Annotated in this window: 46 protein-coding genes and 1 tRNA gene (1 of these 47 only partly in view); 17 read left to right on the forward strand and 30 right to left on the reverse strand. The window is 49.4% G+C overall.

Going from position 1 to position 47,488, the window contains the following annotated elements:
* Together ACTHR7_RS01990 and alaS are read right to left on the reverse strand one after the other, a co-directional pair.
* Positions 1 to 1,362, reverse strand: partial view of a hypothetical protein gene (locus tag ACTHR7_RS01990; protein ID WP_107867252.1) — the 5' portion only. Its footprint begins 69 nt before the window's first position; 1,362 of the gene's 1,431 nt are visible here — the first part of the coding sequence; it begins with the start codon at positions 1,360 to 1,362; its stop codon lies beyond the left edge, outside the window.
* An 86-nt stretch (positions 1,363 to 1,448) separates the two neighbouring features.
* Positions 1,449 to 4,343: an alanine--tRNA ligase gene (gene alaS / locus ACTHR7_RS01995; RefSeq protein ID WP_440370236.1), complete on the reverse strand. Its 2,895-nt coding sequence runs from the start codon at positions 4,341 to 4,343 to the stop codon at positions 1,449 to 1,451.
* A gap of 250 nt (positions 4,344 to 4,593) precedes the next feature.
* Here alaS and ACTHR7_RS02000 point away from each other — a divergent pair, with 250 nt between their 5' ends.
* The gene (locus ACTHR7_RS02000) at positions 4,594 to 5,724 is read left to right on the forward strand and encodes a polyamine ABC transporter substrate-binding protein (RefSeq protein ID WP_285071059.1); all 1,131 of its coding nucleotides are present in this window, start codon (positions 4,594 to 4,596) and stop codon (positions 5,722 to 5,724) included.
* A 164-nt stretch (positions 5,725 to 5,888) separates the two neighbouring features.
* On the opposite strand, the gene ubiE is transcribed toward ACTHR7_RS02000, so the two are convergent.
* From ubiE to ilvD, 8 genes are all read right to left on the reverse strand, one after another.
* Positions 5,889 to 6,626: a bifunctional demethylmenaquinone methyltransferase/2-methoxy-6-polyprenyl-1,4-benzoquinol methylase UbiE gene (gene ubiE / locus ACTHR7_RS02005; RefSeq protein ID WP_003746386.1), complete on the reverse strand. Its 738-nt coding sequence runs from the start codon at positions 6,624 to 6,626 to the stop codon at positions 5,889 to 5,891.
* A gap of 29 nt (positions 6,627 to 6,655) precedes the next feature.
* A complete protein-coding gene (locus ACTHR7_RS02010) occupies positions 6,656 to 6,850 on the reverse strand; it encodes a hypothetical protein (RefSeq protein ID WP_440370237.1) in 195 nt (64 codons plus the stop codon).
* A 7-nt stretch (positions 6,851 to 6,857) separates the two neighbouring features.
* Positions 6,858 to 7,001 carry a hypothetical protein gene (locus ACTHR7_RS02015; protein WP_440370238.1) on the reverse strand — a complete coding sequence of 48 codons (144 nt, stop codon included), beginning with the start codon at positions 6,999 to 7,001 and terminating at the stop codon, positions 6,858 to 6,860.
* 26 nt (positions 7,002 to 7,027) lie between these two features.
* On the reverse strand, positions 7,028 to 7,459 hold the full coding sequence (locus ACTHR7_RS02020; protein ID WP_003746392.1) for a gamma-butyrobetaine hydroxylase-like domain-containing protein: 432 nt from the start codon (positions 7,457 to 7,459) through the stop codon (positions 7,028 to 7,030).
* 1 nt (position 7,460) lies between these two features.
* Positions 7,461 to 7,694, reverse strand: a complete 234-nt coding sequence (locus ACTHR7_RS02025) for a hypothetical protein (protein WP_003746394.1) — start codon at positions 7,692 to 7,694, stop codon at positions 7,461 to 7,463.
* A 76-nt stretch (positions 7,695 to 7,770) separates the two neighbouring features.
* Entirely contained in the window at positions 7,771 to 9,060 is a 1,290-nt protein-coding gene (locus ACTHR7_RS02030; RefSeq protein ID WP_440370239.1) for a CAP domain-containing protein, read from the reverse strand.
* A gap of 68 nt (positions 9,061 to 9,128) precedes the next feature.
* Positions 9,129 to 9,260, reverse strand: a complete 132-nt coding sequence (locus ACTHR7_RS02035; RefSeq protein WP_440370240.1) for a hypothetical protein — start codon at positions 9,258 to 9,260, stop codon at positions 9,129 to 9,131.
* Between the two features lie 69 nt (positions 9,261 to 9,329).
* Positions 9,330 to 11,189, reverse strand: a complete 1,860-nt coding sequence (gene ilvD / locus ACTHR7_RS02040) for a dihydroxy-acid dehydratase (protein ID WP_440370241.1) — start codon at positions 11,187 to 11,189, stop codon at positions 9,330 to 9,332.
* 284 nt (positions 11,190 to 11,473) lie between these two features.
* Between ilvD and ACTHR7_RS02045 the strand changes: the two genes are divergently transcribed.
* Positions 11,474 to 12,037 (forward strand): YceI family protein, encoded by a 564-nt coding sequence (locus tag ACTHR7_RS02045; protein WP_219088471.1) that lies wholly within the window; start codon positions 11,474 to 11,476, stop codon positions 12,035 to 12,037.
* 69 nt (positions 12,038 to 12,106) lie between these two features.
* Here the strand turns inward: ACTHR7_RS02045 and ACTHR7_RS02050 are convergent, their stop codons facing one another.
* Positions 12,107 to 13,054, reverse strand: coding sequence for a bile acid:sodium symporter family protein (locus ACTHR7_RS02050; protein WP_440370242.1), 948 nt, complete (start codon positions 13,052 to 13,054; stop codon positions 12,107 to 12,109).
* Positions 13,055 to 13,204: 150 nt separating this feature from the next.
* A complete protein-coding gene (locus ACTHR7_RS02055; protein WP_440370243.1) occupies positions 13,205 to 14,086 on the reverse strand; it encodes an NAD(P)H-hydrate dehydratase in 882 nt (293 codons plus the stop codon).
* 53 nt (positions 14,087 to 14,139) lie between these two features.
* On the opposite strand from ACTHR7_RS02055, the gene ACTHR7_RS02060 reads away from it, so the two are divergent.
* Positions 14,140 to 14,796, forward strand: a complete 657-nt coding sequence (locus ACTHR7_RS02060; RefSeq protein ID WP_440370244.1) for a cytochrome b/b6 domain-containing protein — start codon at positions 14,140 to 14,142, stop codon at positions 14,794 to 14,796.
* A 90-nt stretch (positions 14,797 to 14,886) separates the two neighbouring features.
* On the opposite strand, the gene ACTHR7_RS02065 is transcribed toward ACTHR7_RS02060, so the two are convergent.
* The 8 genes from ACTHR7_RS02065 to ACTHR7_RS02100 form a co-directional block, all read right to left on the reverse strand.
* Positions 14,887 to 15,975, reverse strand: coding sequence for a methyltransferase (locus ACTHR7_RS02065; RefSeq protein ID WP_070843207.1), 1,089 nt, complete (start codon positions 15,973 to 15,975; stop codon positions 14,887 to 14,889).
* A 36-nt stretch (positions 15,976 to 16,011) separates the two neighbouring features.
* A complete protein-coding gene (locus tag ACTHR7_RS02070) occupies positions 16,012 to 17,715 on the reverse strand; it encodes an AMP-binding protein (protein ID WP_440370245.1) in 1,704 nt (567 codons plus the stop codon).
* 15 nt (positions 17,716 to 17,730) lie between these two features.
* Positions 17,731 to 18,486, reverse strand: a complete 756-nt coding sequence (locus ACTHR7_RS02075) for a hypothetical protein (protein ID WP_107867264.1) — start codon at positions 18,484 to 18,486, stop codon at positions 17,731 to 17,733.
* Positions 18,487 to 18,525: 39 nt separating this feature from the next.
* The gene (locus ACTHR7_RS02080) at positions 18,526 to 19,065 is read right to left on the reverse strand and encodes a hypothetical protein (protein ID WP_107867265.1); all 540 of its coding nucleotides are present in this window, start codon (positions 19,063 to 19,065) and stop codon (positions 18,526 to 18,528) included.
* 72 nt (positions 19,066 to 19,137) lie between these two features.
* Complete coding sequence (locus ACTHR7_RS02085) at positions 19,138 to 19,386, reverse strand: acyl carrier protein (protein WP_003680823.1); 249 nt, start codon at positions 19,384 to 19,386, stop codon at positions 19,138 to 19,140.
* A gap of 12 nt (positions 19,387 to 19,398) precedes the next feature.
* Positions 19,399 to 19,659: a phosphopantetheine-binding protein gene (locus ACTHR7_RS02090; RefSeq protein ID WP_003680822.1), complete on the reverse strand. Its 261-nt coding sequence runs from the start codon at positions 19,657 to 19,659 to the stop codon at positions 19,399 to 19,401.
* Positions 19,656 to 20,414, reverse strand: a complete 759-nt coding sequence (locus ACTHR7_RS02095) for a lysophospholipid acyltransferase family protein (RefSeq protein ID WP_107867266.1) — start codon at positions 20,412 to 20,414, stop codon at positions 19,656 to 19,658. Before ACTHR7_RS02095 ends, ACTHR7_RS02090 begins: the two co-directional genes overlap by 4 nt.
* Positions 20,411 to 21,172, reverse strand: a complete 762-nt coding sequence (locus tag ACTHR7_RS02100; RefSeq protein WP_107867267.1) for a beta-ketoacyl synthase chain length factor — start codon at positions 21,170 to 21,172, stop codon at positions 20,411 to 20,413. Before ACTHR7_RS02100 ends, ACTHR7_RS02095 begins: the two co-directional genes overlap by 4 nt.
* A 110-nt stretch (positions 21,173 to 21,282) precedes the next feature.
* Between ACTHR7_RS02100 and ACTHR7_RS02105 the strand changes: the two genes are divergently transcribed.
* The 3 genes from ACTHR7_RS02105 to ACTHR7_RS02115 all read left to right on the forward strand — a co-directional run bounded on the left by ACTHR7_RS02105 (position 21,283) and on the right by ACTHR7_RS02115 (position 23,794).
* Entirely contained in the window at positions 21,283 to 21,771 is a 489-nt protein-coding gene (locus ACTHR7_RS02105; protein WP_049348188.1) for an ApeP family dehydratase, read from the forward strand.
* A gap of 65 nt (positions 21,772 to 21,836) precedes the next feature.
* Positions 21,837 to 22,565, forward strand: a complete 729-nt coding sequence (gene fabG, locus ACTHR7_RS02110) for a 3-oxoacyl-ACP reductase FabG (RefSeq protein ID WP_107867268.1) — start codon at positions 21,837 to 21,839, stop codon at positions 22,563 to 22,565.
* Positions 22,559 to 23,794, forward strand: coding sequence for a beta-ketoacyl-ACP synthase (locus ACTHR7_RS02115; RefSeq protein ID WP_107867269.1), 1,236 nt, complete (start codon positions 22,559 to 22,561; stop codon positions 23,792 to 23,794). Before fabG ends, ACTHR7_RS02115 begins: the two co-directional genes overlap by 7 nt.
* Positions 23,795 to 23,888: 94 nt before the next feature.
* Here the strand turns inward: ACTHR7_RS02115 and ACTHR7_RS02120 are convergent, their stop codons facing one another.
* From ACTHR7_RS02120 to rluD, 6 genes are all read right to left on the reverse strand, one after another.
* The gene (locus ACTHR7_RS02120) at positions 23,889 to 24,413 is read right to left on the reverse strand and encodes an RDD family protein (RefSeq protein WP_107867270.1); all 525 of its coding nucleotides are present in this window, start codon (positions 24,411 to 24,413) and stop codon (positions 23,889 to 23,891) included.
* Between the two features lie 91 nt (positions 24,414 to 24,504).
* Positions 24,505 to 24,924 carry a hypothetical protein gene (locus ACTHR7_RS02125; protein WP_003746427.1) on the reverse strand — a complete coding sequence of 140 codons (420 nt, stop codon included), beginning with the start codon at positions 24,922 to 24,924 and terminating at the stop codon, positions 24,505 to 24,507.
* 146 nt (positions 24,925 to 25,070) lie between these two features.
* The gene (gene holA, locus ACTHR7_RS02130) at positions 25,071 to 26,072 is read right to left on the reverse strand and encodes a DNA polymerase III subunit delta (protein ID WP_107867271.1); all 1,002 of its coding nucleotides are present in this window, start codon (positions 26,070 to 26,072) and stop codon (positions 25,071 to 25,073) included.
* Positions 26,072 to 26,551, reverse strand: a complete 480-nt coding sequence (locus ACTHR7_RS02135) for an LPS-assembly lipoprotein LptE (protein WP_440370246.1) — start codon at positions 26,549 to 26,551, stop codon at positions 26,072 to 26,074. The genes holA and ACTHR7_RS02135 overlap by 1 nt, the downstream gene beginning before the upstream one ends.
* Before the next feature lie 120 nt (positions 26,552 to 26,671).
* Positions 26,672 to 27,442 carry a peptidoglycan editing factor PgeF gene (gene pgeF / locus ACTHR7_RS02140; protein ID WP_285071050.1) on the reverse strand — a complete coding sequence of 257 codons (771 nt, stop codon included), beginning with the start codon at positions 27,440 to 27,442 and terminating at the stop codon, positions 26,672 to 26,674.
* Between the two features lie 80 nt (positions 27,443 to 27,522).
* Entirely contained in the window at positions 27,523 to 28,647 is a 1,125-nt protein-coding gene (rluD, locus tag ACTHR7_RS02145; RefSeq protein WP_049332554.1) for a 23S rRNA pseudouridine(1911/1915/1917) synthase RluD, read from the reverse strand.
* Between rluD and ACTHR7_RS02150 the strand changes: the two genes are divergently transcribed.
* The 5 genes from ACTHR7_RS02150 (at position 28,646) to pflA (ending at position 35,808) form a co-directional block, all read left to right on the forward strand.
* Positions 28,646 to 29,449 carry an outer membrane protein assembly factor BamD gene (locus ACTHR7_RS02150; RefSeq protein ID WP_003680807.1) on the forward strand — a complete coding sequence of 268 codons (804 nt, stop codon included), beginning with the start codon at positions 28,646 to 28,648 and terminating at the stop codon, positions 29,447 to 29,449. The genes rluD and ACTHR7_RS02150 overlap by 2 nt on opposite strands.
* A gap of 325 nt (positions 29,450 to 29,774) precedes the next feature.
* Positions 29,775 to 30,932, forward strand: a complete 1,158-nt coding sequence (locus tag ACTHR7_RS02155) for an ATP phosphoribosyltransferase regulatory subunit (RefSeq protein ID WP_107769007.1) — start codon at positions 29,775 to 29,777, stop codon at positions 30,930 to 30,932.
* Between the two features lie 43 nt (positions 30,933 to 30,975).
* Positions 30,976 to 32,274: an adenylosuccinate synthase gene (locus ACTHR7_RS02160; protein ID WP_440370247.1), complete on the forward strand. Its 1,299-nt coding sequence runs from the start codon at positions 30,976 to 30,978 to the stop codon at positions 32,272 to 32,274.
* Between the two features lie 302 nt (positions 32,275 to 32,576).
* Positions 32,577 to 34,862 (forward strand): formate C-acetyltransferase, encoded by a 2,286-nt coding sequence (gene pflB, locus ACTHR7_RS02165; RefSeq protein WP_440370248.1) that lies wholly within the window; start codon positions 32,577 to 32,579, stop codon positions 34,860 to 34,862.
* A gap of 139 nt (positions 34,863 to 35,001) precedes the next feature.
* Complete coding sequence (pflA, locus tag ACTHR7_RS02170) at positions 35,002 to 35,808, forward strand: pyruvate formate lyase 1-activating protein (RefSeq protein WP_049328490.1); 807 nt, start codon at positions 35,002 to 35,004, stop codon at positions 35,806 to 35,808.
* Between the two features lie 66 nt (positions 35,809 to 35,874).
* On the opposite strand, the gene ACTHR7_RS02175 is transcribed toward pflA, so the two are convergent.
* A complete protein-coding gene (locus tag ACTHR7_RS02175; RefSeq protein ID WP_293206307.1) occupies positions 35,875 to 37,587 on the reverse strand; it encodes a proline--tRNA ligase in 1,713 nt (570 codons plus the stop codon).
* A gap of 496 nt (positions 37,588 to 38,083) precedes the next feature.
* Here ACTHR7_RS02175 and fghA point away from each other — a divergent pair, with 496 nt between their 5' ends.
* Positions 38,084 to 38,932 carry an S-formylglutathione hydrolase gene (gene fghA / locus ACTHR7_RS02180; RefSeq protein ID WP_107791857.1) on the forward strand — a complete coding sequence of 283 codons (849 nt, stop codon included), beginning with the start codon at positions 38,084 to 38,086 and terminating at the stop codon, positions 38,930 to 38,932.
* Positions 38,933 to 39,028: 96 nt separating this feature from the next.
* Here the strand turns inward: fghA and recA are convergent, their stop codons facing one another.
* Together recA and aroA are read right to left on the reverse strand one after the other, a co-directional pair.
* Positions 39,029 to 40,075, reverse strand: coding sequence for a recombinase RecA (recA, locus tag ACTHR7_RS02185; protein ID WP_003680794.1), 1,047 nt, complete (start codon positions 40,073 to 40,075; stop codon positions 39,029 to 39,031).
* A gap of 147 nt (positions 40,076 to 40,222) precedes the next feature.
* Complete coding sequence (aroA, locus tag ACTHR7_RS02190) at positions 40,223 to 41,515, reverse strand: 3-phosphoshikimate 1-carboxyvinyltransferase (protein ID WP_070585701.1); 1,293 nt, start codon at positions 41,513 to 41,515, stop codon at positions 40,223 to 40,225.
* A 299-nt stretch (positions 41,516 to 41,814) separates the two neighbouring features.
* Between aroA and cysG the strand changes: the two genes are divergently transcribed.
* On the forward strand, positions 41,815 to 43,212 hold the full coding sequence (gene cysG / locus ACTHR7_RS02195) for a siroheme synthase CysG (protein WP_107867278.1): 1,398 nt from the start codon (positions 41,815 to 41,817) through the stop codon (positions 43,210 to 43,212).
* A gap of 52 nt (positions 43,213 to 43,264) precedes the next feature.
* Here the strand turns inward: cysG and ACTHR7_RS02200 are convergent, their stop codons facing one another.
* On the reverse strand, positions 43,265 to 43,870 hold the full coding sequence (locus tag ACTHR7_RS02200; protein ID WP_107867279.1) for a CoA pyrophosphatase: 606 nt from the start codon (positions 43,868 to 43,870) through the stop codon (positions 43,265 to 43,267).
* Positions 43,871 to 44,045: 175 nt separating this feature from the next.
* Here ACTHR7_RS02200 and ACTHR7_RS02205 point away from each other — a divergent pair, with 175 nt between their 5' ends.
* The 4 genes from ACTHR7_RS02205 to ACTHR7_RS02220 all read left to right on the forward strand — a co-directional run bounded on the left by ACTHR7_RS02205 (position 44,046) and on the right by ACTHR7_RS02220 (position 47,487).
* Positions 44,046 to 45,908 carry a tetratricopeptide repeat protein gene (locus tag ACTHR7_RS02205; protein ID WP_107867280.1) on the forward strand — a complete coding sequence of 621 codons (1,863 nt, stop codon included), beginning with the start codon at positions 44,046 to 44,048 and terminating at the stop codon, positions 45,906 to 45,908.
* A 56-nt stretch (positions 45,909 to 45,964) separates the two neighbouring features.
* Complete coding sequence (gene lolB, locus ACTHR7_RS02210) at positions 45,965 to 46,549, forward strand: lipoprotein insertase outer membrane protein LolB (RefSeq protein WP_107867281.1); 585 nt, start codon at positions 45,965 to 45,967, stop codon at positions 46,547 to 46,549.
* A gap of 8 nt (positions 46,550 to 46,557) precedes the next feature.
* Complete coding sequence (ispE, locus tag ACTHR7_RS02215) at positions 46,558 to 47,406, forward strand: 4-(cytidine 5'-diphospho)-2-C-methyl-D-erythritol kinase (RefSeq protein WP_107867421.1); 849 nt, start codon at positions 46,558 to 46,560, stop codon at positions 47,404 to 47,406.
* 5 nt (positions 47,407 to 47,411) lie between these two features.
* A tRNA-Gln gene (locus ACTHR7_RS02220) sits at positions 47,412 to 47,487 on the forward strand.
* Position 47,488: the final 1 nt, after the last annotated feature.

The raw sequence follows: 47,488 nt of genomic DNA on the forward strand, positions 1-47,488 counted from the left end.
AGAAATGGTTGCACTGTATCTGCCATCATTGGAAAAAACAAATTTATGATGTTTCCCTTCATCTGAATGTTCAAACCCTAGATTTTTTAACTCCTCTAAAGTCTTAGGAGTCATTTTTTGATAATCATTCATAATACGTTTAAGTCTATCTTGTTTCATGATTCGAAGATCTTTTTTTTCATCTAATTTATTATGATTAAATAAGTCATACAATATATGATATTTTCTAGAATCCTCTTTTGTGTTATTTTCTAAAGTATACTTTAAAGCATCTACTACAAAACTTCGGATTTCATAATCGTATAAATCTTGTTCGTTTCCATAGTTTAAGACTCCTTGGGAGCGACTAAAATTAGTAGAATTTAATCTTCGATTCTCTGCTTCTAGCTTTGCAATTTCTTTATTTGCCTCTTCTAGTCTTTCTTCTTTGATTCTTAATTCATCATCAAATGCATTAATATATTCTTCCACATTTACATCAGTAGAATTTTTTCTTAATTGATCAATTCTTTGTTTTGAAATACATTCTTTTAAATATAACCAATTGCATTGTGTTGTCTGTCTTTTGTTTAGTAATGCTTGAATAATATCTTCTTGAATATTACGTTCCAGCTTATTCGGTGTATTAATAGAATCAGTAAGGAAATATGATTTTCGTCCATTTTGAGGCCAGTAAACGCCAATTGTACCATTAAATACATTTTTAGCATTTGAGAGGCTTCTTAATTTCATAGAGAATTTACGGCTTGGTTCTACAATTACATGCGCATTTCCAGAAAGATTTTTAGCAATTTTTTTGTAATCTATTAGATGTTGATTTAATTCAGGATCATAGCTGATGTAGACAATAGGCAAAATATTTTCTGCTGCATCTTGAATCAATGCTGCAGCGATTTCCTCTTCACCTTCTTTTAAAAGAATTGCCTTATCTGAGACAGGAATTTGTCCATCCATACCTCCACTATATTCTTTTAGAATTTGTTTAATAATATATGGCTTTTTAGCCTTAGGTATTTGTAAGGAGGCTTGAGATAGTTCGCAACTTAATTGAATACTAATAAAATGTTGGTTATGATTTTTAGACGAAACAATAGTTGTCACCCAAGTAGTATTATCTTCGTCTTGTTTTGAGAATCTAATCCCCCCAATTGAAGAAGATATATTTGGAAAATTTGCATATCCAAATTCTACTTTTTCATTTCCTTTTTCAATAATTTCATCAGTTTTGTCAAGTAGTCCATTAAAGTCATCTTTTGATAAGGTGTAATGCTTGCTACCAATAATCCAATCGCACGCTAATTGCAAAATTTTTTTTACTTCTAAATTATCAGGTAATGGAAATTCAAAAGAGTGAATTAGCATATGTATCCCTTTATTATTAAGAAAATATTACAATGCCAATCAAATGGTAATTTTTGATTGGCATATTTAAAATTCATTAATTTAGATTAAATAAGTTTTTCATTTACCCAATTTTCGATGCTTACCAGCATTTCAGGCAATTTGTCGGCATCTGTGCCGCCGGCTTGCGCCAAGTCAGGACGGCCGCCGCCTTTGCCGCCGACTTGTTCGGCTGCAAATTTAACCAGATCGCCTGCTTTGACTTTAGCAGTCAACGGTTTGGATACGCCGGCGCATAGGGAGACTTTGCCGTCGTTGACTGCGGCGAGCAATACGATGGCTTGTTCTGATTTGCCGGTCAAGTCGGTCACGATTTCGCGCAGGGCGGCGGCATCGGCTTCGATTTGTGCGGCAACGAGTTTGGCTGAACCCAAGTCTTTTGCATCGTCCAAGAGTTTGGCGCCTGCATGGACGGCGAGTTCGGCTTTGGCGCGTGCCAATTCTTTTTCCAATGCTTTGGCGTGTGTTGCGCCTGCTTGGATTTTCGCCAGTACGTCTTTTTCGGTTTGGGCTTTGGTTTCGGCAATAATGTCTTTCACCAAACGCTCTTGTTCTTGCGCCCATTTGAGTGCGTTCAGGCCGGTGATGGCTTCGATACGGCGTACGCCTGCGGCAATACCGCCTTCGCTGATAATTTTGAAGAGGCCGATGTCGCCGGTGCGTGAAACGTGTGTACCGCCGCACAATTCGGTAGAGAAACCGCCCATTTGCAGTACGCGTACTTCGTCGCCGTATTTTTCGCCGAAGAGCATCATCGCGCCGGTTTTTTGGGCATCTTCCATGCTCATAATGGCTGCGTTGACGGCAACGTTGGCCAAAATGGCTTCGTTGACTCGGCGTTCTACTTCGGCGATTTCTTCGGCAGTGACCGCTTGAGGATGGGAAATGTCGAAACGGGTGGATTCGGCGGTAACCAAAGAGCCTTTTTGTTCAACGTGTTCGCCCAATACGTCGCGCAGGGCTTTGTGCATCAAGTGGGTCGCGCTGTGGTTGCGCATATTGGCATTGCGGATTTCGTCATCCACTTTGGCGGTAACGCTGTCGCCGACTTTCAGACGGCCTGAAGTCTGTACGCCGAATTGGCCGAATACGGCCGCTTTGATTTTTTGGGTATCGCGTACTTCAAAGCGGTTTTCGCCTGCGAAGATATAGCCGACGTCGCCGACTTGGCCGCCGGATTCTGCATAGAACGGGGTAAAGTCGATAACGACGGCACCTTCGTCGCCTTCGTTCAATTCGTTGACTTGCTCGCCGTTTTTGTAGAGGGCGAGGACTTTGGATTCGGTTTGGCGTTCGCTATAACCTTTAAACTCGGTGTCCTGACCTTCGTAAGGCAGTTGAGCGTTGGCTTTGAAGCTTTGTGCGGCGCGTGCGCGTGTGCGTTGGGCTTCCATCTCACGCTCGAAGCCTGCTTCGTCCAGTTCGATGCCCAGTTCGCGCGCCATGTCGGCGGTTAGGTCGTAGGGGAAACCGTAGGTGTCGTAGAGTTTGAAGATGTGTTCGCCGCCGATAACGAGTTTGCTGTTGGCGATGTTGTCCATCAAGTAGGTATTCAAGGCTTCGGCAAACGGTTTTTTCGCGTCGGGAATATGGGCGGTTTCCAAAGCAGCCTGCAAATCGATATACATGCCTTCGTTCAGGCTGCCTGAAACTCGAGGACGGATAACGATTTGCTTTTTGCTCGGAGCAACACGGGAAGCGGCGGTAAATTCCACACCATCTGCGGTTTTCAATGTCAGAGGTTTGCCTACACCGTCTTGCGGCAACAAGCTTTCCAGTTTCAGGAATTTCATGCCGTTGAGCACTTGGTTGAACAAGCCCATGCCTTTTTCCAGCGTTTCGCCGAAGCGGCTTTCTTCCGCGCGCAAGGCTTCCATAATCTGTGTCTGTTTCTCTTTCAACTCAGGATACGCGGCGCCCATTTCTTTCACCAAATCGGGCACGAGTTTGTAGAAAAACGCCTGTTTCTGGCCTAGTTTGTAACCGTGGCGCACGGCGCGGCGGATGATGCGGCGCAATACGTAGCCGCGGCCTTCGTTGGAAGGCAAGACACCGTCTGCAATCAGGAAGGAGCAGGATCGGATGTGGTCGGCGATGACTTTCAGGCTGGGTTCTTCCATGCTGAAAGCTGCGCCGGTTTCGCGGGCAACGGCTTTGAGCAGGTCTTGGAACAAGTCGATTTCGTAGTTGCTGTGAACATGCTGCATGACGGCGGCCATGCGCTCCAAGCCCATGCCGGTATCGACGGAAGGCTTAGGCAGTGGATTCATATTGCCTTGTTCGTCGCGGTTGAACTGCATAAATACGCAGTTCCAAATTTCAATCCAGCGGTCGCCGTCTTCTTCAGGGCTGCCCGGAATGCCGCCCCAGATTTCTTCGCCGTGGTCGTAGAAAATTTCGGAGCAAGGGCCGCAAGGGCCGGTGTCGCCCATTTGCCAGAAGTTGTCGGATGCGTATTTCGCACCTTTGTTGTCGCCGATGCGGACGATGCGTTCGGCAGGCATACCGATTTCGTTCAACCAGATGTTGTAGGCTTCGTCGTCTTCTGCGTAAACGGTTGCCAACAGTTTGTCTTTAGGGATGTTCAACCATTCGGGGGAAGTCAGGAATTCCCAAGCGAAGTGGATGGCATCGCGTTTGAAGTAGTCGCCGAAGGAGAAGTTGCCCATCATTTCAAAGAAGGTATGGTGACGGGCAGTGTAGCCGACGTTTTCCAAGTCGTTGTGTTTGCCGCCTGCGCGTACGCATTTTTGCGCGGTAGTGGCGCGGTTGTAGGGGCGTTTGTCAAAGCCGAGGAATACGTCTTTAAATTGGTTCATGCCTGCGTTGGTAAACAGCAGGGTCGGGTCGTCGTGTGGCACGAGCGAGGAGGAGCGGACGATGGTGTGGCCTTTAGATTCGAAAAATTTCAGGAATTTTTGGCGTAGTTCGGTGGTTTTCATAATGTCTCGATAAATTTTTTACAAGGATTTCAGACGGCCCGGACGGCACGTTGAGATTAAAAACGAATGGGCGTTATCTTACCGCAAAACCATATTTCAAGCTATCGGCAGAAAGGTTTTAAGTTGGCGGCAAGCTGTCTTTCAGACGGCTTCAAGCGGGTCGATATCTTTTAGCAATGAAGCCTATCCGCCCCGGCTTGCCTGCTTTATAATGCCTTTCTCTTTTCAACCGGATACGCAAGGAATGATAATGGCCAAACATCTGCCCCTCATCGTACTGACTGCGCTGGCATTGGCCGGCTGCGGCGGCTCGGACAAAACTTCTGCCGACAAGGCGGCGCAAACCGATAATCAAAAGGTATTGAGCATTTACAACTGGTCGGAATATGTCGATCCCGAGACGGTTGCCGCATTTGAGAAAAAACACGGTATCTCAGTAACTTATGATGTATATGACAGCGATGAAACGCTGGAGAGCAAGGTGTTGACCGGCAAGTCGGGTTACGACATCGTGGGTCCATCCAATGCGTTTGTCGGTAGGCAGATTAAGGCAGGTGCGTATCAGAAAATCGACAAATCCCTGATTCCCAACTATAAAAACTTGAATCCTCAGTTGATGAAGCTGATGGAAGGCGTTGATCCGAACCACGAATATGCCGTTCCGTTTTATTGGGGGACTAACACTTTTGCCATCAATACCGAGCGTGTGAAAAAGGCTTTGGGTACGGACAAACTGCCGGACAATCAATGGGATTTGGTGTTTAACCCCGAATACACGTCCAAACTCAAGCAATGCGGCATCAGCTATTTGGACAGCGCGGCAGAGATTTATCCTATGGTATTGAATTATATGGGTAAAAATCCAAACAGCAGTGAAACGGTGGATATTAAGGCGGCTACGGAAGTCTTGAAGAAAAACCGTCCGTACATCAAGCGTTTTACCTCGTCCGGTTTTATCGATGATTTGGCGCGCGGCGATACTTGCGTAACAATTGGTTTTGGCGGCGATTTGAACATTGCCAAACGTCGTGCCGAAGAAGCGGGCGGCAAGGAAAAAATCCGTGTGATGATGCCGAAAGAAGGCGTGGGAATTTGGGTGGATTCGTTTGTGATTCCGAAAGATGCCAAACACGTGGCCAATGCCCATGCGTATATCAATGATTTCTTAGATCCTGAAGTTGCGGCGAAAAACGGCAATTTTGTTACTTATGCGCCGTCCAGCAAACCAGCTCAGGAGCTGATGGATGAAGAGTTTAGAAACGACAATACGATTTTCCCGACTGATGAAGATTTGAAAAACAGCTTTATCATGGTGCCTATTCAACCTGCGGCGTTGAAATTTATGGTCCGCCAATGGCAAAGCGTGAAAGCAGGGACATAAGCTGATTTAAACGTATTAAGGCCGTCTGAATGGTGTAATCGAAATCCTTGATTTCGTTTTACGGCTGTTCAGACGGCCTTTGGTTTGTGTCAGATTGGCTTGGACGGTTTAAAAACAAAGGGCGTGTCTATCAATCACGCCCTTTGTGTTTGTTTCAGACGGCCTTAGAATTTCACGCCTTTATGCAGGGCAACAATGCCTGCGCTCATGTTGTGGTAATCCACGCTGTCGAAGCCTGCATCCAGCATCATTTGCTTCAAGGTTTCTTGGTCGGGGTGCATACGGATGGACTCGGCGAGGTATTGGTAGCTGTCGGCATCTTTGGCAATCAGTTTGCCCATAATCGGCAACAGTTTGAAAGAGTAGAGGTCGTACACGCCTTCCAAAGGTTTGTACACTTTGGAGAATTCCAACACCAGCAGGGTGCCGCCCGGTTTTAATACGCGGTACATTTCTTTCAGCGCGGCATCTTTGTGCGTCATGTTGCGCAGGCCGAATGCGACGGAAACCAGATTGAAATAGTTGTCGGGGAACGGCAATTTTTCAGCATCTGCCAATGATACGGGCAGAATCATGCCTTCGTTGAGCAGGCGGTCGCGGCCGACGGTCAGCATGGAGGAGTTGATGTCTGTCAGCCAAACTTCGCCTTCTTTGCCCACACGTTTTGCCCAGCCTCGGGACAAATCACCTGTACCGCCGGCGATGTCCAATACTTTGTCGCCTTTTTTCAGACGGGCGGTATTGATTGTGAAATGTTTCCAAACGCGGTGCAGACCGCCGGACATTACGTCATTCATAATGTCGTAGTTTTTTGCCACGGAGTGGAAGACTTCGGCAACTTTGCCTGCTTTTTCGTCTTCGTCAACGGTAGTGAAGCCGAAATGGGTTTTGTGGTCGCTCATAGTGTCTGCCTTCTTAAAATAATACGGATTCAGGTATCGAATACGTCGAAATCGCCAACCACTTTCGACGCGGGAAATATAGTTTGTGCCTGCCGCTCCAGCATCAGGCGTTGTTCTTCTTCGGTATAACGTGCGCTGATGTGGGTCAGGTAAAGTTGTTTCACATTGGCCTGTAAAGCCAGCTTGGCTGTATCGGCTACGGTCGAATGGAATACTCGTTCCACTGTCTCTTCATCGCCTGCGGAAAAGGTTATACACCAAAACGTCTGCGTTTTGTACGGAGCATGCTGCACGCGGACGGGCTTGGGTATCGCCGAAAATGGCCACTTTTTGGCCTTTTTTGGGCGGAGAGAGGATCAATGGTTCTTCCGTCATTCAAGCTTACGGTCTCGCTTTTTTTTTCAGACGGCCTTTCCGCCACAGCCGCCGCTACCGCAGGAATGTGTATGTTTGGGTTTTAAATCTTCGGCACTTGGCGTTCTGGACGCACCGGCTTTTTCGAGGCGGTCGAGATAGTCTTGCCAAAGCGCGTCTTGATTGTGCGCCAGTCGGTAGAGATAGTCCCAATCGTAAAGGCCGCTGTCGTGGCCGTCTGAAAAAGTAATTTTCAAGGCGTATTGACCGACGGGGTCTAAATCGGTAATGCTGACTTCGGCTTTGCCTGTTTGCAAAACATCTTGACCGGCACCGTGTCCGCGCACTTCCGCGCTGGGCGAGTACACGCGCAGGTATTCGGCAGGAAGGCTCTTGGCACCGTCAACATAGACCAAAGTCAGTACGCGCCGCTCTTTTTGGAGGCGGATTTCTTGTGGGATTTTATCGGCTTGGGTCATGTCATGCTCCGTTCTTTTTACGCAAATAGGCAACGCGTACAGAAAAAATACCGCCAAGTACGGCAAACAGCACGATTGCGTAGAGTGAAAACCGTATCAGGCCCACTTGTGTGTCCGCCGTCAGCCCCAAGGGCAGCAACATCACGGCAACGAACAGTAAAAATGCGGCCAACATGGCGGCAATGCTGGCAAAGGCATAGCGGGTATTGGCTGCTGTTTGCGGATGTTTGGTCATATTGGATAGCTTGCCGTAGGGTAATGAGGCGGTATTTTATCAGTTTTTTGGTGCTTCATGCCGTCTGAAAACGGCTTTATTTCCATAAATAAAGTGTAATGGCGCGCCTGTCTTCGCCTTCGGGCATTAAGCGGATGCTGCTGCCTTTGCTTCCGTTGACACGGATAATGATACCGCCGGCCTGCCGCTCGATAATGTCGAGTTGGGTGTCGCGGTTCATGCGGTAGTTGTAGCGTTCACATTGTTTCAAGCACCAAAAATCCTGCCAATGGATAAAATATTTTTGTCCGGATTCGATGGCCAGCGTTTCGCCGCCTTTGACGATGAAGTAAGGGTAATCGGGTTTTTGCGTGCTGAATGTCCATTCGGCCGTTCTGTTTTTTCCGTTTTGACGGTATTGGAACACGGCACGGTAGTCGGTATCGTATTCCAATGGCTGTAAAGGAAACAGCGCGAATTGGCGTTCGGTCAGGAGGCGGTTTGGGTCATTATCTTTATCTAAGATTTTGACGTCTTTGATTTCTTTTGTGTCCTGATACAGTTTGAACGAACGCATTCTGACCGGGGGTGATTGTTCGGAGAAGGCGATGCTGACTGGATTGCCGGTCATTTCATAATGCGGCATAGGGTCGGGACGCTCACCATGGAAAACCGGCGAAGCGAAATTGCCTTGCGGATAGGTGATGTAAGGCCGGGTTTTGCGGTTGGAGATTTCATCTGCATAAACAATGGCATGACCATGACAGGCATCTTGATAAAACGAGCGGCTGAGGTCGGATAAAGGGCGGTTTTTTTGGCAGAGGCTGTTGAATCTGCTGTCGCCCTGATTGATGCTCAACGCGATTTGTTTGCCTTGAGATTCAAACGCCGCACCGGCCTCGTCGATATTTTGATCGAGCAAGGAGAAACGGTGGTAAATTGCCGTCATCAGGTTGTCCAGCTGATGTTGGGCAGGTAGGTGGTCGTTGATTTTTTCGTTTGGCGGATGTTGGCCGGTACTGACGTTTTCATGCACGCCTTTATAGGCATAACCGGCTTTGCGCGTGCGGTCTGATGGGCGTGGACCTGTGTAAAAGGGATTGCGTGTATTGTGTTCGTCATGTCCGTCGTCAGGGTTTTGCAGCAGATAGCGGGCATGATTGCGCGCGGCGCGTTCGAGCGTGGCCGAGTGCGCCAGTGCGGGCAGATTGGCTGAGGCGCGGAGGAAGTTTAAATACGCCAAGGCGTCAAAATCGGCAACGGCAGTACGATTTTGCGGCGCTTGGGCGTAGATGAGCTGGTCTTCGGAATAGCGGTGGGTTTCGTAGTATTGGAATATGCCGAGGGCGACGGCAAAACCGCCCAGCCAGTAAAGAATGTGTTTCATTATATATGCTGCGTTCAGACGGCCTTGAGCTACGGCTTTTTCCCCTTGAGACTCATGCCGCTGAATGATTATTTTGATAGCGGCTTGACTTGGAAAGCTTCAGGATGGGATTTGAAATATTCGACAGCGACAAACCCGCTGCCAATAATAATCAACAGGGCAATGGCCATGCCGATCATTGCTAAAATGAATTTGTCCATATTGGTCCGTTTGAATGAAGGCCGTCTGAAACACTTGAAAGCGTTCAGACGGCCTTAAAGTCAGGTTAATTAACGTTCGATTTGCGATACGTCGCGTACTGCGCCTTTGTCGGCGGAAGTCGCCATCGCGCCGTAAGCACGCAGGGCTGCGGAGACGTAGCGGTCGCGGTTTTCCGGTTTCCACGCTTTGCTGCCGCGTGCTTCTATTTCGGCACGGCGTGCGGCAAGCTCTTCATCGGAAATGACAAGGTGGATGCTGCGGTTTGGAATATCGATTTCGATGGTGTCGCCTTCGTGTACCAAACCGATGGCGCCGCCTTCTGCCGCTTCAGGCGAAGCGTGGCCGATGGACAGGCCGGAAGTGCCGCCGGAGAAGCGGCCGTCGGTCAGAAGGGCGCATTCTTTGCCCAAACCTTTGGATTTCAGGTAAGAAGTCGGGTACAGCATTTCTTGCATGCCCGGGCCGCCTTTAGGGCCTTCGTAGCGGATGATGACGATGTCGCCGGCGACGATTTGGTTGCCCAAAATACCTTCGACTGCGTCTTCTTGGCTTTCAAACACGCGGGCGCGGCCGGTAAATTTGAAGATGCTCTCATCCACGCCTGCGGTTTTCACCACGCAACCGCGTTCGGCGATGTTGCCGAACAATACTGCCAAGCCGCCGTCTTGCGAGTAGGCATGTTCGACATCGCGGATACAGCCTTTTTCGCGGTCGAGGTCGAGGGTTTTCCACATACGGTTTTGTGAGAACGCCTGAGTGGTGCGCACGCCGCCGGGAGCGGCTTTAAAACGCTCGATGGCGTGGGTGTTTTCAGGGTTGGTCACGTCCCATTTTTCAATCGCGTCTTTCAACGTCGGTGCGTGGATGGTGTACACGTCGGTGTGCAGTTTGCCTGCTTTGTCCAATTCTTTCAGGATGGCGAAAATGCCACCGGCGCGGTGCACGTCTTCCATGTAGTAGTCGTGGTTGTTTGGCGCGGTTTTGCAGATGCAAGGCACAATGCGGCTCAGGCGGTCGATGTCGGCCATTTTGAAATCGACACCGGCTTCGTTGGCAACGGCCAACAGGTGCAAAATGGTATTGGTAGAGCCGCCCATGGCAATATCCATGGTCATGGCGTTTTCAAACGCTTTTTTAGTGGCAATGCTGCGTGGCAACACGGTTTCGTCGTCTTGCTCGTAGTAGCGTTTGGTGATTTCGACAATCATGCGGCCGGCTTCGAGGAACAATTCTTTGCGGCCTGCGTGAGTTGCCAAGTATGAACCGTTGCCCGGCAGGGAAAGGCCGAGTGCTTCGGTCAGACAGTTCATGGAGTTGGCGGTAAACATACCGGAGCAGGAGCCGCAGGTCGGGCAGGCGTTTTGTTCGACTTCTTCGACTTGTTTGTCGCTGATGTTGTCGTCAGCCGATTCGATCATAGCGTCAATTAAATCCAAACGGCGTTCGGGCTGAATATTGGCCACGCCGATAACTTTACCGGCTTCCATCGGGCCGCCGGAAACGAAGATGGTCGGAATATTCAGGCGCATGGCGGCAATCAGCATGCCCGGGGTGATTTTGTCGCAGTTGGAAATGCACACCAGCGCGTCGGCGCAGTGGGCGTTGACCATGTATTCGATGGAGTCGGCAATCAAATCGCGGCTGGGCAGGGAGTACAGCATGCCGCTGTGTCCCATGGCGATGCCGTCGTCGATGGCGATGGTGTTGAATTCTTTGGCGATTGCGCCCGCTTTTTCAATTTCGCGGGCAACCAGTTGACCCATATTGTGCAGGTGTACATGGCCCGGGACGAATTGTGTGAAGGAGTTGGCAATGGCGATAATCGGTTTGCCGAAGTCGGTTTCCATGACGCCGGTCGCACGCCACAATGCGCGCGCGCCTGCCATATTGCGGCCGTGGGTAGAGGTTTTGGAGCGGTATTCAGGCATTTTTGTTCCTTTGTTTTATGCTGAGGCCGTCTGAAATAGGCTGGTTGGTTGGCGGCCTGTTGTAGAAATAACCCGGTATTTTATACCAATTACGAGCGATGAAGCACGCTATTTTGTAATAAAACTAAACTGTATTTGCTTCACCTGAATTTGCTGCTCATTCTTTCACTTTCAGACGGCCTGAAGTTTTCTTAGGATGAAACGTTATCTTTCTCAGTTGCAAAAGATGTTGGCATCAAAAAGTGATATGATAGGGAACTTCTCACATTTCTAAGGATAAGACGATGAAAAAAATCATGTTTGCATTGTGTTCGGCCATGTTGGCTTCTGCTGCGTCTGCCGCTGTTTATAAAGTGGACGAATTTCATGCCAATGCCCGTTTTGCCATCGACCATTTCAACACCAGCACCAACGTCGGCGGTATTTATGGTTTGACCGGCAATTTGGAATTTGACCGTGCCAAACGCCAAGGCTCAATCGATATCGTATTGCCTTTGTCCAAACTGCAAACCGGTTCAGATCGCTTTACTCAACATTTGAAATCTGCCGATATTTTCAATGCAGACAAATACCCTGAAATCCGTTTTGTATCCACCAAATTCAATTTCAACGGCAAAAAACTGCTTTCCGTTGACGGCAATCTGACCATGAGCGGCAAAACTGCGCCGGTGAAACTCAAAGCCGACAAATTCAACTGCTACCAAAGCCCGATGTTAAAAGCAGAAGCGTGCGGCGGCGACTTCAGCACCACCATCGACCGTACCAAATGGGGCTTGGATTATTTGGTTAGTGCCGGTATGAGCAAAAAAGTTAACATCAATATCCAAATCGAAGCAGTGAAACAATAATCCTGCTTGATTTCAAAATAAAGGCCGTCTGAACGGAATCTGTTCAGACGGCCTTATGATTAAAGACGTTTAGGATTCTTTAATTTTATCGGCTTTGGCTGCCCAATAAGTTGCCAAAAGCGAGCCGGAGATATTGTGCCACACGCTGAACAATGCGCTGGGAACGGCGACAACCGGCGCGGCGGCAAAGTGTGCGGCGGCAAGGGCTGCGCCTAAGCCTGAGTTTTGCATACCGACTTCGATGGCCAGCGTTTTTTGTGCATCATAAGGCAGGCCGGTCCATTTGGCGGCAAAGAAGCCGAGCAGATAGCCGATACCGTTGTGAAGTACGACAACGGCAAAAATTAACAGGCCGCTTTCAATAATCTTGCCTTTGCTGGCACCGACAACCGCGCCGATAATCAGTACAATGGCGGCAACGGAAACCAGTGGCAGCGCGTCGGTCAGTTTTTCAGTTTTGTTGCCCAAGACTTTATGGACAATCAAGCCCAAAACGATGGGGAACAAAACCATTTTGACGATGGACATCAACATACTGCCCGCTTGTATTTCCAGCATTTCACCGGCAAGCATCAGGAAGATAGCGGGGGTCAGCAATGGGGAAATCAGGGTGGAAACCGATGTAACGGCAACCGACAAAGCCACATTGCCGCGCGCCAGATAAGTCATTACATTGGAAGCCGTACCGCCCGGGCAGCAGCCGACCAAAATCACACCGACCGCGATTTCGGCAGGCAGGTTCAACAGCTTGGCCAGCAGATAGGCGGTTGCAGGCATGATGGCGAATTGGGCAATCACGCCGATAATGACGGCTTTGGGATGTTTGAACAAAATGTCAAAGTCGGAGGGTTTAAGGGTCAAGCCCATACCGAACATGATGATGCCCAGAAGCCAAGGAATGTAAGGGCCGACCCATTTGAAGGTATCGGGTGCGAAAAAAGCGATACCGGCAAAGAGCGCAGCCCAAAGGGAAAATGTTTTTCCAATAAAGTTGCTGATTTTATTGAGGATACTCATGATAATATGTTGTGAAGTTGTTTTTAAGGGAAGTCAAGGATACACGTCTTAACCTTAATTTGCAAAATGACTTAAAAATAAACCAGGCCGTCTGAAAATAGAGATTGATTTTCAGACGGCCTGCAATTTGTATTTATGATATAGACGGCATTATTCTTTTGATAAAATATTGCGCAGCCATCGGGCGGCAGGTGCGATTTCTCCGGCAAGCATACCGGTTTCGATTTGGCTGCTGTGTTTGATGACATCGGCTGCCGCTCCGTGCAGCCATACGCCTGCGCAGGCGGCTTGGAATACCGGAATGCCTTGTGCCAGTAGGCTGCCGATAATGCCGCTCAAGACATCGCCGCTGCCGGCGGTGGCCAAACCGGCATTGCCGCTGGTGTTGGTATAGGTCATGCCGTCAGTTGCGGCAACTAATGTATGATGGCCTTTCAATACGACAGTCGCGCCATATTTTTGGCTGATTTCGGTTACGGCTTTGGGTCTGTCGGCTTGAACTGATTGGGTATTGGTACCGAGTAGGCGGGCGGCTTCGGCCGGATGGGGTGTCAGGACGATATGTTTGTACGATTTGAGGCGTTCGGCCAATTCGGAAGAGTGGGCAAGCAGTGTCAAAGCATCGGCATCGAGCAATAAAGGCTGGTCGTGGTGTGTAGACAGGATTTGGGGCAGCAGCTGCTCTGATAATCCGTCCAAGCCAAAGCCACAACCGATTACGCGTGCGCTGACATCGTTGCGCTCCATTAGTTGGGTCGCAGTGGCGAGCATGATTTCAGGGCGTTCGGGAATGATGGCAAAAGGCAGCGTGGCTTGGTTGAAGCCCGCCCAAACCTTGCCGCACCCTTGATACATGGCGGCTGTGGCTGCCAAAACCACCGCGCCGCTCATTCCCGTTGCGCCGCCGATAATGGCAAGCGTGCCGTATGTGCCTTTGTGCGATTCTTGGGCGCGGGGGCGGAATACGTCGGGAAATGCTAAGGCCGTCTGAAAAGCTTGAAACGATTCGGGAAGCGTGTAGATGGGCTGCATGGCGTAATCTTCCAAGATAAGAAATTTAATTTTAAATCAGAAAGTAAAAGGTAATGAAGCAAAAAATAAAAGTTTGGGACGCACCTACGCGCCTGTTCCATTGGCTCTTGGTGTTATTGATGGGTTTTATGTGGTACAGCGCAACCCAAGGCGGCGATATGCTGGTATGGCACTTGCGTGGCGGCTTGTTAATGCTGGCGTTGGTGGTTTTCCGCTTGTGCTGGGGAATTTGGGGTAGTGATACGGCAAAATTCAGCCGATTTGTGCGCCCGTTTTCCGAAATCCGCCGCTATACGCAAGGTCAGATGTCTGAACACGAATTGGTCGGTCACAATCCTTTGGGCGCGCTGATGGTCATCGCTTTATTGGCCGCCTTGGTTTTTCAGACGGCCACAGGCTTATTTGCCGCCGATGAAAATACATTTACCAATTCCGGCTTTTTTAATCATTTGGTCAGCGAACACGCCGGTACGCTGGCGCGAAAAATCCATGTCAATTTCTTTAATGTCTTAGCTGTTTTGGCGGGCGTACATATTGCGGCTGTTTTGCTGTATCGCTTTGTGAAAAAACAGGATTTGATTACGCCGATGATTAACGGCTTTAAAACCATCGATGCCAAGCAGCCTAAATTGGCCGGAATGGGACAACTGTTTGCCGCTTTGTCGGTGGCGATTGTTTTAGTGTGCGCAGTATGGATGTTGCGCGGTTGATGTTTTAAGGCTGATACCTAAAACAAACCGACCCCGATAGCTGAAATGGCTGTCGGGGTCGGTTTATTTTTAGGGTTTAAAAGATGATGTTCAGACGGCCTTAACGCAGCGCAAGATGCTGTGGCCGCGGCCGATGCCGTCTGAAACTTCCGCTACTTTCAATCCGGCTTTTTCGACGCAACGGATTAGGTCTTCGGAGTGGAAGATTTTGCTGTTGCCGTTGGCCATGGCAGTGAAATACAGGCTGGTCATGGTCAGGCAGTAGGCGGCGGTTTCGTAGCGTTGTCTGTCCCAGAAAGGCTCCATGATGTAGAGGCTGGTGTTTTCGCTCATGGATGCAGCGGCGCGTTGAAGAATGCTGGTGGCTTGTTCCTCGGTGAAACAGTCTAGGAATTGGCTCATCCAAATCGCGTCAAAACCGGTTGGGAACGGAATCTCAGGATCAAGCAGGTTGGCCGGATGGGCGTGGATACGGTCCGCGCCGTTTTTGCCTTTAGTCGCTTCGCGCATCAAGCCGATTTGTTGCGGCAGATCCATGATGGTTACTTCGACTTCGGCATTGTGGTTGACACATTGCTCCGCCCAGCGGCCGGTATTGCCGCCGACATCAAGCAGTTTTTTAACCGGCTTGGCGAACACGGTGTTCAGTGCTTCGGCGAAGGAGTTGTCGGAATAATAATGGTCGAATGCAAACCATTTTTCCTGCGCGATGCTTGGCAATGAAGACAGGCCTTCGTAAATGGTCGGCCAGTCGCCGAATACTTTCAGGCCTTCGGGTTTGCCCGTTTGCAGGGTTTTTTCCAAGTCAAACATGCCTTGGTAGCAGATTTCTTGCGTGAAATCCATATTGACGCGGGCCATTTTGTCTTTGAGGACAAACCAACCGGCCTTGCTGATGAAATAGCGGTTGTCGCGAGTCAAGACAGTGCCGATAGACAGTGAAGCTTCCAGCAGGACTTGTGCCGCGTAGTTGCTGATTTTCGCTTTTTCAGCAATTTCGGCTTGAGTGAGGCCGTCTGGATGGTCGTTCAGCAAGTCCAGAATGCCAAATTTCACCATCAGGCGGGAAACTTGGAACACAATCGGTGCAAAAGCGATTTCTTGAGCCAGACGTTGAGCCTCGCCTGCGGACTGGTGTTCGTAAGAATAGCGTTGTTCTAGGGCAGGGAAGAGTTGCATATTGTTGGTTTTCCACTAAAAAGTTAATAAGTATATTCAGACGGCCTCAAACACAATCCGTCCTGATGCACACGGATGCTCTCCGTTGTTGATTTTAAAACTCAGTTTATTTTTACCTTCATCGTATTTCAGCTCCACCGACACTTCATCGTGAGGACGGATAAACTGCTGATATTTTAGATTTTCGATGCGGATAACGCGCTGTTTACTCCATGGCTTGGGCGCGATCAGGTTGCGCACCCACTGCAGCTCGACCACGCCGGGAACCAGCGGGAAGGTGGCAAAATGGCCGCCGAAATAAACCAAATCCAAAGGCACGCGCCCGATAAAGGTTTCGGTATTGGTTTCATCGTCAGATGATGTTTTTGACCAAACGGGCGATGTCTGGGCGACGGTAAAGGCCGTCTGAAAATCCGCCGCAGCGATTTTGGCTTGGGCGTTGCGTGGCAGGCTGTCGGTAAAACGCCAGTAACGCGGCAGGGCGATGGTGTCCTGCGTGGCGGCCAGATGGCGTTTGAGCGTATCGGCAACCGCAGCGCGGCCTTTCTCACGCAAGGCGGCGATACCGTCTGCGTTCAATGCCGCCCATATGGCAATGCGTTGGTGTTGCGGATGACGGCCGCAGTGGGCGTCGGCAATCCAAGGGTGTTGTAAAAGTTCGTGTTCGATTTGGGTCAGCGACACGCGTTTGTCCTCAAATTTAATAATGCGGTCTTGGCGACCGAGTAACAGAAAACCGTCATCTTGCGGCTCGATCAAATCGGCGGTTTGGCGGCGTTCGGGCGACCAAGGCGAAGAAGCCCAAAGTGCGCCTTCTTCGTTTTGCCCGATTTCCACGCCTTCGAAAGGCTGCCATTCTTGGCGTTCGCAACGTGAGGCAATCACGCCGGTTTCGGTACTGCCATAAACTTCAAACGGGCGGACGGCAGCCTGTTGCAGCAAATCCGCCGTGGCAGAAGGAAGCGCGCCGCCGGCCGAGACAATGCCCGCAATTTTATGGCCGATACTTTGCCAGTTGCGGTTTTCACCCAAGCGGTTGAGTACGGCCGGACTGGCAATCCAAACCACTTTATCGTGTGCGGCCGTGCTGGAAAGCAGGTTTTCCGGATAAACCGCCTGCTGTCGCTCCATAGTCCAACCCATTGTCAGCGCGAGTGCGAAGCGGAACGTGAAGCCGTAAAGGTGTTGCGGAATCACGCTGCCGATCACGGTTTCACCGTGCTGTCCAAATGGCAGCGTATTTGCCAAAGTCAGGGCTTCTGCCTGCATTTGAGCGGCGGTTTTCACAATAATCTGCGCTTCGCCGCTGGATCCTGATGTTTTCAGCCATGCTTCGGCATGGTCGGGAATCAGATGGTTTTCAGGATAGGTGCTCAGTCCTTCCGATTCTGTTTGAGTCAATACATCAGGCAAGTGCCAAATGTTCAGGCCGTCTGAAGACAGCTTTTTATCTGTTGAATCCGTTAAAAACGTTTCTGCCGTTTTTCCCCACTCCAAATTGTCTTGCGCCAAATTGGGCAATAATAAAACCTTTCCGCCAGAATGCCACACTGCCAACACGGCACAGGCAAACAGCGCGGCATCGTCAAACCACAACGCGGCAGTTTGCACGCCTGCTTGTTTCAGACGGCCTGACAGATGGAAAACCGCACGGTTGAAATCAGCACGCGTCCAATTCGGATGCGTGGCGATAAGGTCGTGTTGGGGTAGGTCGGGGGATAGGATTTGGGTTAGGTGCATGATGGTTCAAAGGTTTTATAATTTTGATGTATTTGCCTTGGTATCTTCTTTGAATTGGGCCAAGCATTCATCGTATTGTTTGTTTGTTGTTTGGCGTACCAATTCGTAATTATTTGCCTGCCACTCTTCCAATGAATGGCTTTCACTTCTTTTGAAGCAATGGAGTAAGCGATCGGTTTTGCCGTTTTGTCCGTCTACAAAAAGGCTGACTTCATTGTTCAGAAAGAATCGGTCTCTTTTATTGAATTTTTCATAAACCAAATAGAAACGGCCCGGTTGGACAAATAGTTTTTTATTGGCGCTATTGCCTTTAAATGACCGTTTTGCCGCCCAATCGCGAACTTTTGGGGAGAATTGTTCAAAAACAGGATTCGCAAAATTCGGTTTGATGGGCTTCCCGCTTAAACTGTGTTTGCCCAGCAGGTCGGGGCCTTCATATCCAATATGATTGCTGTTGCGGGCAAGAATCAGTAATGCAAAAGTTGCTGTAAATACGGCTGTTTGTGCAGCCCTTGCTTTTACCGTATTGGATTTCCGAATAATCATCAAATTCATGCTGCTGGTTGTAGTATCGTCAGAATACCTATTGTGTATTCGGTCAATGACGGTCAGGTTTCCCGAGCGCGTTTTGATGGTGTGGCTGGCAACTTCCGTATAATTTTTCTTGTATTCGGCTTCTGCCTTTTCTTCAGGGGATAAAGGCGTTTTAGACGTCGAAGAACATGCGGTAAATGTGAAGGAAATCAGGGTGAGTAGGATGATTTTTTTCATTATGGTTATTCGTCTAATTGATGAAATATTTTTAATGGTTTAAACCTTCAAAACCAATTTCCGATAAATCCACTCTCCGGCAAATAAGATTCCCATTAACACATACGACACGATGCCTGTATAAGCCGCCCACCAATCGTAATATTGCAAGCCTGCCAAAATGGCGGCGGTTGCGCCGTTGAAGATAAAGAACGCGCACCAGATTTGCGTAACACGACGGGTATGCAGCACACCTTCGGGTGGCAGGTCAGGGTGTTGCAGTCGGGCGAGGCGTTCGATGACGGTTTGTTTGGCAAATAGGCTGCCACCGAAAACGGCAAGCATCAGCGCGTTGACGGCGACGGGATACCAATACATCGAGTCAGGCCGTCTGAAAACCAGTACCGCCGCAAAAAAGGCGGCAAGGATAATTGCCGTAATGCGTTGGGCTGTGGTTTGCGGCATGGCGGCGCGTATCAGCCATAACACACACATGGCCGCGGCAAGCCAGAAAAATGCGCCGTTTTCTCTGCCGTAATACCATAGGAGCGGATAGGCGAGGCTGGCAAGGGTCAGTAGGAGTTTTCCTAGTATTTTCATGGTTGCGATTGATTTTCAGACGGCCTTGCGGATTGACAAGGCCGTCTGAAAATATGCTGATTCAAAGCGGAATCAGGAATCTTGTTGTACTTTCAAAACCGCTTGAACCACGTCTTCTACGGTACGCACATTGCGGAAGTCTTCGGCTTGCAGTTTGCGGCCGGTTTCGCGTTTAATGTGGTCGATAAGGTCGATGGCGTCGATGCTGTCGATTTCCAAATCTTCGTAGAGGTTGGTTTCGGGTTTGATACGTTCCGGTTCGATTTCAAACAGGTTAACCAGTGCATCGGTCAGCAGGGTGCGTACTTCTTGTTCGGTCATCTTGTCTCTCCCTTATGCTTGGCGGCTCTTGACGAACTCGGCCAGTGTTTTGACGTTGGCGAAGTTTTCGCGCAGGTTGTCGTTTTCACCGTCGAGCTGGAAGCCGAAGGTTTTTTGTACGGCCAAACCAAGTTCCAATGCATCAACCGAATCCAGACCCAGACCGTCGTCGCCGAAAAGCGGATCTTCGCTGCCGATGTCGGCAACGGTAATGTCTTCCAAGCCCAAGCTGTCGATGATTAATTGTTTGATTTGGTTTTCTAAATTGCTCATGTGGTTTTCCTTGTGAAATAGTCTTGCAGGTATTCGTTTAAACGGCGGGCGGCGATGGGCAGGGGTTTTTCTGCCAGCCATTCTTCCGGCAGGATGTCGTCGCCGACGGTAATTTCATAATGAATTTTTTGTGGCGGGATTTTGTACCACGGTTGCCCCTTTTTAAAATTGGGCGGCGTCATCTTGATGCACACGGGCGTGATGACTGATGCGCTGCGCAAACCGAGCGATACGGCGCCTCGGTGCATTTTAACCTGTCCGTCCCAACCTGTGCGCGTGCCCTCGGGGAAAATCAGCAGACTTTGCCCGCTTTTGAACACGGCGTCAATTTCTTCCAGCATTTCCATGCTTTCATCGTTGGGGATATAGCCGGAAGCGATAATCTGGCTTTTCATGCTGGGGTTGTGCAGCAGGTCTTTTTTTACCAGTACGTTTGGCTCGGAATAGTGGCTGATCAGTAAGACGACATCCAAAAGTGAGGGATGGTTGGCAAGAATGAGCTGGCCGGGTCTGCCGAGTTTTTCCAAGCCGTTGAAGCGGACGCTCAATACGCCCGACCATTGCAGGTAGCCGACGAAGAAACGCCAAACTTTGCCTATCATGCGTCTTGCTTCAAGTTGGCGTTTGATATCGCCTTTGGTCGATTTGAACGTATAGGGCAAAAGTGCGATTTTGAACAATACGCCTGCAACGCCGAAAAGGATAAAGCCGAAGAGTGTGGCAAAAAAGCGACGGAAATAGTCTAAAGTCTTCATGCGTTTTTCTGCCAGTGCCAGTTTCTACCGGCATAGTGTTGCGTGTGTTGTCGGCCGTCTGAAAGCAGGAAGCGTACCCACTCCAAGCTGCTCCAATAGGACTCGACTGTTGTATCTTTAGGGTTTTCAGACGGCCTTGCGGGTGTGGTTTCCAAGCTTAAGGTATAGTCTTCGCCCTTTGTGATTACCAGTGCCAATGCATAGGCAAACGGTGCACGTGTAGCCAAGACGGGATAGTCTTCGGACAATGGATCATCGGCGACAATCACTAAAACGGATGGCGCGCCGTCTTGTAAAAGCGCGAATGCCTCGGTCAGCGCGGTTTCAAAGGAATCGGCGGCAACGGCCAACGCGGTATGCTCGCTCATGTCTTTGCGCAACATCGACCATTGCCCAATCGTTGCGTTGTGAACGGACAGGCCGAATGAGGTCGGCGAGACGGTATGCGTGTTCAAAAGCTCTTGCCACAATTCAAAGCTGCGGTTGCTTTCGCCATCGTGCGAAACGTACACCGGTACACTTTCAGGATATTGGTCGGCCAGATTCCATGCAGCATCACAAACCAAGCGCGCCGCTTTTCCCAAGCGGCGGCGTTGCATAGGCGGCAAAAAGGAGAGCGCGGGTTTGCACTCCGGCAGTGAGGTGGTATCGAGTTTTCCCTGCGCCCAGTCCTGCCATTGCTCCGGCGTACTGATTTTGCTGGAGGAGGCCTGCCATGCGGCGATATTGAAGCTGAAACGGCAAACGTTTTGAGGCATGATGTCTTTCAATGTTTTACATTTTCATACATTGTAATGAAATAGGTTAGTAAAAGCTAGGCTCTGTTATAATGCATATTGTAACGTAATTTATTCCCGGATGACATTTTATGCCTTCAATACCGAGTGCCCCGATTTATGATGTCGCTTCGCTGCTTCCGCACAGCGGACATATGGTGCTTATCGATTGTGTGAAAGAATTTGGCGATGACTACACGGTTTGCCGTGCGCCGGTTGGCGACAAGCATATTTTGCTGCAGGACGGCGTGTTGCCGTCTATGGCTTATATGGAATTGATGGCGCAGGGCATAGGCGCGTTTGCAGGCATTGAGGCTTTAAAGGCCGGAGAGCCTGTCCGTTTGGGTTTTTTATTGGGAACGCGCAAGCTGGATTTGTTTGCTGATTCTGTGCCGGTCGGTACTGAGCTGGAAGTCAGGGCGCATGTGTCCATTCAGGATTTGGGCGGTATGGGCGTATTTGATTGCGAGTTGCGCTGGACGGATGCGCCGGAAGATGTGAAGCATCTGTTGCCGCCGGACGGTTTGCTGGCAAAAGCTTCTTTAAATGTGTACAGTCCGAAAGACGGTCAAATCATTTAAACCGTTTACAAGGCCGTCTGAAAAGACAAAGATTCAGACGGCCTGTCGATATAGTGAGAAAACGTATGAGTGAAACTATTTTAATTACAGGGTCTAATCGCGGTATCGGCAAAGCCGTCGCGCTTGGTTTGGCGCAGGACGGCTTTGATATCGTCGTCCATTGCCGCAGCCGCCGCGATGAAGCGGAAGCTGTCGCGGAAGAAATCCGTGCATTGGGTAGAAATGCGCGCGTGTTGCAGTTTGATGTGTCCGACCGCGAAACCTGCCGTGAAATTCTGACTGCCGACATTGAGGCAAACGGCACATATTACGGCGTGGTGTTGAACGCTGGCCTGACGCGTGACAATGCGTTTCCTGCGTTTACAGATGATGATTGGGACTTGGTGCTGCGTACCAATTTGGACGGTTTTTATAATGTGTTGCACCCTTTGACCATGCCGATGATCCGCCGCCGAAAAGCCGGACGGATTGTGTGCATGGCATCGGTGTCCGGTTTGACGGGCAACCGCGGTCAGGTCAATTACAGCGCGTCCAAAGCGGGCTTGATCGGCGCGGCAAAAGCCTTGGCGGTTGAGTTGGCAAAACGAAAAATTACCGTCAACTGCGTGGCGCCGGGCCTTATCGATACCGATATTATCGATGAGAACGTGCCTGTCGAAGAAATCTTAAAGGCCGTCCCTGCCGCGCGCATGGGATTGCCCGAGGAAGTGGCGCATGCGGTGCGCTTTTTGATGGATGAAAAAGCGGCGTACATTACGCGCCAAGTGATTGCTGTGAACGGAGGTTTGTGTTGAATACCAGAAGAGTCGTAGTAACAGGTATCGGCGGTATTACCGCCTTCGGCCGTGATTGGCAAAGTATTCAGACGGCCTTTAAAGCCGAAAAAAACGCAGTCAAACACATGGACTGGAGCGAACGCTTTCCTGAATTGGAAGCGCAACTGGGTGCACCGATTGAAGGCTATTCCCCTCCAGAGCACTGGACGCGCAAGCAGCTCAGAAGCATGGGGCGCGTATCGCATTTGTGTGTCGATGCGGCGGAACAAGCTTTGACGGATGCAGGCTTGCTGGGTGATGAAAGCATTACAGACGGCCGTATGGGCGTAGCGTGCGGTTCGTCTGTCGGCAGTACCAAAGACATCGGCGATTTGGGCGAGCTCTTGCTGACCGGCACTTCGCGTAATTTCAACGCCAATACTTATGTGCGCATGATGCCGCATACGGCCGCCGCCAATATCGGCATTTTCTTCGGCTTGAAAGGCCGCATTATCCCGACTTCGAGCGCGTGCTCTTCCGGCAGCCAAGGCATTGGTTATGCCTATGAAGCGATTAAGTACGGCCTGATTGATATGATGCTGGCTGGCGGAGGCGAAGAGTTTTGTCCGTCTGAAGTGTATGTTTTCGATTCACTTTATGCCGCCAGCCGCCGCAACGGCGAACCTGAGCTGACCCCGCGCCCTTACGACAACGCTCGAGACGGCTTGGTCATCGGCGAAGGCGCAGGCATTTTCGTATTGGAAGAATTGGAACACGCCCGTGCGCGCGGTGCGAAAATCTATGCCGAGCTTGTCGGCTATGGTGCCAACAGCGACGGCAGCCACGTTACCCAGCCGCAAAAAGAAACCATGCAAAAATGTATGGAGCTTGCGCTGAAAGACGCTGGTATTACGCCTGATAAAGTCGGCTATGTCAGCGGCCACGGCACGGCGACCGAAAAAGGCGATATTGCCGAAACATTGGCTACTGAAGCGGTGTTTGGTTTTATACCGATGAGTTCGCAAAAAAGCTACCTCGGCCATACACTCGGCGCGTGCGGCGCATTGGAAGCCTGGTTTACCATCGAAATGATGAACAATGGTTGGTTTGCGCCGACCGTCAATTTGGAAAACATCGATCCGCGTTGCGGCAAGGTGGATTATATTCAAACGGGCGGACGTGAGATTCAAACCGATTATGTGGTCAGCAATAACTTTGCCTTTGGCGGCGTCAATACTTCGCTGGTGTTCAAACGTTGGCAAGAATAATCATTGCTTGATGTTATGATTAAAGGCCGTCTGAAACTTATCTGGAGTTTCAGACGGCCTTTATTTTATTTAGAGCTTGAGATGCTTGCGAATTTTATTCGTTTGTTTTCTTCTGATTTAAATCCACCAGCCTTGTTCCGGCCAAGAAGTCGTAGAGGAACTGGCGGTCGGGATGGAACAGGGCGAAGCCCCATGGCAGGATGAGCCAAATGAGCGCGGCGCCGAATGCGCCTTTGGGTGGTATATTGAGCAGATGGCGCAATCCGGCGTAGGCAAACAGGGGAATAAAGACAATAAAAATGCTGGCCCAAATAAAGCGTAGGCGCAGCTGCGGCAGGGGCGGCTGGGTATCGTTTTTATCGGCTAAGCCGATTTTCCATGTCTGCATGGCGAGGGTTTGGCCTTTTTTGTGCCAGTTGGCGCGAAAGTAGAGCCACCATGCGTAGAACAAAATCAGACAGGTTGTCAGCATGGACAGGCGCGTGGAAACGGGATTGAGAAAGATGGCGACAATACCGGCTGCAAGGGCGGCAATGCTGGTAACGGCGCCGGTCAGCAGAAGTTCGTAAACCAGTGCGGCGAGGCGGCGTTTGAGTGGGACGGTAGGAAGACGGGTCATAATGCGATGGAAACGGAAATGGGTTTGATGGAAATAAAAACAGGCCGTCTGAAACGGGATAGGATGTTCAGACGGCCTGTTACTGTCGGGATTAGCGATGTGGACGTTTTTGACCGCGTGCCTGTTGGGCAGCCATTTGGTTCATTTCCTGACGGGTCGGACGTTTTTTGAAGATGGCGTGCGCTTCGTCAACAGAACATTTTTGTGACAGGCAAACCAGGGTAATCGCGTCTTTTTGATGTTGGCCGCCGCTGTGGTACATACGGCGCAGGTTGGCTTCGTTGATACGGCCTTTTTCCGGGTCGATGTCGAATTTTTTCAGGCGCTCGAGGAATTGGCGTTGCTGACGGCGTGAAGTCCAAACGAAACCGCCTGCGGCAGCGGCCACGATGATGACGGCCAACAGAATGGCCAGCGGCCATGAATCGACAATCAGAACGATGATGAGGCTTAATACGGCAGTGGTCAGCAGGGCCAGACCGCCGATGCGAAGTTTGGTTTTATTATCCATATGGTTGGTGTTTCCTTGTTTTTTGCTGGAAGAGGCCGTCTGAAATGCGAGGTTCAGACGGCCTGAATTTGAGTTTACGCTATTTTACAGTATTTTCTGTTTTTGGGGCGTATTGCGTGCAAGTTTCTTGACGCGTGGCAACGGTTTCAAGCGGCCAGCGAGGTAACGAGCTGTTTGAACTCGGTCCATGCATCGCCTTCTTCCGCGCCTTTGATGATGCGGTCGATTTTGGCGCAGGTTTTGAGCGCGTCGAGCAGGCGGTTGATGGAAATGCGTTTGACCGCCATCGGTGCAAGGGTCTGCTTGTCGCCCCATAAACGCAGGCTGTTGCGCAGGCTTTGGATGTTTTGTCCCTGCTTGAGTGCGGCAGTCAGGCGGATTAGGGTGCAGATGTCTTCGGCAACCGCCCACAACAGCAAAACCGGCTCTTCGCCTTCTTCTTCCAAACCGTCCAGCAAACGGGAAACGCGCAGGGCGTCGCCTTTCATCCACGCGCCTGCCAGTTGGAATACGTCGAAGCGGGCGACGGTGGCAACTGCGGCTTCTGCGTCGGCAATATTGATTAAATGGCCTTGAGGATGGAGCAGAGCGAGTTTTTCGATTTCCTGACGGGCGGCCAAAAGATTGCCTTCGACGCGCTCGGCAAAAAGGGCGAGTGCTTCGGGTTCGATGTCCAAACCCTGCTGTTTCAGACGGCCTTGTATCCATTGCGGCAAAGCATGTGGCGCAACGGCTTTGGCTTCTAAGACGATGCCTTTGCCTGCCAATGCGGAAAACCATTTGGACTGGATTTGCGCTTTTTCAAGCTTGGGCAGGAGGATGAGCGTAACCGTATCTTCGGGCAGGCGTTCGGCGAAGGTTTGCAGGGCATCACCTCCGTTTTTGCCGGGTTTGCCGTTGGGAATGTGGATTTCCAGCAGTTTCAAATCGGCAAACAAACCTGCGCTGCCGGCACTTTGCAACAGCTCGTTCCAGTCAAAATTGTTTTCGGCAGTATAGACTTCGCGGTTGAGATAACCTTGTTTTTTTGCAGCTGCGCGCAGCGTATCCAAAGCCTCGATGCGCAACAAATCCTCTTCGCCGTGAATAATGTACAACGGTTTGAGCGGCGTATCGGGGCGCAGGCTCTCAATGGGCGCGGCAGCCATTATCGCGCCTTCAGGAAAGTCAGGCGGCGGACGATTTGATCTGCAGCGTCGATGCGCATTTCAGACCAAATGGTTTCTTCCTCTTCCTGTTTACCCAAAACTTCGCTGTCGGCGTAGTCCATGGTGCGGTGAACCTTGACTTCCATCGGTTCGCCAACCGGCTCGCCGTTGCGGAAGGCTTGGGCTTTGACGGTCATGGCCAGCAGGTATTCGTTGATTGCGGCGGCGCGGGTGATGGTGTAGATATCGCGGCGTTTTTGAAAGTCGACAACGCGCAGGGTGATTTGTGATTCGGCTTCGCTAACCGGATGCCCGTCGGCACGGCGTAAGGCATTTTCCAGCGCTTTTTGCATGACGGCTCCGCCTTCTACATGCCAGTTTTGATAAGGCAGCGGCTGAGAAGTCACGCCTGTACCCTTCAGGTGGAAACCGCAAGAGGCAAGTAATAGGGCGAGTGCAGGCAATAGGATTTTTTTCATTGGATATTCCTTCGTTGAAACCGGTTACGGTATCGTCGGATTATAACGAATAATGTTTAGGCCGTCTGAAACCGTAAACGGAAAGTATTTCAGACGGCCTTGTTTTTGATGGCGCAAATTTTATTTTTCCAACCAAATCAGGCTGACCATGCGGCCGGTTTGCCCGTCGCGGCGATAGGAGAAGAAAGTGTCGCGTTCCAAGACAGTGCAATGCGTGCCGCCATAAATCATGTTCACGCCTTCGCGGTGTAGAACCATGCGCGCCAAAGCATAAATGTCGGCAAGGTATTTGTCGCCGCCGATGTCTTCAAACGCATCGGCAGTTTCCGGCATAGGGGTGCAAAACGCATCAAATACATCCTGTCCCACTTCAAACGCATCAGGGCCGATGGCAGGGGCGAGATAGGCCATGATTTCCAGCGGCTCGACATTCATTGCTGCAATGGTGTTTTGCAAAACGCCACCGGCCAAACCGCGCCAACCTGCATGAGCCGCCGCAACAACGGTCCCTGCTTTGTCGCAAAACAAGACAGGCAGGCAATCGGCAGTCATTGAAGCGCAGGCGACCGTACCCGTCGTATCCACCGAGGCATCGGCGTCGGGCGTATTGCCTAACGCTTCGGCGGCATTTACAACAATGGTGCTGTGGATTTGATTAAGGTAGGCAACGGGCAGGCCGACTTGTTCCTGTACGATTTCGCGGTTGCGAAGCACGGCTTCCAGATCGTCGCCGACGTGTGAGCCGACATTCAGGCTGCGGTACACGCCTTCGCTGACACCGCCGTTGCGCGTGGTAATAAGCGTTTTAACATTGGCAGGAGCAGGCCAGTCGGCAGTCAAAAAATTCTTGCCTTGCGGGGCGAGGTTTAGGGTATCTGTGATGGTTTTCATAATCTTTGAATCGCTGAATATTGGAACGGATTGATTTCAGACGGCCTCAAATAATATTTTAGGCCGTCTGAAAAATGGGTTTAATCCCTTACATAAACGACTTCGACATCGTAGTCGTCTTCATTCCAATCGTCGTCATCGTCCATGCCGAATTTCTCTTGCCATTCTTCCTCGTTGCTTAGGGATGAATCCAAACCGGCTTCCAGACGCAGGACGGAAAGCAGGTGGTACATATCGTCAGGTATAGGCGCTTCAAAGGAAACGGTTTCGCCGGTTTTCGGATGTACAAAGCTCAAGCGGTAGGCGTGCAGGGCTTGGCGCGCACCAAGGGCTTTGATGGCTTCTTTAACCGCATCGCTGCATGGATGGCGCAGGTTGCCGTAAACAGGGTCGGCGGCCAGCGGATGGTTGGCTTCGCGCATATGAACGCGGATTTGGTGGGTGCGGCCGGTTTCGAGCGAGCATTCGATGTAGCTGTGTGCCAAATAACGTTCCAACACTTTGACGTGGGTAATGGCAGGTTTGCCGCCGAATTTGACGACTGCCATTTTCAGGCGGTTGTGCGGATCGCGGCCGATTTGGGTTTCGATTTTGCCGTCGAAAGGAACAATGCCGTTGGCGACTGCGCGGTAAATGCGTTTGACTGTACGCTCTTGAAGCTGCTGAACCAATGAGTTTTGCGCCGGCAGGGTTTTAGCGACCACCATCAGGCCGCTGGTTTCTTTGTCCAAACGGTGTACGATACCCGCACGCGGCACTTGGCTTAATTCGGGACAGTGCGCCAGCAGGCCGTTAAGCAGGGTACCGCTCCAGTTGCCTGCGGCAGGGTGGACGACCAATCCGGCCGGTTTGTTGATGACGATAACGGTATCGTCTTCATAAATAATGTCCAAATCCATAGGCTCGGGCGTGAACGCGAGGTTTTCTTCGCTCGGACGTACCGTAACGGCAATCAATTCACCGCCTATCATTTTATCTTTGGGTTGAGCGGGCTTATCGTTTACAATGACCGCACCCTCTTTAATCCACGAACTCAGGCGGCTGCGCGAGTAGTCGGGCATGAGTTTGGCCAATACGGCATCCAGCCTTCCGCCCGCCATTTCGAGCGGAACGGTCAAATTAACACAACTTTCTGTTTCAGGGGATGACGGAAAGTCTAAATCATCGCTATAATCGGCTTCGTTATCAAAGGAAGTATTCTGCATGAAAAAAATTCTTTTAGTAGTTTCTTTAGGTTTGGCACTGAGTGCCTGCGCAAATAAAGGCACAATCGATAAAGACGCCCAAATTACTCAAGATTGGAGTGTGGAAAAGCTTTATGCCGAAGCGCAAGACGAGTTGAACAGCAACAATTATACGCGAGCTGTCAAGTTATACGAAATTTTAGAGTCCCGTTTTCCAAACGGCCGCTATGCCCAGCAGTCCCAGTTGGATACGGCGTATGCCTATTATAAAGACGATGAGCCGGAAAAAGCCTTGGCTGCCATTGCGCGCTTCCAACGCCATCATCCGCAACATCCGAATATGGACTACGCGCTGTACTTGAAAGGTCTGGTCCTGTTTAACGAAGACCAGTCTTTCTTGAACAAGCTGGCTTCCCAAGACTGGTCCGACCGCGACCCGAAAGCCAACCGCGATGCTTATCAGGCGTTTGCCGAGTTGGTTCAACGTTATCCAAACAGCAAATACGCTGCTGATGCAACCGAGCGTATGGCCAAGCTGGTGGACGCTTTGGGTGGTAACGAGATATCTGTGGCGCGTTATTACATGAAACGCGGTGCTTATGTCGCAGCGGCCAACCGTGCGCAAAAAATCGTCAGCCGTTACCAAAATACCCGTTACGTCGAAGAAGCTTTGGCGATGATGGAATTGGCGTATAAAAAACTGGATAAGCCGCAACTGGCTGCCGATACACGCCGTGTTTTGGAAACCAACTTCCCGCAAAGCCCGTTCTTGCAACACGAATGGCGATCTGACGATATGCCTTGGTGGCGTTACTGGCGCTAAGCGTCGAGTTGTTTAGGCATGAATAAGGCCGTCTGAAAATGATGCAGCTATGCATTTGGTTTTCAGACGGCCTTTGTTTTTAATGTTTTTTTACGTTCTCTGTAAACAGGGTGCAAAATTCGTTTTAATATGGTAAAGTCTGATTTTAATAACTTGACGGTTCGAAGCCGTTACTCAGGGGCTGTTTAAATTTAAAATCAGTTTTGTTGAAGCCGCATCGGATTTGCCGTTGACGCATTCAGGAAAATTTCAGTCGTCAGGCTGATTTAGTTTTAAATTTAAGCAGCCCTTTATGTTTACAAAAAAAAAACAGAGGTAGATTCTCATGAAGTCTTGGCAGCTTCCTGAACACGTTGCCGACGTGTTACCGACCAATGCCCGACAACTGGAAAGCGCCCGTGAGCAGCTGTTGGCTTTGTTTCGCGTGCATGGTTATGAATTGGTGCAACCGCCATTGATGGAATACAGCCATTCCTTATTGACGCATATCGATGCCGGTTTGTCTTTGAAAACCATTTTGGTCGTCGATCAGCTTAGCGGCCGTCAGCTCGGTATCCGCGCGGATATTACGCCGCAGGTAGCGCGTATCGATGCCCACTTGCTTTCTGCCAACCAAGGTATCAACCGTTTATGCTACGCCGGTTCGGTACTTCATGCGCGTCCTGACGGATTGCTCAATATGCGCGAACCTTTGCAGGCGGGTGCGGAAATGTACGGCTTGGAAGGCATTGAAGCGGATATCGAATTGATTGATTTGATGCTGAAAAGCATGAAGATTGCCGACATGGGCGAAGTTTTGCTTTCATTAGGCCATATCGGCGTATTCCGTGCTTTAGCAAATGCCGCGCATTTGGATGAGCAGCAATCGGCAATCCTGCTGTCATCGATGCAGGACAAAGATGCCGAGGCTGTCAGCCAGTTGGTCAAAGAGTGGAAACTTGACGGCATGTGGGCAAAAGCGTTTTCATTGTTGCCCCGATTGTATGGCGGTCGTGAAGTGCTGACTGTGGCTAGAGAGAAATTACCCGAATTGTCCGCAGTCAGTGTGGCTTTGGATGAATTGCAGGCAGTATGCGATGCGTTCCCAAATCAAAAAGTGCATATCGATTTGTCGGAACTGCGCGTTGACAATTACCATACCGGCTTGCTTTACGCGGCTTATGGTTCAAACCGTCATGATGCCGTGGCACGCGGCGGCCGTTATGACGGATTGGGCGGATACTTCGGACGCGCGCGTCCTGCAGCCGGATTCAGTTTTGATTTGCGCAGCTTCATCGGCCGCCTTCCTGCTATCGGACGGGAGTCCGTGGTGGCTGTCGATGTAAAAGACATGCCTGCGGCTCAAGAAGCGGTAGATGCTTTGCGCGAACAAGGACAATGTGTCGTTATCGATTACGGTATCGGCTATAACGGTTCGGAAGAGGTTACAGGCCGTCTGAAACAGGTAGACGGCGTTTGGAAAGTAATCGCTTTGAACGATTGAGTTTTATTTTGAAATTTTGTATCTGAAATAAGGTTAGATGGCTATGGCTAAAAATGTTGTCGTAATCGGTGCCCAATGGGGTGATGAAGGCAAAGGTAAGATTGTTGACTGGCTGGCGGAAGAAGCCAGCGGTGTTGTACGTTTCCAAGGCGGCCACAATGCCGGCCATACTTTGGTCGTCGGTGGCAAAAAAACCATTTTGCGCCTGATTCCAAGCGGCATTTTGCATGAGACTTTGGACTGCTTCATCGGCTCAGGTGTTGTCGTTTCTCCTGAAGCATTGTTGGGTGAAATCGACGAATTGAATGCTGCCGGTGTGAAAAACGTCGAAGGCCGTCTGAAAATTGCGCCGACCTGCCCATTGATTCTGCCTTACCACATTGCGCTTGACCAAGCTCGCGAAGCTTCCCGCGGTAAAAGCAAAATTGGTACAACCGGTCGCGGCATCGGCCCGGCTTATGAAGATAAAGTTGCTCGTCGCGCGATTCGCGTGGTGGACTTGTTGCACCCTGAAAAACTGGTTGAAAAACTGGAAGCTGTTTTGGCTTATTACAATGTCCAGTTGCAACACCTGCACAATGCCGAGCCGGTAAAAGTTGAAGATGTGATGGCGGTCATTGAAAAAGTTGCACCGCGCATTACGCCGATGATTACCGATGTTTCCCGTGTTTTGAACGAGAAAAACCGCAAAGGCGAAAGCCTGTTGTTTGAAGGTGCTCAAGGTACGTTGCTGGATATCGACTACGGTACTTATCCGTTTGTCACTTCCTCCAACTGCTTGGCTGGTGCAGCTTCTGCCGGTGCAGGCGTAGGTCCGCAAATGCTGGATTACGTTTTGGGTATCGTTAAAGCCTATACCACTCGCGTGGGTTCCGGTCCATTCCCGACTGAATTGTTTGACGAAGTGGGCGCAGGCTTGGCTGAACGCGGCCATGAATTCGGTTCTGTAACCGGTCGTGCGCGTCGTTGTGGCTGGTTTGATGCGGCTGCTCTGAAACGCTCTATTCAAGTTAACGGCATTTCCGGCATGTGCATTACCAAGCTGGACGTGATGGATGGTATTGAAAACATCAATATCTGTGTAGGTTATGAATTGCCTGATGGCAGCAAAACCGACATTCTGCCTTGCGGCTCTGATGCGGTAGAAACCTGCAAACCGATTTATGAAACTATGCCGGGTTGGAGCGAGTCGACTTTCGGCGTGAAAGAGTACGACAAGCTGCCTGAAAACGCTAAAGCTTATCTGAAACGGATTGAAGAAGTGTGCGGTGCGCCTGTGGCCATTGTTTCAACCGGTCCTGACCGTGAAGAAACCATTGTTTTGCATCATCCGTTTGCTTAATTGAAGAAGTGAATAAAAGGCCGTCTGAATTTTCAGACGGCCTTTTATATAAAATGCAATAAAAATTCAGCCCTGAAGAACACCTGTCTTCAGGGCTGAATTTTGTATTTTACGCTGTTTTTAAGTACGAATGTTTGGAAAGTGAGATGTAGTGCCAAGTAACAATTATTCTCATTGACGTAAATCAAGAAAAACCAAATCTGTAATTTTATTTCATAAAAACCCCTGTAAATAAATGGGTATTGATGTTATCCTTTCAGAAAATTTACAGTCTATATTTTCAATAAAATTAGGAGCTTGATATGTCAAATGATGTTCAGCAACGTCCAGCCGCTTGGGAAGGTTTTACTGGCGGTAACTGGGAAACCAACGTAGATGTTCGCGATTTTATTCAAAAAAACTACACGCCATATGAAGGCGATGCCTCTTTCTTGGCACCAGCAACCGAAGCCACAACCAAACTGTGGGCGGAAGTGATGGAAGGTATCAAGGTTGAAAACCGTACACACGAGCCGTATAAAATCGACGCGCAAATCGTCTCCGGTATTACCAGCCACGCTCCAGGCTACATCAACAAAGATTTGGAAACCATTGTCGGCCTGCAAACAGACGAGCCTTTGAAACGCTCTATCATGCCGTTTGGCGGTTTGAAAATGGTGCAAGATGCGTGCAAAGTGTACAACGTTGAATTGAATCCTGAAGTCAGCGAAATTTTCACCAAATATCGCAAAACCCACAACCAAGGCGTATTTGACGTTTATACGCCCGACATCCGCCGCTGCCGTAAATCAGGTGTGATTACCGGCCTGCCGGATGCTTATGGCCGCGGCCGTATTATCGGCGACTACCGCCGCGTGGCATTGTACGGTATCGACTTCTTGATGAAAGACAAACTCAACCAGTTCAACTCACTGCAAGCCGATTTGGAAAACGGTGTGGACTTGGAAGAAGTCATCCGCCGTCGCGAAGAAATCAACGAACAATACAAAGCCTTGGGTCAAATGAAAGAAATGGCGGCTTCTTACGGCTACGACATTTCCGGCCCTGCAAAAAATGCACAAGAAGCCATCCAATGGACTTACTTTGCCTACCTTGCCGCCGTTAAATCTCAAAACGGCGCAGCGATGTCCTTCGGCCGTGTGTCTTCGTTCTTGGATATTTATATCGAACGCGACCTGAAAAACGGTGTGATTACCGAAACCCAAGCGCAAGAATTTATCGACCACTTGGTGATGAAACTGCGTATGGTCCGTTTCCTGCGTACGCCCGAATACGACCAACTCTTCTCCGGCGACCCGATTTGGGCAACCGAATCCATCGGCGGTATGGGCTTGGACGGCCGTACGCTGGTAACCCGCACCAACTTCCGCGTGCTGCATACCCTGTACAACATGGGCCCGTCTCCTGAGCCAAACATCACTGTATTGTGGTCAGAACAACTGCCTCAAGGCTTTAAAGAATTCTGCGCCAAAGTATCCATCGATACTTCGTCCATCCAATACGAAAACGACGATTTGATGCGCCCTGACTTTAATAGCGACGACTACGCCATTGCCTGCTGCGTCAGCCCGATGGTGGTCGGCAAACAAATGCAGTTCTTCGGCGCACGCGCCAACTTGGCTAAAACTCTGCTGTACGCAATCAACGGCGGCGTGGATGAAAAATCTAAAGAGCAAGTTGGTCCGAAAACCGAGCCGATTATGGACGAAGTTTTGGACTACGACACTGTCTTTGAGCGCATGGACAAATTCATGGATTGGTTGGCAACCCAATACGTTACCGCGCTTAACATTATTCACTACATGCACGACAAATACAGCTACGAAGCCGCGTTGATGGCGTTGCATGACCGTGATGTGAAACGTACGATGGCATGCGGTATCGCCGGTTTGTCTGTGGCTGCCGACTCATTGTCCGCCATTAAGTACGCCAAAGTGAAACCGATTCGTGACGAAAATGGCATTGCCGTTGACTTCGAAATCGAAGGCGAATACCCACAATTTGGTAACAACGACGACCGCGTTGACGATATCGCCTGCGATTTGGTTGAACGCTTCATGAAAAAAGTGGCAACCCACAAAACTTACCGCAACGCTACTCCGACTCAGTCCGTACTGACCATTACTTCCAACGTTGTTTACGGTAAGAAAACCGGTAATACTCCAGACGGCCGCCGTGCAGGCGCTCCGTTTGGTCCGGGTGCAAACCCAATGCACGGCCGTGACGTCAACGGTGCAGTCGCTTCATTGACTTCCGTAGCCAAACTGCCATTTGAGTTTGCCAAAGACGGTATTTCTTATACCTTCTCCATTATTCCTGGCGCGTTGGGTAAAGACGAACATTCTCGCGAACGCAACCTTGCCGGTTTGATGGACGGCTATTTCCACCATGAAGACGGTATTTTGGAAGGCGGTCAACACTTGAACGTCAACGTATTGAATCGTGAGACTTTGGAAGATGCGATGCACCATCCAGAGAAATATCCGCAGTTGACCATTCGTGTGTCCGGTTATGCGGTTCGCTTCAACTCGCTGACCCGCGAACAACAGCTTGACGTGATTACCCGTACGTTTACAGAAACCATGTAATCCGAGTGGGGAAACAAACCAGAAGCTAAATTTGCATTTGGTTTGTTTTGAAACAAAGCTCCAAGGCCGTCTGAAATGTTCAGACGGCCTTTATTATCGTACAATCCATATAAGCAAAAACATTTTTGAGCCGAACACTATGTCCACGACTTTTGCCATTACCCCCGAGCCGGAACTGAAAGACCTTGGCCACCGACACTATAACGGCAAAGGCATTATTCATTCGATTGAATCTTGCGGGGCTGTCGATGGTCCGGGTTTGCGCTACGTGCTCTTTTTGCAAGGTTGCCTGATGCGCTGCCTGTATTGCCATAATCGCGACACATGGGATCTCCATACCGAGCAGGCGCAGGAATTGGATGTGGCAACCGTGATGAAGCAGGTTATGACCTATCGTCATTATCTGCGTGCGACAGGCGGAGGCGTAACGGCAACCGGCGGCGAGCCGTTATTGCAATATGAGTTTGTACGCGATTGGTTTACGGCCTGTCGGGAACACGATATCCATACCTGTCTCGACAGCAATGGCTATGCTTTGCACTATGATTCGATTTTGGATGATTTGCTCGATCATACCAATTTGGTCATGCTCGACTTAAAACAAATCGATCCTGAAATTCATAAAGTGCTTGTCGGTATCCCAAATACCAAAACGCTGAAATTTGCACGCTATCTTGCCGAACGCAATCAGCCGACGCGTGTACGTTATGTGGTTGTTCCAGGCTATACCGATGATGAGCGTTCAGCGCATTTATTGGGCGAGTTTATTGGTGATATGGAGAATGTCGAAATGGTCGAGCTTTTGCCGTATCACGAATTGGGCGCCCACAAATGGGCTTTGTGCGGCGACGAATACAAATTAAAAGGCGTACATCCGCCGCCTAAAGAAACCATTTTGAAAATCAAAGAAATATTAGAGAGTTACGGAAAAAACATTATTTATTAAAACAAAAAAAGGCCGTCTGAAACGAAATAATCAGTTTCAGACGGCCTTTTCATGATTGAAAAAGACTTAAGCGTTCAATGCAGTCAGAACCTTGGCGACAACTTCTGATACCGCAACGGCTTGAGCCTGATTGTCACGGCGTTCGGCATATTCAACATTGCCTTCTTTTAAGGCGCGATCGCCGATTACGATGCGGTGAGGAATACCCAACAGCTCAGAGTCATTCAGCAATACGCCCGCACGTTCGTCGCGGTCATCCAACAATACATCCGCACCGGCAGCCAAAAGCTCGGCATAGATTTTGTCAGCGGCTTCGCGTACGGCTTCAGATTTTTTGTAGTTCATCGGCACGATAACGACTTCAAACGGTGCCATTGCTTTGGTCCAAACAATGCCTTTTTCGTCGTTGTTTTGCTCGATGGCGGCGGCAACAACGCGGGTAATACCGATGCCGTAGCAGCCCATTTCCATAGTTTGGGATTTACCGTTGTTATCCAAGAAGCTGACATTCATGGCTTGGGTATATTTGTCGCGCAATTGGAAAACGTGACCGACTTCAATACCGCGTGCCAGTTTCAGACGGCCTTGTTCGTCGGGGCTGATGTCGCCTTCGATGACATTGCGCAAATCGACAAATTCAGGCTCGGTAGCATCTCGGCCGAAGTTGAAGCCGATATAGTGGTAGTCGTCTTCATTGGCGCCGATAACCCAGTCTGCGCCTTTTTCAGTAGCGAAATCGGCATAGACTTTACCTTTGAAGTTGACAGGGCCGAGAGAGCCACCGTTTGCGCCGAATTGTTCAATAATCACGGCAGGGCTCGCCATGGTCAGTGGCGATTTTACGCCGGCCAGTTTTTCTGCCTTGATGTCGTTAAATTCATGGTCGCCACGCAACAGCAGCAGGACGAGTTCGCCTTCGTTTTCGCCTTCGACCACGATGGATTTGAGGGTTTGTTCAACCGGAATATTCAGGAATTCAACCAAAGACTCAATGGTTTTGACGTTTGGTGTATGTACTTTGGTCAACTCGGCCTGAGCAGCAGCGCGTTCGCCTTTAAGCGGCAAAGTCGGTGCCAATTCGATATTGGCGGCGTAATCGGAAGTGTCGCTATATGCAATAACATCTTCTCCGCTTTCAGCCAATACTTGGAATTCGTGAGAGCCGGTACCGCCGATGCTGCCAGTATCTGCGGCAACAGGACGGAATTCCAAACCCAAACGGGTGAAGATACGGCAATAAGCGTCGTACATATCTTGATAGGTCGTCTGAAGCGAGGCATAGTCGGCATGGAAGGAATAAGCGTCTTTCATGATGAACTCGCGCGCGCGCATCACGCCAAAGCGCGGACGTACTTCATCGCGGAATTTGGTTTGGATGTGGTAAAAGTTTTTTGGCAGTTGTTTGTAGCTGTTGACTTCTTTGCGCACGATGTCGGCAATGACTTCTTCACAAGTCGGACCCATACAGAAATCACGGTCATGACGGTCTTTCAGACGCAGCAGTTCTTTACCATAAAACTCCCAGCGGCCGGATTCTTGCCACAGTTCGGCAGGTTGTACCACCGGCATTAGCAGCTCCACGCTACCCGCGCGGGCCATTTCTTCGTGCACGATATTTTCAACTTTGCGCAATACGCGCAGGCCCATCGGCATCCAAGTATAAAGACCGGATGCGTTGGCTTTGATCAAACCGGCACGAATCATCAGTTTGTGGCTGGCAAGTGCAGCTTCGGCAGGGGCTTCTTTAAGGGTAGAAATGAAGAACTGGGAGGCTTTCATGGCGTATTTTTCTTTCTTAAAAATAAGTGCGTATTGTAACGCAAAATGGATGGCCGCGTGTCTTTTGAATGGCACCTGATGAAATCGGCCGTTGTTTTACGCAGCTTTTGATTCGGGGCGATTTTTAGGGATGTCAACCCTAATTTATGCACAAAGCCGCATAACCTTGTTTTACCTATAAATTTTCACTGTATGATTATAGTAAAATCTTATAAATATAACTACTTGATTTTATTATGTTTTATTTGATTAAATTTTAGTCAATTTAAGACTTGGTTTGTTCCTAAAGAAAATTTTACGATTACCCAAAGCTTATCAACAGATTTATCCACAGAGATTGTGTATAGATTTTAAATGCTGTCAGCGTAATGATTTCGCATGATTGTCAAGCCTTGTTTAAAGCAGATTTGCTTGCCTTAAAAAGATGGGGCAACAACACGATGGACAGGTTTTGCGCTAACATTCTGCTTATTGTTGTTTCCTTACAAGGGATAAAATGAAAAATTCAGAATTGCATTTGCTGGAACGCAGAAAGATGTTTAACGGACATCAGGAACGCTACCGCCACTTTTCTCAAACCTGCCGGACGGATATGGTATTTGATGTCTATCTGCCGCCACAAGTCTTAAAAGGCTATCCCGCGCCTGTTTTATATTTTCTTTCCGGCTTAAATAGTGATGGTTCTGAATTGGTTCGGCAAAGCGGAATCCAGCGTTTTGCGGCACAATGGAATATTATCGTGGTTTTTCCGGATACCTCGCCACGCGGTCTGCATGTTGCTGACGGCGAGGAACATTATCTTGGACAGGGCGCTGGATTTTATGTCAATGCAACTGAAGCACCTTGGGCGCAGCATTACCAAATGGAAAGCTATATCAGCCAAGAATTGCCTGATTTGATCGAGCATCATTTTCCAGTAACGCAAGAGCGAAGCATTGCAGGTTTCAGCATGGGTGGGCATGGAGCGCTGCATTTAGCTTTGAAGCATCCTGGCCGATATGCTGCAGTTTCTGCCTTTGCGCCTTTATGTCATCCTATCGATACGGAAGGTGGCAGGCAGGCGTTGTCAGCTTATTTGGGCCAAAACGTGGAAACATGGAAACGCTATGACAGTACAGAGCTGCTCCAGACGGCCTCGCATAAATTGCCTGTTTTGATTGATGTCGGCAGTGAAGATGCTTTGTATCCTGAAGTTCTGCAACCGGAAGTGTTTGTCCGCTCAGCACGCGAAAAAGGTTTCAATATCCAATATAAAGTACGCCCGGGCTATGGGCATGACTATTTCTTTATTGCCAGCTTTATCGATTCGCATATTGAGTTTCATGCTCAGGCATTAGGGCTTTAAGCAGTATTGAATAAAAGGCCGTCTGAAGTCCGATTAATGGTCGGATTTCAGACGGCCTTTTATTTGGTCTTGTTTGACCTTTAATTTCAAACAGACTTATTCCTCAGGACGTTCGCCGTCGGTATCGTCCAATTTGCCTTCGGTGATATCGACATTGATACCGACTGCCGCACGGATTTTGGCATCGATTTCGTTGGCGATATCAGGGTTTTCTTTCAGCCAAACGCGTACATTGTCTTTACCTTGGCCGATTTTTGCGCCGTTGTAGCTGTACCATGCACCTGATTTTTCAACGATGTCATGTTTGACGCCCAAGTCGATCAATTCGCCTTCCCAGCTGATGCCTTCGCCGTAAAGAATATCGAATTCGGCTTGACGGAATGGAGGTGCAACTTTGTTTTTGATGACTTTGACTTTGGTTTCGTTACCAATAACATCATCGCCTTTTTTAATCTGACCTGTACGGCGGATGTCGAGGCGGACGGAGGCGTAGAATTTGAGCGCGTTACCGCCGGTCGTGGTTTCAGGGCTGCCGAACATCACGCCGATTTTCATACGGATTTGGTTAATGAAAACAACCAATGTATTAGTGCGTTTGATGTGACCGGTCAGTTTGCGCAAGGCTTGGCTCATCAGGCGGGCTTGCAGGCCGACGTGGCTGTCGCCCATTTCGCCTTCGATCTCGGCTTTAGGCACAAGAGCGGCTACGGAGTCGACAACGACCATATCGATACCTCCTGAGCGTACCAATGTATCGCAGATTTCCAATGCCTGCTCGCCGGTATCCGGTTGGGAGAGATAGAGTTCTTCGACTTTTACACCGAGTTTGCGGGCGTAAATCGGGTCAAAAGCATGCTCGGCATCGATGAATGCGCAGATGCCGCCATTTTTTTGGCATTGAGCAATGGCTTCGAGACAGAGTGTGGTTTTACCGGAGGATTCCGGGCCGAAAATTTCAACCACGCGGCCGCGGGGCAGACCGCCAACGCCGAGTGCCAAGTCCACGCCGAGGGAGCCGGTGGAAATAACATCAAGGTTTTCTTCCTGTTGGCTGCCGTCCATTTTCATGATGGAGCCTTTGCCGAAGTTTTTTTCGATTTGGGCAAGGGCGGCGGCTAAGGCTTTGCTTTTTTCGTCTGACATGTTTTCTCTCCGAAAGGAAATATGAATCGCTAAGAATTTATTTAGCTATTATCGCATAAATTAAGAAAAAGTATAGTTTTATTTTTATTTTTCAGACGGCCTGTGTTTTTTGTATACAACAGGCCGTCTGAAAATTTGAATAATCAATTAGTTGGTCAATGATGCAAAAACTTGGAAATAGTCGGGGAAAGTTTTATGCGTGCATCTCGGGTCGTTGATGATGACGGGGACGCCCAAAAGCGAAGCCAGCGAGAAACACATGGCCATGCGGTGGTCGTCGTAAGTATCGATGACGGCATCGGGGATAAGTGTTTCGGGCGGCGTAATATGGATGGCTTCGGCTTCTTCAACGACTTCAGCCCCCAGTTTGCGCAGCTCAGTTGCCATGGCGGCGATACGGTCGGTTTCTTTGACGCGCCATGAGCCGATATTGCGCAGGGTGCAGGGTTGTTTGGTGGCCAGTGCGACGATAGCCAGAGTCATGGCCGCGTCTGGAATATGGTTGGCATCTAAATCAAAAGCCTGAATATTGCGCTCGGCAGGACGGGAAATTTCAACAAAATTTTCGCCCCAAATGACATCTGCGCCGATTTTCTCCAGTTCGCGCACAAAGGCAACGTCGCCTTGGATGCTGTGCGCACCGATACCGGTTACGCGGATGGGTGTACCCGCAATCAGGCCTGCGCCCAAGAAATAAGACGCGCTGGAGGCATCGCCTTCTACATATAAATGTTCGGGCGCATGATATTTGGCTCCGGCCGGGATGTTAAATACACGGTAGTCTTCATTGATGATGTCTACACCAAACTGCGCCATCAGCTTGAGCGTGATGTCGATATAAGGTTTGGAAATCAACTCGCCTACCATGTGGATTTCAAAAGCTTGTCCGGTCAAGGGTAAAGCCATCAGCAGGGCGGTCAGGAATTGGCTGGAAACATTGCCTTTAATCGGAATAACGCGCTCGCCGTTGTCTTGGCGTTTACCGATCTGAAGCGGCGGATAGTTTTCATTGCCCAGATATTGTACGTCTGCGCCGGCAATGCGCAGCGCGTCCACTAAATCGCCGATAGGGCGTTCGTGCATACGCGGCACGCCATGCAGATGATAGTCGCCACCCAAAACGGCAAGTGCGGCAGTCAAAGGGCGGAATGCCGTACCGGCGTTGCCTAAAAACAAATCGGCGGTTTGGTTGGGAAAGCGGCCGCCGGTGCCATGAACTTTCAGACGGCCTTCAGGTAAAGATTCAATTTGTACGCCGAGTTTGTCGAGTGCTTCAAGCATTCGGTCGGTATCGTCGGATTTGAGCAAAGAATGGATTTCGCAAACGTTGTCGGAGAGTGCGGCCAAGAGTAGCGTGCGGTTGCTGATGCTTTTGGAACCGGGCAGGGCAACGGTCGAAGGCTTGAGTGTAGAAGCGGGCAGGCGGATGGATTCGGTCATGGCTGGACTAAGCTCGTATGAATTGTAAATAGACCGATATTATACGCAGGCAAAGGCCGTCTGAAAAATGAAGAGGGCGCAATTTATTTGTGAAAAAATGAATTTTTATATTGTTGCACTATCTCCTAATCGTTTATTTTGAAATTTTCTGCTTCTGTTTTGTGTTTGCTGCTATAACTTATTTTGTTGTGGCAGGTATATAACCAAACACCATAAGAAAATCAGAAACCATTCTTTCCTATTTTTTCAGACGGCCTTTAATATCGGCGGACAATCATTGATAAAGTAAGAGCACGACCATGAGCCATTATCCTTTGTTTGCCGATTTAAAAGACCGCCCAGTTTTACTGGCAGGCGCGGGCAAGGTTGCCGAGCGCAAGGCGGAAAGCCTGTTATCTGCAGGAGCGCGCGTGCGCGTTGTTGCGGAAACTTTGAATCCGCAGTTTCAGCAATGGGCGGCTGAAGGGAAAATAGTTTGGCTGGGCGGTTTGTTTGAAGAAGCCATGTTGGAAGAGGTGTATTTCGTTATTGCGGCGACGGATAATGGCATGTTTAACCGCCGTGTTTTTGACGCAGCGGAACGACGGGCGAAATTGTGCAATACGGTGGATACGGCGGATTTGTGTTCGTTTATCGTGCCTGCCGTGGTGGATAGAGGACCGTTGAAGATAGCCATATCCAGCGGTGGTACTGCGCCTGTATTGGCGCGGAAATGGTGGCAGATTATTGAAACATTGATTCCGCTGCATACGGGCACGATGGCGCGTATTGCCGGAAAATGGCGCGAAAAGGTTAAACAGACAATTCATCATGTCGAACGACGCCGTTATTTTTGGGAAAAGTTGTTCGACAGCCGTTTCAGTATTTTTGCAGCCCAAAACAATATCGAGGCGGCAGAACGTGAATTGATCACGCAGTTAAACCGGGAAACGCCGTTTGGCGGCGAAGTGGTTTTGGTGGGCGCAGGGCCGGGTGATCCGGGCTTGCTGACCATACATGCTTTGCAGGCGATTCAGGCTGCGGATACCGTATTTTACGATGCTTTGGTGTCGGATGAGATTTTGGCGATGGTGCGTAAAGATGCGGTGAAAATCAGCGTGGGCAAGCGCGCCGGCGCACATCATGTCCAGCAGGAAGAAACCAACCGTCTATTGGTTGAACATGCTCAAAAAGGTGAGCGCGTGGTGAGGTTGAAAGGCGGCGATTCTTTTGTGTTCGGGCGCGGCGGGGAGGAAGTGCAAACCCTGCATCAGGCCGGAATTGCTTACCGCATTGTGCCGGGCATTACTGCCGCGCTTGGTGCCACTGCTTATGCCGGTATTCCGTTAACCCATCGCGATTGCGCACAAAGTGCTTTATTTGTGACCGGCCACAGCAAACACGAGGGCAGTCAGCCCGATTGGCAGACTTTGGCTTTAAGCCGCCAAACGTTGGTAATCTATATGGGGACGCTTAAAGCGACCGAGATTGCGGAAAAACTGATGGCTTATGGCAGACAGCCTTCTACACCCGTTGCCGTGATTTCCAATGGGACTTTACCGAATCAGACCGTGCGGACAGGCAGTCTGAAAGATTTAGGCTTGTTGGCCGCCGAAGCGGAGCGTCCGGCTTTAATGGTAATTGGCGAAGTGGTTGCCCTGCGCAATGAGATGAAATGGTTCGGAGAAGGTATCGAATATTTCGAAGAAGCCGCGTAAAGAGAATGGATTAAATCAGGCCGTCTGAATATTGGTTTCAGACGGCCTTGCCTTATTTAAAAGCTTGGCAATATTGCTGATAACGTTCTGCCAGTCCGTATAGAATGAGTGCGGTCAGCCCCCAGATGTCGTAGTGTTGGAAAGGCAGGGCGGGGAGGGCGAGGGTTTGATTGTTGTGATGAAGTTGACGGAATGTATAGTTTTGCAGGTTTAAGGCACAATCCAAAGGCAGATAAAAAATTTCTGCTACTTCGTCGGGGTTGGCTTTGGGGTTGACGGGCTGGACGCAAATTGCCGGAACAGGTGTAACACGGTAGCCGGAAGGCGTGTCATAAAAGGGTAGCGGCGCAAAAGTTTGCCATGCAGTAATCGGAATGGCGGTTTCTTCATAAGCTTCTCTTAACGCCGTTGCCGTTAGGCTGTCGTCTTGGACATCTTTGCGGCCGCCGGCAAAGGCGATTTGCCCGGTGTGCTGCCTTAAGGTCTCGGCTCTTTTGGTCAGTAAGATTTGCCACGTTCCTTCATGCAAGACAATACCGACCAAAACGGCTGCTTCTTTGACCGTGTGGGCGGTAAATAATTGATTGCGCTCTGCTTGCATACGGCTGCTGAAGTGTGAAGCTTGAGTGAGGAAATGGATAAGGTGGTCGGTATTCATTTTTGGCGCCGATCGTTTTATGCAGATGAGGATTACACAAGGTTTACGGTTACCGTGTCAACAAAATAGAGTGCGTGTGTTACAGTTATGCCTGAATGATAAATAAAGCTTTGCGTCTGTTTTGCAGATGCTTAGGCCGTCTGAAAATGCCGGCAGGTTCTCAAAAAGGATAGTTATGTTGTTTTCCCCATCCCGTATTCGAGTAGCAGCTGCGGCTGTCATGATGTTGTTTGCTACACAAACTTTTGCCGCGCCCGGCGATTCAAATGCAGTTTTTGAATCAGCTAAGATTATTAAAAAGAAAAGCCGTGCCGACCGTTTTTCTCCCGAAGAGCGCGAGCAGGAGCGGATACGTCTGTTGGGTATACAAAACCGCACCTCGCAGGTTTTCACTTTGTTAAATTCAGAACTGGCTTTACAAAAGGGCGATGCGGCTTCTGCACTGTTTACGTATATTTTGACGTTGCATCGCACCAAATCTCCCGAAGTAGCCGAGCGCGCTTTGGAGATGGCGGTTTCTTTAAACGCATTTGAACAGGCTGAAGCCATTTACCAAAAATGGCGTGAAATCGAGCCGGAGCCTGGTGAAACACAAAAGCGCATGACTTGGTTGCGCAATTTGCTGCTGGGTAAAGCCGATAAGAATTTGAGCGGATTGGACAAGGTGATTGCCGGCGGTAGTGAAGACGAGCAAAAGCGCGTGTTCCTGCTTTTGGCACAAACCGCAGCCCAACAGCCGAATCTGACCAGCGATGCGGTCAAACAAGTGCATAAAACGGCCTTGAATTATAAAGACTTCCCTGAAGCAGCGATTGCGGATGCAATTTTTAGTGCAAAAGACGGTCAAAAGAAACATGCCATTGCGGCATTGCAGCGATTGGCCAAGTTGGACAACGAAATTCTGCCGCCGACTTTTGTTACCCTGCGGCTGATGGCGCAACGGCATCCTGATATTTTGGACGGCTTCTTCAAAGATACAGACACCAAAACCTTATCTCCGATTTGGCAGGAATTGGATATCGCCAATTTGATCGCCCATGGCCAAAATGATAAGGCATTCAAGCGTTTGCAGACTTTATTAGAGGAAAATCCAAACCCTGATTTGTATATTCAGGCCGCCTTATTGTCAGCCAGCAAGACGGAAAATATTTCTGCGGTAAACAGTTATCTGGAAAAGGCTTATAAAGCCGGTACGGAAGAGCAGCGCAGCCGTGCGGCGTTGATTGGCGCGGTTTCATATAATGATGTAGAAGAATTGGCAAAAGCCAAACAATGGCTGGATAAGGTAACGGCTACGGCTTATGCGTTTGATAAAACCATTTTGGCTGCTTCCATCGAAGCCAAACAGGGCAACCATAAAGAGGCTTGGGCATTGGTACAACGCGCACAAAAAATGCCCGAGCGAAGAGGACGTTATTTTGAAGCCAGTGATTTGCTGAATACGGCTTTGTTCGTATTGTCTAAAAATACCAATCTGCAAGAATCATTGAACGCTTTGAACAGCTTGGTAAATTCCACCGAAAAATCCTTGAAAACCCAAGCTTCTCCAGAGTTGCTTGCCAATGTGCTGTATCAGCGTTCGATGGTGTATGAGAAGCTGAATCAGCCAGGAAAGGCGATTGCCGATTTGCGCCGAGTTGTTGAGTTGTATCCGGACAATCCGCACGGTTGGAATGCTTTGGGCTATACCTTGTTGTCCAGCGGCAAGGATTTGGAAGAAGCGTTTAAAATGGTTCAGACGGCCTATCAAATGGAGCCAGAAAGCGCAGCCATTAATGACAGTGTAGGCTGGGCATATTATCTTAAAGGCGATGCCCAAATGGCTTTGCCGTATATCCAATATGCCTATGAAAAAGAACCTGAAGCCGAAGTCGCCGCACATTTGGGTGAAGTCCTATGGACGCTTGGCGACCAAGACAAGGCCAAAGAAATCTGGAATGACGGTTTGAAACGCGGAAGCAATCTCCGAGTATTAAAAGAGACAATGTCTAAATTCGGTATAACGTCCAGTAAACCGCATACTCAAAAACACAAATAAAATCAAAAGGCCGTCTGAAAAGTGTTTGATTTCAGACGGCCTATGAAGGAATGTCCATGAATTTAAAACAATTATCATCGGTTGCAGCCTTATTGCTTTTAGCTGCCTGTGCGCAGCCAAACTTACCTCAGCAAAACAGTTGGCAAGCGGCCGAGCAGGTACAGGATTTTAGCGCAGACGGTCGCTTGGCTGTCAAAATGGAAGGCAAAGGCTCTTATGCTAATTTCGATTGGACTTATCAAAACGCGGTTCAAACCATTGATGTGAATACACCGTTGGGCAATACCGTAGGTCAGCTGTGTCAAGACAGTGAAGGCGTATTGGCAGTAGACAGTAAGGGTAAGGTTTATCAGGCGGAGACGGCTGAGGAATTGAGCAGACAGCTTTTAGGCTTTGCTTTGCCGGTTCAATATCTGCATATTTGGGCTGATGGTAAACGCGTTGCCAATGCGCCATACAAAATCCTGCCTGATGGCCGTCTGGAACAGTTTGATTGGACAATATCGCGTACTTTAAATGGTTCAGGACAGCCCAAAACGCTTCAACTTGAGAATGCCAAGTTTAATATCCGCTTGGTGTTCGATACAGTAAATCACTCTTTGGATAAGAATGGACAAACCCGATGCGCAGCACGCAAATAGAGGATACTATGTCTGTTTCAGAGGAAATCCAAGCCTTTCCTGCGCCGGCCAAATTAAATTTGGATTTGAGGATTACCGGCCGCAGAAGCGATGGTTATCATAATTTGGAAAGTATTTTCTGTTTAATCGGCTTATACGATACCGTTCATCTGAAAATGCGTACTGATGGGCAGATTATTCTGCATACGCCGGTTGAAGGGATTGAGCCCGAACAGGATTTGACTTATCGGGCGGCTAAATTATTGCTGCCATATGCAAGCGTAGCGCACGGCGTTGAAATTTGGTTGGATAAAGTGATTCCGACGGGCGGTGGATTGGGCGGCGGCAGCTCTGATGCGGCCACAGTCTTAATGGTTTTAAACCAATGGTGGCAATGTGGCTTGAGCAGGCAGCAACTGATTGATTTAGGTGTAAGTCTTGGTGCGGATGTTCCTTTTTTTATTTTTGGAAGAAGTGCTTTTGCCAAAGGCGTAGGCGAGAAGCTGGCTGAAATAGATGTCCCTAAACAATGGTATGTTATCGTTAAGCCCCCTGTTCATGTGGCAACAGCTAAAATTTTTGCACATGAAGGCTTGACACGGGATTCCAAACCCAGCATAATGCCGACTTTCCAATCGTTACAGCCGTTTCAAAATGATATGCAGGCGGTTGTGTTTCAGGAATATCCTGAAGTTTGGAAGGCTTATACTGAGTTATCCCAATATGGTTATGCATTAATGACCGGTTCTGGAGCTTGTTTATTTATAGCAAGTGAATCTCATCAAGAAGCAAATACAATTTACCAACAGGTTTCTCAATCATATGAAGCGTATTGTGTGGAAGGATTAGATATTCATCCGCTGTTTCATATGATTTAGTAAGTTGGGGAGTCGTCAAGCGGTTAAGACACTGGATTTTGATTCCAGCATGCGAAGGTTCGAATCCTTCCTCCCCAGCCAA

It is taken from the genome of Neisseria sp. P0007.S010, assembly GCF_051962875.1.
Lineage (GTDB): Bacteria > Pseudomonadota > Gammaproteobacteria > Burkholderiales > Neisseriaceae > Neisseria > Neisseria subflava_A.

Excerpts from the sequence above, each read along its gene's own strand:
- alaS (WP_440370236.1), bottom strand. The coding sequence starts at position 4,343 with ATGAAAACCACCGAACTACGCCAAAAATTCCTGAAATTTTTCGAATCT.
- ACTHR7_RS02000 (WP_285071059.1), top strand. The coding sequence starts at position 4,594 with ATGGCCAAACATCTGCCCCTCATCGTACTGACTGCGCTGGCATTGGCC.
- ubiE (WP_003746386.1), bottom strand. The coding sequence starts at position 6,626 with ATGAGCGACCACAAAACCCATTTCGGCTTCACTACCGTTGACGAAGAC.
- ACTHR7_RS02015 (WP_440370238.1), bottom strand. The coding sequence starts at position 7,001 with ATGACGGAAGAACCATTGATCCTCTCTCCGCCCAAAAAAGGCCAAAAA.
- ACTHR7_RS02020 (WP_003746392.1), bottom strand. The coding sequence starts at position 7,459 with ATGACCCAAGCCGATAAAATCCCACAAGAAATCCGCCTCCAAAAAGAG.
- ACTHR7_RS02025 (WP_003746394.1), bottom strand. The coding sequence starts at position 7,694 with ATGACCAAACATCCGCAAACAGCAGCCAATACCCGCTATGCCTTTGCC.
- ACTHR7_RS02030 (WP_440370239.1), bottom strand. The coding sequence starts at position 9,060 with ATGAAACACATTCTTTACTGGCTGGGCGGTTTTGCCGTCGCCCTCGGC.
- ACTHR7_RS02035 (WP_440370240.1), bottom strand. The coding sequence starts at position 9,260 with ATGGACAAATTCATTTTAGCAATGATCGGCATGGCCATTGCCCTGTTG.
- ilvD (WP_440370241.1), bottom strand. The coding sequence starts at position 11,189 with ATGCCTGAATACCGCTCCAAAACCTCTACCCACGGCCGCAATATGGCA.
- ACTHR7_RS02045 (WP_219088471.1), top strand. The coding sequence starts at position 11,474 with ATGAAAAAAATCATGTTTGCATTGTGTTCGGCCATGTTGGCTTCTGCT.
- ACTHR7_RS02050 (WP_440370242.1), bottom strand. The coding sequence starts at position 13,054 with ATGAGTATCCTCAATAAAATCAGCAACTTTATTGGAAAAACATTTTCC.
- ACTHR7_RS02055 (WP_440370243.1), bottom strand. The coding sequence starts at position 14,086 with ATGCAGCCCATCTACACGCTTCCCGAATCGTTTCAAGCTTTTCAGACG.
- ACTHR7_RS02060 (WP_440370244.1), top strand. The coding sequence starts at position 14,140 with ATGAAGCAAAAAATAAAAGTTTGGGACGCACCTACGCGCCTGTTCCAT.
- ACTHR7_RS02065 (WP_070843207.1), bottom strand. The coding sequence starts at position 15,975 with ATGCAACTCTTCCCTGCCCTAGAACAACGCTATTCTTACGAACACCAG.
- ACTHR7_RS02070 (WP_440370245.1), bottom strand. The coding sequence starts at position 17,715 with ATGCACCTAACCCAAATCCTATCCCCCGACCTACCCCAACACGACCTT.
- ACTHR7_RS02075 (WP_107867264.1), bottom strand. The coding sequence starts at position 18,486 with ATGAAAAAAATCATCCTACTCACCCTGATTTCCTTCACATTTACCGCA.
- ACTHR7_RS02080 (WP_107867265.1), bottom strand. The coding sequence starts at position 19,065 with ATGAAAATACTAGGAAAACTCCTACTGACCCTTGCCAGCCTCGCCTAT.
- ACTHR7_RS02085 (WP_003680823.1), bottom strand. The coding sequence starts at position 19,386 with ATGACCGAACAAGAAGTACGCACCCTGCTGACCGATGCACTGGTTAAC.
- ACTHR7_RS02090 (WP_003680822.1), bottom strand. The coding sequence starts at position 19,659 with ATGAGCAATTTAGAAAACCAAATCAAACAATTAATCATCGACAGCTTG.
- ACTHR7_RS02095 (WP_107867266.1), bottom strand. The coding sequence starts at position 20,414 with ATGAAGACTTTAGACTATTTCCGTCGCTTTTTTGCCACACTCTTCGGC.
- ACTHR7_RS02100 (WP_107867267.1), bottom strand. The coding sequence starts at position 21,172 with ATGCCTCAAAACGTTTGCCGTTTCAGCTTCAATATCGCCGCATGGCAG.
- ACTHR7_RS02105 (WP_049348188.1), top strand. The coding sequence starts at position 21,283 with ATGCCTTCAATACCGAGTGCCCCGATTTATGATGTCGCTTCGCTGCTT.
- fabG (WP_107867268.1), top strand. The coding sequence starts at position 21,837 with ATGAGTGAAACTATTTTAATTACAGGGTCTAATCGCGGTATCGGCAAA.
- ACTHR7_RS02120 (WP_107867270.1), bottom strand. The coding sequence starts at position 24,413 with ATGACCCGTCTTCCTACCGTCCCACTCAAACGCCGCCTCGCCGCACTG.
- ACTHR7_RS02125 (WP_003746427.1), bottom strand. The coding sequence starts at position 24,924 with ATGGATAATAAAACCAAACTTCGCATCGGCGGTCTGGCCCTGCTGACC.
- holA (WP_107867271.1), bottom strand. The coding sequence starts at position 26,072 with ATGGCTGCCGCGCCCATTGAGAGCCTGCGCCCCGATACGCCGCTCAAA.
- ACTHR7_RS02135 (WP_440370246.1), bottom strand. The coding sequence starts at position 26,551 with ATGAAAAAAATCCTATTGCCTGCACTCGCCCTATTACTTGCCTCTTGC.
- pgeF (WP_285071050.1), bottom strand. The coding sequence starts at position 27,442 with ATGAAAACCATCACAGATACCCTAAACCTCGCCCCGCAAGGCAAGAAT.
- ACTHR7_RS02150 (WP_003680807.1), top strand. The coding sequence starts at position 28,646 with ATGAAAAAAATTCTTTTAGTAGTTTCTTTAGGTTTGGCACTGAGTGCC.
- rluD (WP_049332554.1), bottom strand. The coding sequence starts at position 28,647 with ATGCAGAATACTTCCTTTGATAACGAAGCCGATTATAGCGATGATTTA.
- ACTHR7_RS02155 (WP_107769007.1), top strand. The coding sequence starts at position 29,775 with ATGAAGTCTTGGCAGCTTCCTGAACACGTTGCCGACGTGTTACCGACC.
- ACTHR7_RS02160 (WP_440370247.1), top strand. The coding sequence starts at position 30,976 with ATGGCTAAAAATGTTGTCGTAATCGGTGCCCAATGGGGTGATGAAGGC.
- pflB (WP_440370248.1), top strand. The coding sequence starts at position 32,577 with ATGTCAAATGATGTTCAGCAACGTCCAGCCGCTTGGGAAGGTTTTACT.
- pflA (WP_049328490.1), top strand. The coding sequence starts at position 35,002 with ATGTCCACGACTTTTGCCATTACCCCCGAGCCGGAACTGAAAGACCTT.
- ACTHR7_RS02175 (WP_293206307.1), bottom strand. The coding sequence starts at position 37,587 with ATGAAAGCCTCCCAGTTCTTCATTTCTACCCTTAAAGAAGCCCCTGCC.
- fghA (WP_107791857.1), top strand. The coding sequence starts at position 38,084 with ATGAAAAATTCAGAATTGCATTTGCTGGAACGCAGAAAGATGTTTAAC.
- recA (WP_003680794.1), bottom strand. The coding sequence starts at position 40,075 with ATGTCAGACGAAAAAAGCAAAGCCTTAGCCGCCGCCCTTGCCCAAATC.
- aroA (WP_070585701.1), bottom strand. The coding sequence starts at position 41,515 with ATGACCGAATCCATCCGCCTGCCCGCTTCTACACTCAAGCCTTCGACC.
- cysG (WP_107867278.1), top strand. The coding sequence starts at position 41,815 with ATGAGCCATTATCCTTTGTTTGCCGATTTAAAAGACCGCCCAGTTTTA.
- ACTHR7_RS02200 (WP_107867279.1), bottom strand. The coding sequence starts at position 43,870 with ATGAATACCGACCACCTTATCCATTTCCTCACTCAAGCTTCACACTTC.
- ACTHR7_RS02205 (WP_107867280.1), top strand. The coding sequence starts at position 44,046 with ATGTTGTTTTCCCCATCCCGTATTCGAGTAGCAGCTGCGGCTGTCATG.
- lolB (WP_107867281.1), top strand. The coding sequence starts at position 45,965 with ATGAATTTAAAACAATTATCATCGGTTGCAGCCTTATTGCTTTTAGCT.
- ispE (WP_107867421.1), top strand. The coding sequence starts at position 46,558 with ATGTCTGTTTCAGAGGAAATCCAAGCCTTTCCTGCGCCGGCCAAATTA.